The sequence below is a fragment of the Rhodococcus sp. NPDC079359 genome (assembly GCF_040702585.1).
Lineage (GTDB): Bacteria > Actinomycetota > Actinomycetes > Mycobacteriales > Mycobacteriaceae > Rhodococcoides.
Genome location: NZ_JBFBLH010000013.1, coordinates 1 through 57671, shown reverse-complemented (window position 1 = coordinate 57671; position 57671 = coordinate 1). Strand labels below are relative to the sequence as shown.

At 62.6% G+C, this 57671-nt stretch carries 46 protein-coding genes and 6 pseudogenes (1 of these 52 running past the window's edge); 9 read left to right on the top strand and 43 right to left on the bottom strand.

Annotated elements, in window-relative coordinates:
* The 18 genes from AB0362_RS23415 to AB0362_RS23330 all read right to left on the bottom strand — a co-directional run.
* Positions 1 to 2810: the 5' portion of a DNA-directed RNA polymerase subunit beta' gene (locus AB0362_RS23415; RefSeq protein ID WP_269595372.1), read on the bottom strand. The gene continues 1147 nt to the left of window position 1, outside the view; 2810 of the gene's 3957 nt are visible here — the first part of the coding sequence; it begins with the start codon at positions 2808 to 2810; its stop codon lies beyond the left edge, outside the window.
* A gap of 95 nt (positions 2811 to 2905) precedes the next feature.
* Positions 2906 to 6412 carry a DNA-directed RNA polymerase subunit beta gene (gene rpoB, locus AB0362_RS23410; RefSeq protein ID WP_094687957.1) on the bottom strand — a complete coding sequence of 1169 codons (3507 nt, stop codon included), beginning with the start codon at positions 6410 to 6412 and terminating at the stop codon, positions 2906 to 2908.
* Positions 6413 to 6915: 503 nt separating this feature from the next.
* A complete protein-coding gene (locus tag AB0362_RS23405; RefSeq protein ID WP_317810727.1) occupies positions 6916 to 9492 on the bottom strand; it encodes an aminotransferase class III-fold pyridoxal phosphate-dependent enzyme in 2577 nt (858 codons plus the stop codon).
* 212 nt (positions 9493 to 9704) lie between these two features.
* On the bottom strand, positions 9705 to 10592 hold the full coding sequence (locus AB0362_RS23400; protein ID WP_317810728.1) for a hypothetical protein: 888 nt from the start codon (positions 10590 to 10592) through the stop codon (positions 9705 to 9707).
* Between the two features lie 58 nt (positions 10593 to 10650).
* A complete protein-coding gene (locus AB0362_RS23395; protein WP_317533365.1) occupies positions 10651 to 11343 on the bottom strand; it encodes a hypothetical protein in 693 nt (230 codons plus the stop codon).
* 84 nt (positions 11344 to 11427) lie between these two features.
* Complete coding sequence (locus AB0362_RS23390; RefSeq protein WP_068283782.1) at positions 11428 to 12675, bottom strand: MCE family protein; 1248 nt, start codon at positions 12673 to 12675, stop codon at positions 11428 to 11430.
* Positions 12672 to 13940 carry an MCE family protein gene (locus AB0362_RS23385; RefSeq protein ID WP_027498220.1) on the bottom strand — a complete coding sequence of 423 codons (1269 nt, stop codon included), beginning with the start codon at positions 13938 to 13940 and terminating at the stop codon, positions 12672 to 12674. The genes AB0362_RS23390 and AB0362_RS23385 overlap by 4 nt, the downstream gene beginning before the upstream one ends.
* Before the next feature lie 29 nt (positions 13941 to 13969).
* Complete coding sequence (locus AB0362_RS23380) at positions 13970 to 15253, bottom strand: MCE family protein (protein WP_027498221.1); 1284 nt, start codon at positions 15251 to 15253, stop codon at positions 13970 to 13972.
* A complete protein-coding gene (locus AB0362_RS23375) occupies positions 15253 to 16251 on the bottom strand; it encodes an MCE family protein (protein ID WP_008713869.1) in 999 nt (332 codons plus the stop codon). The genes AB0362_RS23380 and AB0362_RS23375 overlap by 1 nt, the downstream gene beginning before the upstream one ends.
* A complete protein-coding gene (locus AB0362_RS23370; protein WP_027498222.1) occupies positions 16248 to 17315 on the bottom strand; it encodes an MlaD family protein in 1068 nt (355 codons plus the stop codon). Before AB0362_RS23370 ends, AB0362_RS23375 begins: the two co-directional genes overlap by 4 nt.
* Positions 17312 to 18667, bottom strand: coding sequence for an MCE family protein (locus tag AB0362_RS23365; protein WP_008713865.1), 1356 nt, complete (start codon positions 18665 to 18667; stop codon positions 17312 to 17314). The genes AB0362_RS23370 and AB0362_RS23365 overlap by 4 nt, the downstream gene beginning before the upstream one ends.
* Positions 18664 to 19524 (bottom strand): ABC transporter permease, encoded by an 861-nt coding sequence (locus AB0362_RS23360; protein WP_027498223.1) that lies wholly within the window; start codon positions 19522 to 19524, stop codon positions 18664 to 18666. Before AB0362_RS23360 ends, AB0362_RS23365 begins: the two co-directional genes overlap by 4 nt.
* 5 nt (positions 19525 to 19529) lie before the next feature.
* Positions 19530 to 20324: an ABC transporter permease gene (locus AB0362_RS23355; protein ID WP_027498224.1), complete on the bottom strand. Its 795-nt coding sequence runs from the start codon at positions 20322 to 20324 to the stop codon at positions 19530 to 19532.
* A 5-nt stretch (positions 20325 to 20329) separates the two neighbouring features.
* Positions 20330 to 21520 (bottom strand): ABC transporter ATP-binding protein, encoded by a 1191-nt coding sequence (locus tag AB0362_RS23350; RefSeq protein WP_094665774.1) that lies wholly within the window; start codon positions 21518 to 21520, stop codon positions 20330 to 20332.
* A 442-nt stretch (positions 21521 to 21962) separates the two neighbouring features.
* Positions 21963 to 22349 carry a 50S ribosomal protein L7/L12 gene (gene rplL / locus AB0362_RS23345; RefSeq protein WP_008713856.1) on the bottom strand — a complete coding sequence of 129 codons (387 nt, stop codon included), beginning with the start codon at positions 22347 to 22349 and terminating at the stop codon, positions 21963 to 21965.
* Between the two features lie 90 nt (positions 22350 to 22439).
* Positions 22440 to 23021, bottom strand: a complete 582-nt coding sequence (gene rplJ, locus AB0362_RS23340) for a 50S ribosomal protein L10 (RefSeq protein WP_008713855.1) — start codon at positions 23019 to 23021, stop codon at positions 22440 to 22442.
* A 328-nt stretch (positions 23022 to 23349) separates the two neighbouring features.
* Positions 23350 to 23826: a class F sortase gene (locus AB0362_RS23335; RefSeq protein ID WP_231893840.1), complete on the bottom strand. Its 477-nt coding sequence runs from the start codon at positions 23824 to 23826 to the stop codon at positions 23350 to 23352.
* Positions 23827 to 23981: 155 nt separating this feature from the next.
* Positions 23982 to 24758, bottom strand: a complete 777-nt coding sequence (locus AB0362_RS23330; RefSeq protein WP_027498227.1) for a CHRD domain-containing protein — start codon at positions 24756 to 24758, stop codon at positions 23982 to 23984.
* Positions 24759 to 24902: 144 nt separating this feature from the next.
* On the opposite strand from AB0362_RS23330, the gene AB0362_RS23325 reads away from it, so the two are divergent.
* Both AB0362_RS23325 and AB0362_RS23320 read left to right on the top strand, forming a co-directional pair.
* On the top strand, positions 24903 to 25436 hold the full coding sequence (locus AB0362_RS23325) for a sigma-70 family RNA polymerase sigma factor (RefSeq protein WP_045840763.1): 534 nt from the start codon (positions 24903 to 24905) through the stop codon (positions 25434 to 25436).
* On the top strand, positions 25433 to 26149 hold the full coding sequence (locus tag AB0362_RS23320; RefSeq protein ID WP_027498229.1) for a hypothetical protein: 717 nt from the start codon (positions 25433 to 25435) through the stop codon (positions 26147 to 26149). The genes AB0362_RS23325 and AB0362_RS23320 overlap by 4 nt, the downstream gene beginning before the upstream one ends.
* On the opposite strand, the gene AB0362_RS23315 is transcribed toward AB0362_RS23320, so the two are convergent.
* From AB0362_RS23315 to AB0362_RS23290, 6 genes are all read right to left on the bottom strand, one after another.
* Positions 26131 to 28350, bottom strand: coding sequence for an MMPL family transporter (locus AB0362_RS23315; protein ID WP_094665724.1), 2220 nt, complete (start codon positions 28348 to 28350; stop codon positions 26131 to 26133). The genes AB0362_RS23320 and AB0362_RS23315 overlap by 19 nt on opposite strands.
* The gene (locus AB0362_RS23310; protein WP_317533366.1) at positions 28351 to 29505 is read right to left on the bottom strand and encodes a hypothetical protein; all 1155 of its coding nucleotides are present in this window, start codon (positions 29503 to 29505) and stop codon (positions 28351 to 28353) included.
* Entirely contained in the window at positions 29502 to 30242 is a 741-nt protein-coding gene (locus tag AB0362_RS23305) for a phosphatidylserine decarboxylase (RefSeq protein WP_068053209.1), read from the bottom strand. Before AB0362_RS23305 ends, AB0362_RS23310 begins: the two co-directional genes overlap by 4 nt.
* Positions 30242 to 30439: a hypothetical protein gene (locus tag AB0362_RS23300; protein ID WP_027498233.1), complete on the bottom strand. Its 198-nt coding sequence runs from the start codon at positions 30437 to 30439 to the stop codon at positions 30242 to 30244. The genes AB0362_RS23305 and AB0362_RS23300 overlap by 1 nt, the downstream gene beginning before the upstream one ends.
* 1 nt (position 30440) lies before the next feature.
* Positions 30441 to 31679, bottom strand: coding sequence for an SDR family oxidoreductase (locus AB0362_RS23295; RefSeq protein ID WP_094665723.1), 1239 nt, complete (start codon positions 31677 to 31679; stop codon positions 30441 to 30443).
* Between the two features lie 344 nt (positions 31680 to 32023).
* Positions 32024 to 32728, bottom strand: coding sequence for a TetR/AcrR family transcriptional regulator (locus AB0362_RS23290; protein WP_027498235.1), 705 nt, complete (start codon positions 32726 to 32728; stop codon positions 32024 to 32026).
* A 186-nt stretch (positions 32729 to 32914) separates the two neighbouring features.
* Here AB0362_RS23290 and AB0362_RS23285 point away from each other — a divergent pair, with 186 nt between their 5' ends.
* A complete protein-coding gene (locus AB0362_RS23285; protein WP_080736373.1) occupies positions 32915 to 34408 on the top strand; it encodes an MFS transporter in 1494 nt (497 codons plus the stop codon).
* Between the two features lie 16 nt (positions 34409 to 34424).
* Here the strand turns inward: AB0362_RS23285 and AB0362_RS23280 are convergent, their stop codons facing one another.
* Positions 34425 to 34979 (bottom strand): PaaI family thioesterase, encoded by a 555-nt coding sequence (locus AB0362_RS23280; RefSeq protein WP_027498237.1) that lies wholly within the window; start codon positions 34977 to 34979, stop codon positions 34425 to 34427.
* A gap of 572 nt (positions 34980 to 35551) precedes the next feature.
* On the opposite strand from AB0362_RS23280, the pseudogene AB0362_RS23275 reads away from it, so the two are divergent.
* Positions 35552 to 36067, top strand: a pseudogene (locus AB0362_RS23275) (transposase); the annotation flags it as partial.
* 31 nt (positions 36068 to 36098) lie between these two features.
* Here AB0362_RS23275 and AB0362_RS23270 read toward each other — a convergent pair.
* Positions 36099 to 36851 (bottom strand): TetR/AcrR family transcriptional regulator, encoded by a 753-nt coding sequence (locus AB0362_RS23270; protein WP_068052725.1) that lies wholly within the window; start codon positions 36849 to 36851, stop codon positions 36099 to 36101.
* Between the two features lie 106 nt (positions 36852 to 36957).
* Here AB0362_RS23270 and AB0362_RS23265 point away from each other — a divergent pair.
* A pseudogene (locus AB0362_RS23265) lies at positions 36958 to 37315 on the top strand (AMP-binding protein); the annotation flags it as partial.
* A 39-nt stretch (positions 37316 to 37354) separates the two neighbouring features.
* Here AB0362_RS23265 and AB0362_RS23260 read toward each other — a convergent pair.
* From AB0362_RS23260 to AB0362_RS23240, 5 genes are all read right to left on the bottom strand, one after another.
* Positions 37355 to 38278, bottom strand: coding sequence for an alpha/beta hydrolase (locus AB0362_RS23260; protein ID WP_027498239.1), 924 nt, complete (start codon positions 38276 to 38278; stop codon positions 37355 to 37357).
* A complete protein-coding gene (locus AB0362_RS23255) occupies positions 38268 to 39338 on the bottom strand; it encodes a ferredoxin--NADP reductase (protein ID WP_027498240.1) in 1071 nt (356 codons plus the stop codon). The genes AB0362_RS23260 and AB0362_RS23255 overlap by 11 nt, the downstream gene beginning before the upstream one ends.
* On the bottom strand, positions 39335 to 40204 hold the full coding sequence (locus AB0362_RS23250) for an SDR family oxidoreductase (protein ID WP_027498241.1): 870 nt from the start codon (positions 40202 to 40204) through the stop codon (positions 39335 to 39337). The genes AB0362_RS23255 and AB0362_RS23250 overlap by 4 nt, the downstream gene beginning before the upstream one ends.
* 39 nt (positions 40205 to 40243) lie before the next feature.
* Positions 40244 to 41758, bottom strand: a complete 1515-nt coding sequence (locus AB0362_RS23245) for an NAD(P)/FAD-dependent oxidoreductase (RefSeq protein ID WP_027498242.1) — start codon at positions 41756 to 41758, stop codon at positions 40244 to 40246.
* Positions 41759 to 41916: 158 nt separating this feature from the next.
* Entirely contained in the window at positions 41917 to 42885 is a 969-nt protein-coding gene (locus AB0362_RS23240; RefSeq protein ID WP_027498243.1) for a diiron oxygenase, read from the bottom strand.
* Positions 42886 to 43017: 132 nt separating this feature from the next.
* On the opposite strand from AB0362_RS23240, the gene AB0362_RS23235 reads away from it, so the two are divergent.
* A complete protein-coding gene (locus tag AB0362_RS23235; protein ID WP_027498244.1) occupies positions 43018 to 43359 on the top strand; it encodes a DUF4873 domain-containing protein in 342 nt (113 codons plus the stop codon).
* 215 nt (positions 43360 to 43574) lie between these two features.
* Here the strand turns inward: AB0362_RS23235 and AB0362_RS23230 are convergent.
* Positions 43575 to 43808: pseudogene (locus AB0362_RS23230) on the bottom strand (IS3 family transposase); the annotation flags it as partial.
* A 47-nt stretch (positions 43809 to 43855) separates the two neighbouring features.
* Between AB0362_RS23230 and AB0362_RS23225 the strand changes: the two are divergent.
* From AB0362_RS23225 to AB0362_RS23215, 3 genes and pseudogenes are all read left to right on the top strand, one after another.
* Positions 43856 to 44881: pseudogene (locus AB0362_RS23225) on the top strand (helix-turn-helix domain-containing protein); the annotation flags it as partial.
* Between the two features lie 109 nt (positions 44882 to 44990).
* Positions 44991 to 46766 carry an IS481 family transposase gene (locus AB0362_RS23220; RefSeq protein WP_068052714.1) on the top strand — a complete coding sequence of 592 codons (1776 nt, stop codon included), beginning with the start codon at positions 44991 to 44993 and terminating at the stop codon, positions 46764 to 46766.
* 51 nt (positions 46767 to 46817) lie between these two features.
* Positions 46818 to 47184, top strand: a pseudogene (locus AB0362_RS23215) (IS30 family transposase); the annotation flags it as partial.
* Positions 47185 to 47405: 221 nt separating this feature from the next.
* Here AB0362_RS23215 and AB0362_RS23210 read toward each other — a convergent pair.
* The 11 genes and pseudogenes from AB0362_RS23210 to AB0362_RS23160 form a co-directional block, all read right to left on the bottom strand.
* Positions 47406 to 48686, bottom strand: a pseudogene (locus tag AB0362_RS23210) (IS3 family transposase).
* Between the two features lie 49 nt (positions 48687 to 48735).
* A complete protein-coding gene (locus AB0362_RS23205) occupies positions 48736 to 48903 on the bottom strand; it encodes a hypothetical protein (protein ID WP_155288583.1) in 168 nt (55 codons plus the stop codon).
* Positions 48887 to 49582 carry a hypothetical protein gene (locus AB0362_RS23200; protein WP_027498250.1) on the bottom strand — a complete coding sequence of 232 codons (696 nt, stop codon included), beginning with the start codon at positions 49580 to 49582 and terminating at the stop codon, positions 48887 to 48889. The genes AB0362_RS23205 and AB0362_RS23200 overlap by 17 nt, the downstream gene beginning before the upstream one ends.
* Positions 49583 to 49630: 48 nt before the next feature.
* The gene (locus AB0362_RS23195; protein WP_027498251.1) at positions 49631 to 50590 is read right to left on the bottom strand and encodes an MlaD family protein; all 960 of its coding nucleotides are present in this window, start codon (positions 50588 to 50590) and stop codon (positions 49631 to 49633) included.
* A complete protein-coding gene (locus AB0362_RS23190) occupies positions 50587 to 51624 on the bottom strand; it encodes an MlaD family protein (RefSeq protein ID WP_032370850.1) in 1038 nt (345 codons plus the stop codon). The genes AB0362_RS23195 and AB0362_RS23190 overlap by 4 nt, the downstream gene beginning before the upstream one ends.
* Positions 51624 to 52673 (bottom strand): MlaD family protein, encoded by a 1050-nt coding sequence (locus tag AB0362_RS23185; RefSeq protein WP_027498253.1) that lies wholly within the window; start codon positions 52671 to 52673, stop codon positions 51624 to 51626. The genes AB0362_RS23190 and AB0362_RS23185 overlap by 1 nt, the downstream gene beginning before the upstream one ends.
* On the bottom strand, positions 52667 to 53662 hold the full coding sequence (locus AB0362_RS23180) for an MlaD family protein (RefSeq protein ID WP_027498254.1): 996 nt from the start codon (positions 53660 to 53662) through the stop codon (positions 52667 to 52669). Before AB0362_RS23180 ends, AB0362_RS23185 begins: the two co-directional genes overlap by 7 nt.
* The gene (locus tag AB0362_RS23175; RefSeq protein ID WP_068052711.1) at positions 53659 to 54666 is read right to left on the bottom strand and encodes an MlaD family protein; all 1008 of its coding nucleotides are present in this window, start codon (positions 54664 to 54666) and stop codon (positions 53659 to 53661) included. The genes AB0362_RS23180 and AB0362_RS23175 overlap by 4 nt, the downstream gene beginning before the upstream one ends.
* Positions 54663 to 55700 (bottom strand): MlaD family protein, encoded by a 1038-nt coding sequence (locus AB0362_RS23170; protein ID WP_068052708.1) that lies wholly within the window; start codon positions 55698 to 55700, stop codon positions 54663 to 54665. Before AB0362_RS23170 ends, AB0362_RS23175 begins: the two co-directional genes overlap by 4 nt.
* A gap of 8 nt (positions 55701 to 55708) precedes the next feature.
* Positions 55709 to 56572, bottom strand: a complete 864-nt coding sequence (locus AB0362_RS23165; RefSeq protein WP_027498257.1) for an ABC transporter permease — start codon at positions 56570 to 56572, stop codon at positions 55709 to 55711.
* Positions 56573 to 56582: 10 nt separating this feature from the next.
* Positions 56583 to 57290: an ABC transporter permease gene (locus tag AB0362_RS23160; protein ID WP_228139276.1), complete on the bottom strand. Its 708-nt coding sequence runs from the start codon at positions 57288 to 57290 to the stop codon at positions 56583 to 56585.
* Positions 57291 to 57671: the final 381 nt, after the last annotated feature.

Below are 57671 nucleotides of genomic sequence, written 5' to 3'. Positions count from 1 at the left end.
ACGATGACCGTGCCGTTCTCGTCGACAGCGTCGTTCGCCAACGTGCGGGCGTACGTGCTGGTCTCGACGTGAGCGTCGCGGATCATCTTGCCGTCGGCCGTCTTCTCGGCGATCGTCGTGACGATGCCGCGCTCGGTGCCACAGTCGGTTTCCCGAACGATGACATCCTGCGAGACGTCGACCAGACGACGCGTCAGGTAGCCCGAGTCGGCGGTACGAAGCGCCGTGTCGGCCAGACCCTTACGAGCACCGTGCGTGTTGATGAAGTACTCGAGAACCGTCAGGCCTTCCTTGAAGGAAGACTTGATCGGACGCGGGATGAACTCACCCTTCGGGTTCGTCACCAAGCCCTTCATGCCGGCGAGCGAGCGAACCTGAGTCATGTTTCCGGCTGCGCCGGACTTCACGATCATCGGGATCGGGTTGTCGTCGGGGAAGTGCGCCTCCATGGCCTTACCGACCTGCTCGGTCGCGTCCTGCCAGATCTTGACCAGTGCGGAGTTGCGCTCGACCTTGTCGAGTGCGCCACGCTGGTACTTCTTCTCGATCTGATCGGCCTGAGCCTCGAAGGTCTCCATGATCTGCGGCTTCTCCGGCGGCACGAGGACGTCGGAGATCGAGATGGTGACACCCGAACGCGTGGCCCAGTAGAAGCCTGCGTCCTTGAGCTTGTCGACGGTCTGCGCGACGACGATCATCGGGTAACGCTCGGCGAGATCGTTGATGATGGTCGACTGACGCTTCTTCGGCATCTGCTCGTTGACGAACGGGTAGTCCGCCGGAAGCAGCTCGTTGAAGAGCACCCGTCCCAGAGTGGTCTGTGCGGTCCATGCCTCGCCGCGGTTCCAGCCGTTCGGGAACAGCTCGTTCTCGATGTCACGCGGCGGGCGCTGCGTGGTGAGACGAACCCGAATCTGCGACTGCACCGTGAGCGATCCACGATCGACGGCCATCTGAGCCTCGGCCGGGGAGGAGTACGCCCCGAACTCGGCCGTGTCGGTCTTGGCGTCGGCGCGCTCGCCGACAGCACCGGCATCGAGACGCGTCAGGTGGTACAGACCCGTCACCATGTCCAGACGCGGCATGGCGAGCGGACGGCCCGATGCCGGCGAGAGGATGTTGTTCGACGACAGCATCAGCACGCGTGCCTCGGCCTGAGCCTCGGCGGACAGCGGGAGGTGGACAGCCATCTGGTCACCGTCGAAGTCGGCGTTGAACGCCTCACACACGAGCGGGTGCAGCTGAATGGCCTTGCCCTCGACGAGTTGCGGCTCGAACGCCTGGATGCCCAACCGGTGCAGGGTGGGTGCACGGTTCAGCAGCACGGGGTGCTCGGCGATGACCTCTTCGAGAACGTCCCACACCTGCGGACGCTGACGCTCGACCATGCGCTTGGCCGACTTGATGTTCTGCGCGTGGTTCAGATCCACCAGACGCTTCATCACGAACGGCTTGAACAGCTCGAGAGCCATCAGCTTCGGCAGACCGCACTGGTGCAGCTTGAGCTGCGGGCCGACCACGATGACCGAACGGCCCGAGTAGTCGACGCGCTTACCGAGGAGGTTCTGACGGAAACGACCCTGCTTGCCCTTGAGCAAGTCGGACAGCGACTTCAGCGGACGGTTACCCGGTCCGGTGACCGGACGTCCACGACGGCCGTTGTCGAACAGGGCGTCGACCGACTCCTGCAGCATCCGCTTCTCGTTGTTGACGATGATCTCGGGAGCACCGAGATCGATCAGACGCTTGAGGCGGTTGTTGCGGTTGATGACGCGGCGGTACAGATCGTTGAGGTCGGACGTCGCGAAACGTCCACCGTCGAGCTGCACCATCGGACGAAGCTCCGGCGGGATGACCGGGACAGCGTCCAGGACCATGCCCATCGGGGAGTTACGGCCGGCCTGGAACGCAGCGACGACCTTCAGACGCTTGAGCGCACGCAGCTTCTTCTGACCCTTGCCACTGCGGATGGTCTCGCGAAGAGACTCCGCCTCGGCGTCGATGTCGAAGGTCTGCATGAGCTTCTGGATCGACTCGGCACCCATGGCACCGGTGAAGTACTCGCCGTACCGGTCGATGAGCTCGCGGTAGATGAGCTCGTCGACGATGAGCTGCTTGGGAGCGAGCTTGGTGAACGTGGTCCAGATCTCTTCGAGACGATCGAGCTCACGCTGCGCGCGGTCACGGAGCTGGCGCATCTCGCGCTCGCCGCCGTCCTTGACCTTGCGGCGCACGTCGGACTTGGCACCCTCGGCTTCGAGCTCGGCGATGTCGGCTTCGAGCTTCTGCGCACGAGCCTCGAGATCGGCGTCGCGCTGATCTGCGACGGCCTTCTTCTCGACCTCCATCTCGGCCTCGAGCGTCGAGAGCTCGTTGTGACGGAGCTCGTCGTCGACCGTGGTGATGACGTAGGCAGCGAAGTAGATGATCTTCTCGAGATCCTTCGGAGCCAGGTCGAGCAGGTAGCCCAGACGCGACGGCACACCCTTGAAGTACCAGATGTGCGTGACCGGTGCGGCCAGTTCGATGTGGCCCATGCGCTCACGACGCACCTTGGCGCGAGTGACCTCGACGCCACAACGCTCACAGATGATGCCCTTGAAGCGGACGCGCTTGTACTTGCCGCAGTAGCACTCCCAGTCCCGAGTGGGGCCGAAGATCTTCTCGCAGAAGAGGCCGTCCTTCTCGGGCTTGAGCGTGCGGTAGTTGATGGTCTCCGGCTTCTTGACCTCGCCGTAGGACCACTGACGGATGTCGTCCGCAGTGGCAAGGCCAATGCGAAGTTCATCGAAGAAGTTGACGTCGAGCACGTAACTTCCTTTCCCCGTTATGGGTGTTGTGCTGGAAGAGCAAATGAGAAGAACGCCTCCGGGCCTGCAGTGACGCAGGCCCGGAGACCACTGAACTACTGAGCGAGGTCGTCGACCGTGGCAGCTTCGTTGCGGGAGAGGTTGATTCCCAGGTTGGCTGCGGCACGCTCGAGGTCTTCGTCGTCACCGTCGGCCATCGTGATGGCAGCGCCGTCCGAGGACAGCACCTCCACGTTGAGGCACAGCGACTGGAGCTCCTTGAGGAGCACCTTGAAGGACTCGGGGATACCGGGCTCGGGAATGTTCTCGCCCTTGACGATCGCCTCGTACACCTTCACGCGGCCGACAACGTCGTCCGACTTGATGGTGAGAAGCTCCTGCAGCGTGTACGCGGCACCGTAGGCCTGCATGGCCCAGCACTCCATCTCACCGAAGCGCTGTCCACCGAACTGGGCCTTACCACCGAGGGGCTGCTGCGTGATCATCGAGTACGGCCCGGTCGAACGAGCGTGGATCTTGTCGTCGACCAAGTGGTGCAGCTTGATGATGTACATGTAGCCCACCGACACCGGGTACGGGAACGGCTCGCCGGAGCGGCCGTCGAACAACGTGGCCTTACCGTCGGATCCGACCATCTGCTCGCCGTCGCGGTTGGGAATCGTGCTCTCCAGCAAGCCGGCGAGCTGATTCTCCTTGGCACCGTCGAACACCGGGGTGGCGATGTTGCTGTCGGCCGGAGCCGCCAACATCTCCTCGGGCAGACGCTCGGCCCAATCGGGCTTCGTGCCGTCCGCGGCGATCTGAACGTTCCAACCGGTCTTGCCGATCCAACCCAGGTGGGTTTCGAGGACCTGACCGATGTTCATACGACGCGGAACACCGTGGGTGTTGAGGATGATGTCGATCGGGGTGCCGTCGGGCAGGAACGGCATGTCCTCCTGCGGGAGGATCTTGCCGATGACGCCCTTGTTGCCGTGACGGCCGGCGAGCTTGTCGCCGTCCTGGATCTTGCGCTTCTGAGCCACGTAGACGCGGACCAGCTCGTTGACGCCGGGAGGCAGATCGTCGTCGTCGTCGCGCGAGAAGACGCGGATGCCGATGACCTTTCCGTTCTCGCCGTGCGGAACCTTGAGCGAGGTGTCGCGAACTTCGCGAGCCTTCTCACCGAAGATGGCGCGCAGCAGGCGCTCTTCGGGGGTCAGCTCGGTCTCGCCCTTCGGCGTGACCTTTCCGACCAACACGTCGCCGTCACGAACCTCGGCACCGATACGGATGATGCCGCGCTCGTCGAGGTCTGCGAGGACCTCGTCGGAGACGTTCGGGATGTCGCGAGTGATCTCCTCGGCACCGAGCTTGGTGTCGCGAGCATCGATCTCGTGCTCCTCGATGTGGATCGACGTGAGAACGTCCTCTTCCACGAGGCGCTGCGACAGGATGATCGCGTCCTCGTAGTTGTGGCCCTCCCACGGCATGATCGCCAGCAGCAGGTTCTTGCCGAGTGCCATCTCACCGTTCTCGGTGCAGGGGCCGTCGGCGAGGACCTGGCCGGTCTCGACGCGCTGTCCCTCGTCCACGATCGGACGCTGGTTGGCGCAGGTGCCCTGGTTGGAGCGCGCGAACTTACGCATCCGGTAGGTCTTGCGGGTTCCGTCGTCGGCCATGACCGTGACGTAATCGGCGGAGACCTCTTCGACGACACCGGTCTTCTCGGTGATGACGACGTCACCGGCGTCGACAGCTGCACGCAGCTCCATGCCGGTTCCGACGATCGGCGACTCGCTGCGAACCAGCGGGACGGCCTGACGCTGCATGTTCGCGCCCATCAGGGCACGGTTGGCATCGTCGTGCTCGAGGAACGGGATCATCGCGGTTGCGACGGACACCATTTGGCGCGGCGAGACGTCCATGTAGTCGATGTCGTCGGACGAGACGAACTCGACCTCTCCACCCTTACGACGGACGAGAATCTTGTCCTCGATGAAGTGACCCGAGTCGTCGACCGGAGAGTTCGCCTGCGCGAGCGTGTGGCGATCCTCCTCGTCGGCGGTCAGGTAATCGACATCGTCGGTGACCTTGCCGTCGACGACCTTGCGGTACGGGGTCTCGATGAACCCGAACGGGTTGACGCGTGCGTACACCGAGAGCGATCCGATCAGGCCGATGTTCGGGCCTTCCGGGGTCTCGATGGGGCACATGCGGCCGTAGTGCGAAGGGTGCACGTCGCGGACCTCTAGGCCGGCGCGCTCACGAGAGAGACCGCCGGGTCCCAGTGCCGACAGGCGACGCTTGTGCGTCAGACCCGACAGCGGGTTGTTCTGGTCCATGAACTGCGAGAGCTGGGACGTTCCGAAGAACTCCTTGATCGCAGCGACGACGGGACGGATGTTGATCAGGGTCTGCGGCGTGATCGCCTCGACGTCCTGAGTCGTCATACGTTCGCGCACGACGCGCTCCATGCGGGACAGGCCCACGCGGATCTGGTTCTGGATGAGCTCGCCGACGGTACGCAGACGACGGTTACCGAAGTGGTCGATGTCGTCGACCTCGACCGGAACCTCGACGCCGTCGGGTGCGGTCATCGAGGTCTCACCTGCGTGCAGACGCACCAGGTACTCGATGGTCGCGACGATGTCTTCCTCGGTGAGGGTCGACGCCACGATGGGCTGACCCGAGTTGAGGCCGAGCTTCTTGTTGATCTTGTAGCGACCCACGCGAGCGAGGTCGTAGCGCTTGTCCTTGAAGAACAGGTTCTCCAGCAGGGTCTGCGCCGACTCCTTGGTCGGCGGCTCGCCCGGACGCAGCTTGCGGTAGATGTCGAGGAGTGCCTCGTCGGTACCGGCGGTGTTGTCCTTCTCCAGCGTGGCCATGAGGATCTCGGAGAAGCCGAAGCGCTCCGTGATCTGCTCGGTGGACCAGCCGAGAGCCTTCAGCAGCACCGTGACGGGCTGGCGACGCTTGCGGTCGATGCGGACACCGACGGTGTCGCGCTTGTCGACGTCGAACTCGAGCCATGCGCCGCGACCGGGGATGACCTTGACGCTGTGCAGGTCCTTCTCGGTGGTCTTGTCGATCGAGTGATCGAAGTAGACGCCCGGAGAACGCACCAGCTGCGAGACGACGACACGCTCGGTGCCGTTGATGATGAAGGTGCCCTTGTCGGTCATCATCGGGAAATCACCCATGAAGACCGTCTGGCTCTTGATCTCACCGGTGTTGTTGTTGATGAACTCGGCCGTGACGAACAGCGGAGCCGCGTACGTCATGTCCTTGTCCTTGCACTCATCGGTCGAGGCCTTGACCTCGTCGAATCGTGGGTCGGAGAAGGAGAGAGACATCGAGCCCGAGAAGTCCTCGATCGGAGAGAGCTCGGTCAGGATGTCCTCGAGTCCACCGGCGACACTGCTGTCTCCGCGGGCGGCGGCACGGTCACGCCAACTCTGCGCACCTACCAGCCATTCGAACGAATCCGTCTGTACATCGAGGAGACCGGGTACCTCCAACGGCTCGCGAATGTTCGCGAACGAAACCCTCCTCGGGGCTCCCGGTGTTCCGACAACTGCCTTGGTCTGGCTAGAGACTGCCAAGATGCGTCCTTCCAGCACCTCACGCGGGTCGCTCGTGCAGTGCGACCGCCGCTGTATCTGTTTGCTATATGTGGGGCGAATTTCGGCTGGTGCAACCAGACCGAATCCCCATCACAGCGGCCCGAAAACGTGCTTTCGGGTAACAGCGATCGAGAGGTGGACAGGAGGCAGCCAGCGCAACGTCCAAAGGTACCCCAAATGTGCGCACAGCGCAACGGGGGCATCAAAAGTAGCACCCGGGGTCCATTCACGCGCCGACTCGACGAAAGCGTGTCGCCTGCCGAACGCCCAGAACCACTGCGCTCATCAAACCACTGCGCTTCAGAAACCACTGGGGGTGCTCCTGACGACAAGAGTGAACCGTGCCGCCCCCTTCGTCAAGAGGTTCGGCCCGATCCGTTTTCCGAGAGACTGCTCCCGAACCGGTCGCGTCAATGAACCACTGCACCGCCGAGACGTGTGCAACGGTCCATTGACGCAGTCGAGGGCGGGCCACCCGGCGGGGACACCGCCCCTGCCGACTACCGGTCGGCCTTGCGCCACCGCGTGGCCTCGGCGAGCGCGAACCCGTGGACATCCGCCAGCTCACCCAACCGCTCGACACTGTCGCCGTCGAGGGTGGTGCCGATGCTGCGCAGTCCGAACTCGCCCGACAACGCGATCAGCATCGTCTCGGCCATGCAGGCATACGTCAGACCTGGAGCCAACCCGTAGGTCAACCCGAAATCCGAACCCGACGGCACCCGCACGATGCCGCCGTCGAACACCGTCACGTCGGGCCGCTCACGGCGCACGTCCCGGCCGATGTTCGGCGGCTGCGCAACATCGCAGACGATGGCACCCTCCATCAGATCCGTCGGATCGATCAGCGCATGCGGTGCCGACGTCGCGGCGATGACGATCAACGAATCCTTCACCGCAGCAACAGGATCGGTGAAGAACTCGACATGTCGCGACCTGGTCAGATCGTCCAGATCACCGTCGACCGCGTGCGCGGCACCGGCCAGATCTCCCGAACCCGTCCCGGCCCGAGCGCTCGCCACCATCTCCTGCGCGGCCGCCCACAGCTTGGGTGCGACGACCGAACTCTCCCCCTTCCTGCCGACCAACACGACGGCGCCGACCTCGCCGGCCAACTGCATGCCGATCGTTCGCCCGATCGCCCCGGCGGCACCGAGAATCGTCACCCGAGCCCCCGCGACATCGATACCGCGTTCACGGCACACGCGTCGAACAGCCCGCAGACTCGCCGCAGCGGTGAACGTGTTGCCGGTGGTGATCGGTCGCGTCGTCGCGCCGAGGCCCAACCCGTTCCCGGTGATCACCGACGAATAACCGCCCAACCCGACCACCGTCGCACCGCGTGAGATCGCCAGGTCGACGGCACCGCCGACCACCCGCAGCGCCTGCTCGGTCGGCAGACGCAGCAACTGCTCGGAGGTGTACGGCAGCCCGATCAGATCGCCGTGCGCCGTCGCCTCCTCACCCCCGACGACTCGGCCGCTGCCGATGACGAACGACGCAGGTTCGAGCTCGGACGTCGATGCCGCGAACCGCTCGAGCAGGTCCTGCCGCTCGCCGTGGTCGAACACCTCCAGCGCCGGATCGAACGCAGCGAAGAATCCGAGATCGAGAGGATGCGCGATGAACGCGAAGCGTCGATCGGCCGGTCGCACAGCGATATCCGGCGTCCGACCCGGGCGCAACGCCTCGAGCGCGGGCGGAGTGGCGACGGTCGGGCGGCCCAGCAGATGCCCGAACAATCCGTCCAGGTCCCCCACCGCCGCATACCCCAATGCCCGATCCAACGCCGCGACCAGCCGCGAGCACTGCACCGCCGACACCGTCAACGGTGGTTCGATCCGAAGCACCCTGTTACCGAACAGAGTCGGAGCCACACGTATCCCCTCGACATCGAGCAGGTACGAGCAGATCACCACCGCCAGATTGTGTTGATCGGCAATCGATCCCAGCAACGACTGCCGCCCGACGAAGTTCACGTCCGCGGTGAGTTCCAGGCCCAGCAACAGTCCGCGACCGCGCACCTCGGTGACCACCGACGGATATTTCTCGGCCAGCACGGAGAGATCGTTCTTCAGCTGCCGCCCGAGAACGGCCACGTTCTGCACCAGAGCGCAGTCGTCTCGAGTCAACTCGTCGAGAACCGCGATACCGACCCGCGCGGCCAACGCGTTCCCGGCGAAGGTCGACGTGTGACGGAGCGCGAAACTTTCGTCCACCAACCTCGGCGCACACAACACCGCACCCACCGGCACGATCCCTCCCCCGAGCGCCTTGGCCACGGTGAGAATGTCCGGCACCACACCCTCGTGCTCGGCGGCGAACATCCTGCCGGTCCGGCCGAGCCCGGTCTGCACCTCGTCGAGAGCCATCAGCACCCCGTGCCGATCACAGATCTCCCGCACGCGGCGCAGGTACCCGTCGGGTGGACACACCACCCCGCCCTCACCCTGAATCGGCTCCACCAGAAACACCGCATAGTGCCCGGGTGCCGCCGCCAGGGCCGCATCGAGTGCGTCCGAATCACCGAACTCGATGTGATCGAATCCCTCGACCGGTGCACCGAAACCGCTCTGGTACTTGATGTTTCCCGTCGCAGACAAAGCGCCGAGAGTCTTGCCGTGAAAACCGTTCCCGGTGGTCAGTACACCCAGCCGACCGGTGTGCGCTCGTGCGATCTTGAGCGCCACCTCGGTGGCCTCGGTACCACTGTTGACGAACGTCGTCCGCGTCAATCCGTCGGGTGCGATGCGCCCCAACCGATCTGCCAATTCACCCGCTGCCGTCAGCACCGACGGCTGCACGAAGATCGCCTCCCCGCTGCATCGAACATCGTTGATCGCCTGCCAGATCGGAGTGGGGCCGTGACCGAACGGCAGCGCCCCGTATGCACCCGCGAAGTCCAGATAGCGACGACCCGCGGCGTCGAACAGAACCGTCCCGTCGCCCCGCACGTACTCGCGATCCAAGTTCAGCGCAGACAACAGCCGATACAGTTCGGGATTTACGTGCTCGGCAAAGCCCGAACGACCGGACCTGGATTCCAGCGCGAAATAATCGATGGTTGTGTCAGTCATGACCAGCATGCTCCGTTTTCATCGGATCCACCCCTGGCTGTCGAGCGTCTATTGGTTGTCTCGAACAACCAGGGCTCGCCCCAAGCCAGGACGCAATCGCGATGGTAACTCGGTGGCCAGCCGGTGACAGACGGCCGAAAAGCGCACGAAAAAGCCCCGTCCGAGCAGGAATTCTGCGTCGAACGGGGCCGGATCGAGTGCTGTTGTGACGCCTACTGATCGTCGATTGCCGACAGCTTCCAGGTGCCGTCGACCTTCTCCATGTTCACCGTCAACGGGCCCTCGGCACTGCCCGATGCGACACCGTTCTGCGTGGCACTGATGTTCACGTTGGCGATCAGTTCCGCCATGCCATCCTCCAGCCGCGAGACGCCGATATCGGTGACCATGGCTTCGGTTCCCGTATCCGTCTGCACCACAGCCGATTTGGTGGTTTCCGCGGTGGAGTTGAACTCGTCGAGCATCGACTGATTGAGCACCGCACGAGCGGCATCGAAATCGGCGTCGATCGTGGCGGCCTTGTACGTGTACAAGGTTTGCAGCGCGTCGGTCGCGGCCGAAGTGACTTCCTGCGTCGCCGCGGAATCCACCCAGGCTGCGTTGTCGATCGTGGCGAACGGCTTGAACGCGGCAACGGCAGCGAACGCACCGAGCACAACGGCTATGACCGCAACGACGATGACGTGCTTGTAACCGATCCCCGACGCCGACGCGGCGGCAAGGTCGGTCGACGCGGAATCGGCTGCGGGCTCAGCGGTCACAGACTTGTCGGTTGCTGCCTTGTCGAGCACAGGCTTATCGGCAGCGGGTTTGTCGGTTGCCGGCTTCTCGAGCACAGGCTTGTCGGTAGCGGGCTTATCGGTTGCCGGCTTGTCGAGCACAGGCTTGTCGGCAGCGGGCTTGTCGGCTGTGGGCTTGTCCGATACGGGCTCGGTGGGCGGTGTCGTGGTGACCGCCGAAGTCTCGGTCGCAGCGGACGCCTCGGCACCGGTCGAGTCCGTGGCGGAGTTGGCAGCAGTCGGCTTCCCGGTACCGGCCACCTTCCGGCGAACTTTGCTGGTGGTGGTGGGTGGAACAATCTTGCGACGCTGGGGAGGCACTACAGAACTCCTTCGAAACTCACTTCGGTACAGACGGAAAACACCAATGCCGGATCTCTCAGTTGCCGCCGGCGTCGGGCTGAGGAGCCGGCGTCGCTTCCGCACTGGGGTCGGCCGCATTCGGATCGGCGGCATTCGGATCGGCGGGGCCGCCCGGTTCGTTCGGGATGACGGGGTTGGTGCTGGGGTTGTCGAGCGAGATCCGCGAACCGATCGGGTCGACCTTGTTGGTCTTCCACACCCCGTCGATCTCTTCCATGGCCAGGCTCATCGTCAGCTTGCTGCGCTCGATGCGGTCGGGCCAGGTAGTGGTCGTCGCGATGACCACGAGAGCGGTGGCGGTGTTCTCGTCCGTGCTCAGCTCGGTCAACGTTCCGTGCAGCACCTCGGCGTCGCTCTTGGCACCGGACTGACGAACCTGGTCGGTGATACCCGACCGCGTCTGCTCGAGGTCGTTGAGCATCAGGTCGCCGGTGATGGACGACTTCATGTTGTCGAACGACTGGTCGATGTTGGCCGCGTCGACAGTGTTGAGGTTGACGGCCGCTTGCTGAGCGCCGGTGAGAGCAGAGTCGCGGGTGTCCGCGGTGGGCTTCTGACTCAGCAACGCATTGCCCCAGCCGTATCCGAAGAACACGGCCGCTGCGAGGGCCGCCACGGCGATCACCGTGACGACGGCAAAGAGGATTTTCGCGGTCTTGTTACGCCCTGGAGTCGCTGAGGACTCCAGGGCTTCGGTGCTCGAGTTCACACTTTCCACCCTACTACTCGGTAATATCCGGCCGAACCACTCTCGGCCCGACGATAGTGCTGAGCAGCAGTTCCACCGATTTCACTACTTCGGCGTGACGCCGATCAGCGGTGCCAACTGGGTGGCAATGGGGTTGAGGTTCAGCTTCTCGGGATCGACCTTGGGCTTGAGGTCCCACGGCTGCGGCACGTCCGGATCGGCGAACACGATTCGGTTCGCGCTACGAACACCGGTGACGCTGCCCTGCGGCGTAGCGCAGTTCGCATCGAGGTTCAGCGGGTAGTTCTCCCGCGTCTCGTCGAAGTTCGGATTCTTCCGCTTCTCCTCGTCCAGGATCGCCTGGCTGCCCTCGTAGCCGACGGTGCACGGCGGCGGGTTGTTGGTTTCGAGCAACAGACCCTGATGGATCGTGCCGTCGTCCGGGACGATCGTCGAGATACCGGCACCGAGTGCAGGCAGGAACGTCAGGAACGGACGAAGCGCAACGTACCGAGGTTCGGCCTGAGCAGCAACCAGGGCCAGGTTGTTGATATCGGTCGTCAGAGCAGGACCCGCATCGGTGATGAGGCCACCGAGCTGGTCGCCCGCCGCAGTACCGGTATCGATCAGGCGACGGATGTCCGGATCGCTCGACTTCAGCTGAGCCGTCACCTCGTCCAGGCTGGTACTGAACTGTCGAATCAGGTCCGACTGCTCGGACTGCGTGTTCAGCACCGGCACCGCATCGCGAACCAACGCGAGCGTCTGCGGCAGGGCCTCGTTTCCAGCCTCGGAGATGTTCCCGAGCGAATCGACGAGAGAAGCGAGATCGTTGCCCTTACCGTCGAATGCGACGCCGAGCTCGTTGACGACTCGCGTCAACGTCTCCAGCGGTACCGACCGAACCAGCGTGTTCGTGTTGGCGAGAACCTCTTCCACCGGCACCGGCGTGGTGGTGTCGGCCTGCGCAATCTGTGACCCTTCGACCAGGAACGGGCCCTGATCGGTCTCGGGCTGCAGGTCGACGTACTGCTCACCGATTGCCGATCGGTTGGCCACGACGGCCTTGGTGTCGGCAGGGATGTCGGGGCCACCGTTGTCGAGCATGAGCGCGACTCGGATGCCGTCCTCGGTCAGTTCCAGATCTCCGACGGTTCCCACCGGGACACCTCGGTAGGTGACCTCGGCGTTGGAGAAGATGCCACCGGAATCGGCGAGGTTCAGATCGACCTGGTACTGCCCGAAGCCGAGCATGTTGTCAAGTCGCACGTACTTGGCACCGACATAGACCGACCCCAGTACGGCGACCACGACGAAGAGGACCAATTGAATGCGAACCAGTCTCGATCTCACTGTCCAACTCCGAATCGCTCGAGCAGATCGTTCAACGGTGCGAACGGATCGGCCGGTGCGGGCGCGGCGGCCGCCGCTGCCTGCTCGTTCGCAGGTGCACCAGGGCCGGGAACCGGTGACGGGATGATCGGCGGCAACGGCAGCAGCGAGATCGTCGGCCAACCCGGGCGCGGTCCGTTGCCGTTGTAGTACGGATTCGACGGGTCGACGACGGGCAGCGTGTTGCCGTACTTGGGCTGGATGTAGACCGGATCGCCCTCCCCGACGCCGAAGTTGCGCAACGCAGTTCCGATCGACAGGTCGAGCGAAAGGAACAGGTTCGCCGAGTTGCCCTCGATGATTTTCTCGGTGCCGTCCGCGAACGGCAGGGTGGGGATCACCGCGAGCGAGCTCACCACGTCGTCCGCCGAATCGGCCAGGGCCTGGAGCGTGGGGCGTAGTGCCCGCAGGTCCGCGATGAGATCGTCCTTGGAACGGTCGATCACGTCGGTGCCGACGGCTCCGAGACGGTCGAGCGCTCCGAGCATCTCGGTCAGCTGCGGGCGCTGCTGCTCGAGAACCTCGGTGGCGATCGGCAAATCCTTCAGCACTGCGTCGATCTTGTCGGTCTGCGTGTTGACGCGGCCGCTGAGAGTGTCCAGCCCGTCGATGGCGCGGGTGATGTCGTCACGCTGCTGGTTGAGGCCGTCGATGAGGGTGTTCGCTTGCTGCAGAAGCTCTTTGGTTCTGCCTTCGCGACCGTCGAACGCCGTGCTCAGTTCCTTGACGATCGGCGAGAGCTGCCCGACACCGCCGCCGTTGAGCAGCAGCGAGAGCGCACCGAGTACCTGTTCGATATCGGTGGCATGGCGGGTGCGATCGAGCGGGATCGTGGCCCCGTCCTGCAGACGCGCTGCTTCCTCGTCGCCAGGAGGTGCCGAGAGCTGCACGAACTTCTCGCCCAACAGGTTGGTCTGTTGCACCGATGCGATCGCGTTGGCCGGAAGGTCGACGTCGGAATTCAAGATGACGTTGACGTCGGCGGTCCAGCCGTCGTTCGGGACCGTTATCGAGTCGACGCGGCCGACCGAGACGCCGTCGACCTTCACGGTCGACTGCGGGACGAGGTCCAGTACGTCGTCGAACTGCACCGTCAGGTTCAACGGGTTCTCACCGACGTCGGCACCGCCGGGCAGCGGTATCGCGTAGATGCCGGCCGACGAGCATGCTCCGGCCGACAGCGCCACCACGCACGCACCGGCTCCGACCACCAAAGAACGCTTCACTCGAGCTCGATTCCGATTCACAGAGGCTCTCACTGTCCCCCACCTCCGATGTACGACTGCTCCAGTCCGGGCATCGAGCTGTTTCCGAGCCTGGGCGAGACGACGCCAGGCACGGTGCCCGGCACGGACACGTTCTGCTCGATGTCGTTGGTGAGAACGCCGAACGGCAGCACGATCCGGTTCTGGTCTTTGATCGGGGCCTGGATCATCGTGGTGATGTTGGAGCACTGATCGATGATCGGCTGAATCTGCGCACCGAGTGCTTCGAAGCGCGGATCACCGGGAACCAGCTTTCCGAGATCGATGAGCTGACACAGGGTGCCGAGCGGATCCTGGGTCTCGTTCTGGAGATTGGCGCGCGTGGCGAGCGTTCCCGACTCGGCGTCGTAGGCGTTTACCAGGTTGCTGATGGCCAGCGGCAGCAACGTGAGCGTTTGCACCAGCTGCTCGCGGTTGTCGGCGAGTGTCTGCGTCGGAACCGTGAGACCGTTCGCGGCATCGGTCAGTTGGGTCCGGTTGTCCGCGACGAACGTCGCCACGTCGCCGAGCGAGACCGACAGCTGTTGGAGTGCAGCTCCGAGGTCCTCTCGCTGCCCCGACAGGAAACCGGTCAGGTCGGCCAACTGGGTGTTGAAGTTGCGTACCTGCTGATCGTTGACGGCCAAGGCGCTGACGAACGTCTGCAGGTTCTTGATCGTGTCGAACACGTCGGTGCGCGAGTCACTCAACGTTCGACCGGCGGCCGAGAGCTGGGTGATGCTGTTGCCCAACGCTTCACCGTTGCCGTCGAGGTTGGCTGCACCGGTGTTGACCAGATCTGTGAGAGCGCCGTCCTTGTTCGCGCCGTCCGGACCGAGGGCGGTGGACAGGTCGTCGATGGACTTGTACAGCTCGTCGACCTCGACGGGTGTTGCGGTTCGATCGCGACCGATCGTCGCGCCGTCGGCCATGGTGTCGCCGCCGGTGTAGGCGGGTGAAACCTGGACGTAGCGGTCGGCGACGAGCGACGGGGTGACCTGCACCGCCTTTGCGTCCACAGGAATGTCGACCCCACGGTCGACGCGGAGGACGACCTCCACGTCTTCGCCTTGCGGCGTCACGGAGTCGACCGTACCGACCTTGACGCCAAGCACGCGCACCTCCGAGCCGGAATAGATGCCGATCGACTTGTCGAAGTAGGCGGTGATCTTGGTCGTTCCGGCCCTGGTGAACAGCCACCAGCCGGCGACCGCGAGGACGAGCGCCACGGTCACGACGACGGCGATCAGCGCGAGCTTGTTCTTGCTTCTCGGTGCTGTCTGCGTGTCTGTCATCAGTTCCCCGCCAACGTATCGAGCGAGGGCTGGCGGTAACCAGGTATCAACGGAACTCCGGGCGGTGTGAGGTTTGCCAGCGTGATGTCTATCCACCGGCCGTTGCCGGTCAGATTCGTGTACAGCCGAATGAACGGTTCGTACAGCTTCAGCGCACGGTCGAGGTTGTCGTTGTTGCGCTGCAGGATCTCGATGGTGCCGTTGAGCTGCTGCAACATCGGGTTGATGGTGGCCTCGTTGTCGCGAACCAGGCCGGTCAGCTCTTGCGACACTCGCTGAGTGCCGGTGAGCAGCTGCGAGATGGCCTGCTGCCGATTGTTGAGCTCTTCGAGAAGCGGGCCCGCGTCGGTGATCAGTTGGTTGAACTGCTCGTTGCGGTCGGCCAGCACCTTCGAGGTCTCGCCGGTGGCCTCGAACAGCTTCTTCAGTTCCTCGTCACGGCTGGCCACGGTCTGCGATAACCGAGTCACACCGTCGAGCGAGGCACGGATGTTCGCAGGCGTCTCGGAGAACGCCTCGGACAGGGTCCGCATGCTCGTCGCCAGCTGATCGGTGTCGATGTCGCTGATGGTCGAGGCCGCAGCGGAGAACGCGTCGATCACGTCGTACGGGGACGTGGTGCGCTCGAGCGGAATCGGGTCCTTGGGGCTCAACGTCTCCGGACCGCTCGGGTCGAGCGCCAGATATTTCTGCCCCAGCACAGTCTTGATGGCGATGGCCGCTCGCGACTCGTTGCCGACCCAGGCGTCCTTGACCGTGAAGTCCACGAGCACCCGGTCGCCGTCGAGACGCACATCGGTGACCTTGCCGACCTTCACGCCCGCGATACGGACCTCGTTGGGCGGCTTGAGCCCTGCTGCCTCGCTGAACTCGGCGGTGTACACCGAACCCGCACCGATGATCGGGAGCCGGTCGAGAAAGAAGACCGACATCGTGGCGAGCAGGATGATTGCGATACCTAGCGCACCGATGGTGGCCGGACTACGACGAGATTTCATTGCTTGATCCCCCCAGCTTTGCAACGCGCTGCGGAGTTCGTGTACAGCGGCTGGTTGACGGTCGGCAGCCCGGTCGGCAGATTCAGATTCGGCGAACTACCCGGTCCGGCGACGATGTCGATACCGCACAGATAGAAGGTGAACCAGGATCCCTGCTGGGCCGTGCGAATGAGCTTCTCGAGTTTGACGGGCAGAATTCCGAGGACCGTGTCCACGTCGTCGCTTCGTCGGTTGACTGTCTCGGCCAACGTGTTCAACGCAGTCACCGAACCCTGGATCGACGGCCTGGTCGGCTCGAGCAGGTCGGCGGTCGCGTTGGTCAGGCCGGCGAGCGACGTCACGGCGGAGCCGACGACACCACGGTCGGCCGACAGGCCCGAGACGAGCTGCTGCGTGTTGACGATCAGGCTGTCGAGCTGCCCGTCGTTCTGGTTCACCGTCTCCAACACGTTGTTCAGATTGGTGATGACCTGCCCGATGACCTGATCCTTGTCGGCGACGGTGTTGGTCAGGGTCGCCGTATTGGTGACCAGTTCGTTGATGGTGCCCGACTCCCCCTGGAACACCTGAATGATCTGGTACGACAGCTTGTTGACGTCATCGGAGCTGAGCGTGGTGAACAGCGGGCGGAAGCCGTCGAAGAGCGTGGTCAGGTTCACCGCAGGCTTGGTCCGCTCCAACGGAATGGTGGCACCGTCGGTGATCTTCCGACCCTGATCTCCCGAACCCTGCTCGATGGCGATGTAGCGCTGGCCCACCAGGTTCCGGAATCGGATGGTCGCCGTCGAACTGGCCGGGAGCCAATCACGACTGCTCAGAGTGAAGTCCACCTTGGCTTCGCGCTCGTTGGCGATCTCGATCTTGTCGACCTGGCCGACACGAACGCCCGCGATACGAATCTCGTCGCCCTCGTTGAGAGACGTGACGTCCGTGAACACAGCCGAGAACTTGGTGCCGCCGCCGCCGCTGGAATTGGCGATGGTGAAGGCAAGGGTGGCCGTAGCAATGATCGTAATCACGGCGAACACGACCAACTTGATGATCGGCGCGAGAAGGCCTCTCATGGCACGGTCACCTCCACTCCTCTCAGTGCCGGTGCGCCGATAGCGGCCGCCCACGACGGAATACTGTCCGGTGCAACACCACTCGCCTGTCCGTAGATCACGGCCAGAGTGTCGCGCTCGAAGTCGGAGCCCTCGTAGCTCGCCGGCTGCGCGGATGCGGAGACGGCGGGAACGATGGAACTCTGGGCAGACTTCGGTGGTCCCTGTCCTTCGATCACCTGCGGGCCCGGGTTCCGGGTCGGCACCTGGTAGGAACCGTCGTTGATCGAGCCTCCCGGATACTGCGGGAAGAACTCCCCCGGCGCCGCGGGCTCGAAACAGGTGGCTCCGCGATCGTCGAACAAGCGCGGCTCGTCCTGGTTCGGCAAGTAACGACCCTTCGGGTTGACGAACGGTGCGGAGACGTTGATGCCGGGGTACTCGTCGCCCTCACCGAGTACGACTTTTCCGCGCCTGGCACCTTCGGCGAAATAAGTGAACGTGCAGCCGAACGTCGGGGAGAACTCGGCCAGCAGCTCGAGCGCTTCCCGAGAGTTCGCGGCCAATCCGATCAGGTTCTCGGAGTTGGTCTGTAGAAAGTCCGCAGTGGTGTACGACGCCGAGGTCAGGGAGCCGTACAGCGTGTCGAGGCTGGACTGCCGCTCGACCACGGTGTTGCCCGTCGTCCGCAAGTTGTCCAGCGCCGAGACCAAGTCCGGTGCCGCGTCTGCGTAGGTCTGCGAGAAGTCGGCCAGCCCGACCAACGTCTGCTGGATGTTCGGCAACTCCGTGTTCAGACCCGACACGATGTTCGTCAGGTTGTCGATGGTCTGGCCCAGTTGCTCACCGCGCCCGCTGAGGCCCTGCGCCAACGACCCGAGGGTGTTCGCCAGATCCTGTGGCGGAATCGCCTGCAGCAGTGGAAGCAAGCCGTCGAGCAACTGCCCGACCTCGATGGCGTTTCCGCTGGTGTCCTGTTTGAGGACCGTGCCCTCGGAGATCGGCGACGCCGCATCGTTCTCGGGCACGATCAACGAGACGTAGCGCTCACCGAACAGTGTCTTGGGAAGCAACCGTGCCGTCACGTTCGACGGAATCAGCGGTGCCTTGTCCGGATCGATGGCGAGCTGCGAGGTCACGACGCCGTCGACGGTGGACGCCGAGCGCACCTCGCCGACGATCATTCCGCGCACCTTGACATCCGCGTTCATCGGCAGCGCGTTGCCGACCGAGTCGGTTTCGAGGCTGACTTTCACCACATCTTTGAACGTCTTGTTGTAGGACGTGATGCTCCACCCCAGGAACAGGATGAGCACCAGGAAGAACGCCAAACCGAGGAGTACTCGCTTCAGTCGCGACGGCGAGTCGATCATCCCGCAACCCTCACTGTGGTGGTCGTGCCCCAGATGGCGAGGCTCAAGAAGAAGTCCAGTACGGCGATCGTGACGATCGCGGTACGAACGGCACGGCCCACTGCGACGCCGACACCGGCAGGTCCGCCAGAGGCGTGGTAGCCGTAATAGCAGTGGATCATGATCAGGACGAAGGCGAATATCAGCACCTTCAAGAACGAATACAACACGTCTTCCGGAGGTAGGAAGAGGTTGAAGTAGTGGTCGTAGGACCCCGTGGACTGCCCGTTGAAAATGGTGCTGATCCCTCGGGATGCGACGTACGACGCCAACAGCCCGACGATGTACAGCGGGATGACGGCCACGAAGCCTGCGATCATGCGGGTGGTCACGAGGAACGGCACGCTGGGTACGGCCATCACCTCGAGCGCGTCGATCTCCTCGGAGATTCGCATGGCACCGAGCTGGGCGGTGAAACCACAGCCGACGGTGGCCGAGAGTGCCAGTCCTGCGACAATCGGCGCGATCTCACGGGTGTTGACGTACGCGGACAGGAATCCGGTGAGCACGGAGCTACCGAGCTGTTCGAGGGCTGCATAGCCCTGTAGACCGACGACGATGCCGGTGAAGCCGGACATCATCACGATCACGCCGATGGTCCCACCGATGACGGCGAGCGCACCGCTGCCGAAGGTGACCTCCGCCAGCAGGCGGAGCACCTCCTTCTTGTAATGCACTGCGGTCTTGGGAATCCACCCGATGGCCCGCAGGTAGAACGACATTTGCTCGCCTGCGCGGTCGAGCACGTTGAGCGGGGCGTTGCCGACGCGCTTGACGCGCATCAGCGTGCGGTCACCGCGACCTCTTGCGATCGTCATCGCGGTTACGCTCCCTTCGCTGGGACGACCTGGAGATAGACCAGGGTCAGGATGAGGTTGGCGAAGAAGAGCAGCAGGAACGTGATGACAACCGTCTGGTTCACTGCCTCGCCGACGCCCTTGGGTCCGGGGTTGGGATTGAGGCCCTTGTAGGAGGCGATGATGCCCGCGATGAGTCCGAAGATTGCTGCTTTCGCCTCGGCGACATACAGATCCGGCAGCTGGGCCAAAAACGAGAACGACGCCAGATATGCACCGGGGGTGCCGCCCTGAAGGATCACGTTGAAGAAGTAACCGCCGGCGATGCCGACGACCGAGACCAGGCCGTTGAGCAAAAGTGCGACGAGGATCATCGCGAGCACTCGGGGAACGACGAGACGATGTACCGGGTCGATACCCAGCACTCGCATGGCGTCGATCTCCTCGCGGATGGTGCGCGAGCCGAGGTCTGCAGTCACAGCAGAACCGGCAGCGCCGGCCACCAGCAGTGCGGTCACGATCGGACTGCCCTGCTGGATGACCGCGAGCACGCTGGCCGCACCCGTGAACGACTCGGCACCGAGCTGCTTGATGAGCGATCCGGTCTGCAGCGCCACGACCGCGCCGAACGGAATGGCGACGAGCGCCGTCGGCAGAATCGTGACGCTGGCGATGAACCAGGCCTGCTCGATGAACTCGCGGAACTGGAACGGCCTACGGAAGGTGTTGCGAACCACCTCGACGAACAGTTCGACGATATTGCCGGCTTGTGTCAGAGCGGCGCTCGCCGGAGCGAACGTGGACTTCTTCGATCCCCCCATGTCTGCTATTGACCCCGACCTTGTGTTGGAGCTTGGTAGCCCTGCTGATCATGACCTTGCCCGCTGTAACTCTGCTGGTCGTAACTCTGCTGGTCGTAACCCTGGTGGTCGTAACCCTGGTGGTCGTAACCCTGGTGGTCGTATCCCTGCTGGTCGTAACCCTGCTGGTCGTAACCCTGCTGCTGGTCTGCATACGCGGGGTAACGCTGACCCGGGTCGGTGGTGTCGAGGCTTTCCTGGATCGCAACCTGGGCATTGTGCGGCAGGGTGTGCATGATCTGGCGGACGCGCTCCTGCCTACGCCCGACGGCTTCGCGCACCGGAGTTCCGGGAGTGGCCTTCATCTGCGGCACGATGCCTTCGACGTCGTCGACGCCGCCGGCGTGGTGGCCGGCGTCGACCATGGCCTGCTCCTGCGCCATCTGCGCCTCGTCCTTCTCCTCCGACATGCCGATCGGACCGATCATCGTTCCGTTGAGGAACTGCTTGACTACCGGCTCGTCGCTCGTCAGGAGCACCTCGCGGGGGCCGAACATGACCAGCTGGCGACGGAAGAGCATGCCGATGTTGTCGGGCACCGTCCGAGCGAGGTTGATGTTGTGCGACACGATCAGGATCGTGGCGTCGATCTCGGCGTTGATGTCGATCAGGGTCTGCGAGATGTACGTAGTGCGAACGGGATCGAGGCCGGAGTCCGGCTCGTCGACCAGGATGATCTCGGGATCGAGAACCAGAGCGCGGGCGAGACCGGCGCGCTTACGCATACCGCCGGAGATCTCGCCGGGCAGCTTGTCCTCGGCACCGAGCAGACCCGTCAGTTCCAACTTCTCCATGACGATCTTGCGGATGTCGGACTCGGACTTCTTCGTGTGCTCGCGGAGCGGGAACGCGACATTGTCGTAGAGGTTCATCGAGCCGAACAGTGCGCCGTCCTGGAACAGCACCCCGAAGAGCTTCCTGATCTCGTAGAGCTCACGGGAGGAGCACTGCAGGATGTCGGTTCCGTCGATGAATATCTTGCCCTGTTCGGGACGCAGGAGGCCGATCAAGGACTTCAGGAAGACCGACTTGCCGGTACCGGAAGGACCGAGGAGCGCACTGACCTCACCCTTCGGCAGGGTCAACGTCACGTCCTGCCAGATCTTCTGTACCCCGAAAGACTTGGTCAATCCCTCGACCGAAACCTCGACTCCCACGCTGACCTCCACAATTCGTACACATCGACCCGGATGTGGGTTGTGTCACTGTATCCCATGCACGTGTCCGCACCGACACGGGAGCTTACCGCCCAGTAAGAACTTCCCCGAGTCAGGCTGTAGAGCTTGCATCAGTGTGGCTCATCTCACGCGACACGGTCGGCGACTCGCCAGAACTGTGACAAGTCCCTGCGTCACAAAGCTGTGACACGCCACAAACAATGACCGCCGAAACCCTTCGGAATGCTTTGGACTTCGGCGAAACCGAGTAAACAGGGGCACAAGGCCGGTGTCACGCGATTTGCAGGAGTCCGTGATCGATCACAACGGTGCACCCCGTGCGGTGTCCGAGAACAGAAGAAGGGCCGTCCCACCGAGGTGGGAACGGCCCTTCTTGCGCTCGTGCGTTCAGAGCACGAAGCACGACTGCAACGAAGCGGTCCTACTTGACGGAGATCTTCGCGCCGGCAGCTTCCAGCTTCTCCTTGGCGGCGTCGGCTGCGTCCTTGGCAACCTTCTCCAGAATTGCCTTCGGAGCGCTCTCGACGAGATCCTTGGCTTCCTTCAGGCCCAGGCCGGAAACGACCTCACGGACGACCTTGATGACCTGGATCTTCTTGTCGCCGGCCGACTCGAGGACGACGTCGAACTCGTCCTGCTCTTCAGCAGCCTCGGCGGGGGCTGCGCCGCCGCCTGCAGCAGCAACGGCGACGGGGGCAGCTGCGGTGACCTCGAAGGTCTCCTCGAATGCCTTCACGAACTCGCTGAGCTCGAGGAGAGTGAGCTCCTTGAACTGGTCGAGCAATTCTTCGGTGCTGAGCTTCGCCATGGTGGCGGGTCCTTCCTGTAAGTACCTAACCGCTGATCCGCGGCATGGTGTTGATGGTGTGGAGCTGAGCTGTACGCCAATACCAGCGGATCAGCTTTCGGCGGGAGCTTCCGCCGGTGCTTCTGTTTCTGCAGGTGCCTCGGCTGCGGCGGGTGCGCCGGCAGCCTTCTTCTCCTGCAACGCGAACGCCAGACGCGCGAACTGCGATGCGGGAGCGTTGAACAGGCCTGCAGCCTTCGACAAGTTGCCCTTCATGGCGCCGGCGAGCTTGGCCAACAGGATTTCGCGCGACTCGAGGTCTGCGATCTTGTTGATCTCTTCCACGGACAGCGTTGCGCCGTCCATGTAGCCGCCCTTGACGATCAAGGCCTTGTTGTCCTTCGCGAAGGCCTTGATGGCCTTCGCTGCGTCGACCGGCTCGCCCTTGATGAATGCAATGGCGGTCGGTCCGACGAACAACTCGTCGAGGCCGGTAATACCTGCCTCGGCCGCTGCGCGCTTGACCAGGGTGTTCTTGGCGACGGAGTACGTGGCACCTTCGCCGAGCGCACGCCGGAGCTGAGTCAGACCGGACACCGACAGGCCACGGTATTCCGTGACGACGGCAGCCGTCGAACCCTTGAACTGTTCGGTGATCTCCGATACTGCTGAGACCTTTTCGGGCTTTGCCATACTTCGCCTCCTCTCGTGGGAAGTTGTGTCGATCGCGAGAGGGCCGGAAAACGACGAACGCCCCGGCGCAAGAAGCACACGGGGCGTGAACGAGCAGGCAGTCGCGAGGACTGCAGACAGGTTCCCTACCTCGTTCTCCTGCGTGGGCCGTCCGACACGATCTCGGACCTTCAACCGCGCAACTCCCGGAAGTGAATCCTTCGAGAAGGCGGTGACCAACGGTCTTGGGTAGAACTTGATTGGGCGGTCTGGACCGGAGTGCGAGCACTCGTGATCCGAACCGTTGTTCAGGTTACAACATCCTCCGCGTCAACTCCAAAACGCTGGGCTATTGCCGCACTCCGTAGACGACGAGGTTGCGCTCGTAACTGCCCACCGAGGCGTCGAAGTCGCCCGAGCACGTGATCAGCCTGATCTCGTCGGTGGGCACCGCCCCGAAGACCTGCACCGTCGGGAACTCCACTTTGCCGTAGTCGCCGACCCGATCGATGCGGTAGTCGACTCGACCACCCGTCCCGTCCCCCACCGTCACGACATCTCCCGGTCGAAGCTCCGACAACCGATCGAACACTGCGGGACCGGTCGTGGAATCCACGTGCCCGGCCAGCACGGTAGGACTACCGATCACGCCCGGTCTGCCGCCGCCGGTGAACCACCCGACGTCGTCGTAGTCGCTCGGCACCTCCATCTCGCCGTTCTCGGTGAGATGGAGGCCGATCAACGGCTCGTCGAGGTCGATGGCCTCGACGCTGAGCCGGGTCGGTGCCTGCGCCGCGAAATCCGCCGTCGGGCCCGGTCCCGGCAAATCTCCAGCGGTCGAGGACTCGGTCGCTGGTGCGGCAGGTGGTACCGAGGTAGGTGTTGGTGCGGCAGGTGGTGATGGTGCGGCAGATGGCGGCGGTGCGGACGTACAGCCCGTCACCACCACCACTGCCGTAACAGCAACCAGGAGCCGAGATCTCAGCTGCGTGCCGTTCCGCTGCGGCGAGCAACCAACGTCACTCCCGCGATCGCCGTTGCACCCAGGACTACTGCGCCGAGGGCAACCGCGCCGACGACGGGCACCGCATTACTGGAGGCCGAATCGGACGCCGCGGCCAGAGCCGAACCGCCACCTCCGGTGGCGACGGAGCCGACCGGAATCTGCGTCAGCTGTCCGCGTACCGCTCCGGCCACGAAGTCGACGGTGTGGGTGTCGGCCGCGAAGCCCGCCGGATTTGCTTCGATCTGGTCCAGCGTGAATCCGGTTCCACTGTCGGCGTCGGCACCGGCCGGCGTCAGGCCGGTGGTGAACGGTCCCTGCATGCAGCCGGTGCTCGAACGTGGGCCGTCACCGATCGGCGTCGGGTTCGGGAACGCCAGACGCGGAGGTCCCGCAGCACCCGCCGCCGCCTCGTGAATGTGCGTGGCGGTCTTGGCCGGGCTCATGTAATCGCCGGTGACGCCGTCGAGCGCGATGTCGTAGCAGACGATGTCGAGATCGGAATTGATGCGCAGCGTGAACGTGCCCGTCGCGCCCGGCTGGCCCGGAGTGGCGACACCGTCGCCGTTCACCACCTGGTCGGGAGTTGCCATCGCGGTGAACGCGCTGGTGAACGAGTCCGGTTCGGCAACGGGGGTATCGGCACCGGCCGGGGCCGCGGTGAACAGCATCAGTGCAGCGGCCGTGCCGCCGACGACTGCGGTGGCGGTGCCGCGGACGGACATGGTCGGGCGGGTGATCGAGCGTCTGGTCATCTCGTGGGCCTTCCGTGGGAGCATCGGGCAGGCGAGCCCGTGCAGAGGTGTACGACGGTCGATGCCACGATGTTCAAAATTCGGTAAAGAAATACTCCAGTCTCGGATATGAACGTCCGGGGGTCCGTCGACGTAGTCACTGTCATGAGCATCGGGAGCGTGATCGAACTGCACTTCGACGTCGCTGCCGCGTACGACGAGCATGCGTCGGCCATGCTCGGTTTCGCCGTCAACGCACTGCGCGACCGAGCGCTTGCCGAGGACTGCGTCCAGGAGACGTTCCTTCGCGCATGGCGGGCCCGGTCCCGATTCGAGCCCAGCCGAGGAGCGCTGCGTACCTGGCTGTTCGCCATCGAGCGCAATGTGATCGTCGACGTCCAACGGTCTCTGAGCAGAATGCCGAAGCCGGCGTCGGAAAGGATCGAGGACCTCGACCGACGATCGGTCGCGATCTCGCGTGACACCAGTCCCGACGTGGACGAGCGACTGCGCATCATCGCCGCGCTCGCCCTTCTCTCTCCCGATCATCGGCAGGTCGTCGTTGCGGTGCACCTGGCGGGAACCACCTATGCGGAACTGTCCGAGTCGACGGGCGTTGCCGTACGAACATTGCGCACTCGCGCCTTCTACGCACTGAGGGCGCTGCGAGACCATCTCGACGGACAGGAGGAAGCATGAACGCCCGAGACGATCGCCGAGCCGAACTGATCGCCGCTGCCGTCGGCGACGACCTCGACGACACCGAGGCCGCCGAGCTACGCGAGCTCGCAGCATCCGATCCCACCGTCGACAGGGACATCGCCGAACTGCGCGCGCTGACCGGGACTCTCGGTCGTCGCGGTCCGACCGAACCGTGGCTCGAAGCATCGACGTCACCCGACCTCCGCGCCCGAGTTCTGGGTACGTCACCCGGCTCTGCGTGGCCACCCCAGCGGACACGTGGACCGCGCAGATCGGCCGGCCTGGCGGCCGCCGCCGCGATCGCGGGGCTGGTCGTCGGCAGCGGCGTCGTGCTCGGTATCGACGCCTCTCGACCGCAACCCGAGGATCCACCGGCCGCGATCACCGGACCTCCGGGAACCCTGGGTGCCTACGAGCAGGTCGCTTTCACCACGAGCATGCCGAGCGTGGACATCGAGGGCGGCCTCGTTGCGCACACGTGGGGCACCGAGACGTTCCTCGACATGGACGGCGTGTCCGATCGAGGCCCGTACGAGGTCGTCCTCGTCGATCGGTGGGGCACCGAACTCCCGTCCGGCACGTTTCTCGGTAGCGACGTCACCATCGAATGCCGCATGAACGCGGCGGTACTTCGCGGCGACGTCACCGAGATCGAGATCCGCGGCGCGGACGGCTCGCTGCTGGCGTCGGCTCAGTTGCCGACCACCTGACGATTCCGCGTACCGGGCCACCAGTTGCGCTCGCCGAAGAGCTTCATCATCGCCGGCACCAGCATCATGCGCACCAGCACGGCGTCGAACAGCACCGCGATGGCAAGAGCGAAGCCGAACTGTTTGAGCTCGAGCACGTCTGCGGTGAGGAAGCTGGCGAACACGGCGATCATGATTGCGGCGGCGGCGGTGATCGGCCTGGCGGTGTGTTCGATGCCGTCGACGACGGCGACGTCGTTGCTCGCTCCCCGCACGAACACTTCTCGCATACGGCCGATGAGGAACACCTCGTAGTCCATCGACAGACCGAAGACCACGGCGAACACCGTCACCGGTAGATACACCTGGATGTAACCCGGGCTCTCGAAGCCGAGAATGCTCGAACCCCAACCCCATTGGAAGACGGCGACGGTGGCACCCAGCGCTGCCCCGGTGACCAGCAGGTTCATGGCGACGGCCTTGAGCGGGATCACCACGCTGCGAAACACGACGGCCAAGTAACAGAGAGAAAAGGCCAGTACCGCGGCGACGACCCAGACGAACTTGCCGGAGATCTCCTCGGATGCGTCGACCACCAGCGCGGTGGTACCGCCCACGGACACGCTGGTGCCGTCCACGTCACCGGCGAGAACTGCCTGAGAACGCAGGGTTTCGACGAGGTCGGCGGCCTCCGTCGAGTCGATCGGGACCGACGGGACCACGATCAGCAACGACCGGCCGCCCTCGGGTTGCGCCAACGCGTAGGCGACGCGATCGTCTCCGCGCACGGAGTTCGCGAACGCGTCGACCGTGGCGATCTGCTGCGGTCCCAATGGACTGTCGTCCTCGCCGGTGAACACGATGGTGATGGGCGAGATGGTGCCGGGCGCGAACTTCTCGGTCAGGACCGTGTTGGCTCGTCCGGACGGTTCCGCGCTCAGCGCCTCGGCACCGAGATCGACCCCGTACGAGATCGAACCGATGGGAACCAGGCAGACGATGAGGACGGCGGCGGATGCGACCGTGTAACGCCAGGGGCGCTCGATGACGTGCTGCGCCCACCGCGACCACCACGTGGGAACTGCGGCGTCGTGCTCGTCGACCGAGGGAGGTTGGAATCGTCGCGGCAGCGACCAGGCCCCGATGCGCGTTCCCAGCACCGCGAGAAGTGCCGGCAGCAGGGTCCACGCGACCACGACGACGGTGGCGATGGTGAGCGCGACGACCAACGAGATGCTCTGCACCGCAGGGACATCGACGATCGCGAGGGCTCCGAGTGCGATCAACACGACCAGACCGGAGATGACGATGATGTGTCCGGCGGTGCCCATGGCCGCCCCCACCGCGCGCTCGGTCCTGTCCGAATCTTCACCGGGTCCGGCCCGCCCGATCTCCTCCCGGAACCGACTGACGATGAAGAGTGCGTAGTCGATTCCCAGACCCAGACCGAACATCGCCGCCACCGTGGTGACGAGAACATCGAAGGTCATCACGTTGGACAGCAACGCGAACATGCCGAACGCCGCCAGCACTCCGATTCCGGTGGTGACCAGCGGCACGATGCCCGCGACCACGGAACCCAGCGCCAGAACCAGCACCACGAAAGCGATGGGCAGACCGATGCTCTCGGCCCGCACGGCGTCCTCGGATTCGACGCGGGTGAGATCGACGGTCATCGGCGAGTAGCCCGTCACCGCCACCTCGACGCCATCACCGGACGCACCGCCGATCATCTCCTGCACGCGTTCGGCCACTGCGATCCGATCGCTGGCCTCTCCGCCGATGCCGACGAATGCGAGCGCCGAGGTCCCGTCGTCGGAGATCGTCGGGACGAATCCTGCGCTCTCGTAGGGGTCGACGACACGCAGTACGTCCGGTGACTGCCTCAGTGACGAGACGACCTCGGCCACCCGTGCGCGAAAGGCCGGGTTCCGGCTGTCCACCGAATCCGAGGTGAACGTGACGACGAGCTGTTCCGAGCCGAAGGACGCGAAATGCTGCTCGACCAGTTGGTCGGCGCGGCTGGATTCGGTTCCGGGAACGGAGAAGTTGGCCCCCACCAGGGAGTTCTGCAGCGCTGGGTACAGAATCGCGGATCCCACCGCCAGCAGCGTCCAGATCGCCAGCACCACCCAGCGTCGCCGCGCGACCAGTCGACCCCACCGGTCGCCGATGTTTCCGCAGCTCACCTGCGGGTCGATTCGCGAGATCGTGTCGGTCATCTACGTCAACTCCCGGCTGAAGATGCGGTACGTGCGGTGCGGAGCGAGTTTCGTCCGGGACAGGACCGAGCCCTTCATCCACGGACTGTCGTCGAGCACGGGAGCCGCTTCGACGCGCGTGAACCCGAGATCGCGCATACGCACCGACATCTCCATGATCAGCAGAGAGGACACGGCTCGATCGGGGCAATCCGGATCGACGAACAGCATGTCCACCCGCACTCCGTCGATGACCTCCGTGCGACCCGGACGCTTGACGTGCCACAGCGTCACCAGGTCTCGTGCCCAGCGCGACTTCAGGTGCGACGCCTTCGCGGCGGCCTGATTGACGTCCGGGATTCCCATCAGAAAGCCGACGGGCTTGCCGTCGAGTTCGGCCAGCAGGGTGAGCCGACGATCGATGACCGGAAGCATCATCTTCAGCAACTCGAACAGTTCCGTGTAGGACAGCGGCGAGAAGCCCCAGAAGTTCACGAACGTCTTGTTGTAGAGATCCCGCACGATGCTCGCGTCGCGTCGCAACGTCCGGTATTTCATCGACCGGAACGTCACCTCGGATCGCGCCTTGATCTTCTCGAAGATCTGCATGTGCCGCGCGTATTTGGGGTCGTTGTAGATGATGCACGGGTCGTCGAAAAGGTAACTGTAGAAGTCCTTGACCGCCATCAGACCCCACTTCTCGAAGTGGGCCGCGTAGTAGAGCGGATTGTGCGGCATCCCCACCAGGGGCAGCGCCGGGACCTCGTCGACGACGATGCCTGCGCTGTAGAACATCGACGGACCGAAGGGCCCGGAAATCGTCGCGAGCCTGCGCGCCGAAAGCCAGTGCGCCGCAGCGTCGAGCAGCGCTTCGGCGACGTCGTGATCGTCGACCGCCTCGTAGAAGCCGAAGAAGCCGATCGGCTCCCCCGTGTACTCGGTGAACGACAGATCGTGGATGGCCACGACGCGACCGACGGCAATCCCGTTCTCGCGAGCCAGAAATGCTTTCGTGACGCGGGTGGCGGCAACCGAGGGCGGCGGTGCGATGAGAATTCGGCCCAGGTCCATCGACTCGTCGGGTAGGCGGTACGGATCGCCCTGGTAGACCAGGTCCGAGACGGACTCGAATTCACGCCAACCGGCTTTGCCGTCGACCTCTTCGATCGTGATCATCGTTCCTCTTCGCTCGGTTGTCTGCCGTCGACGAGGATCGGTGAACGCACCACCGTCGTCTCGCCGGCGAACACGTAATTGCCTGGCCGGACAGTGATCTCGTCGACGAGTGCGTCGGGCACGAACACGTCGCACTGAGAACCGAAGCGGATCATTCCGTACTGCTCGCCGCGCTCGACGGTGTCGCCCACCGCGATGTGCGCAACGATGCGATTGACCCACAGGTCGGCTATCTGCGTCACCGTCACCACGGCTCCGCACGCGTGCTCGATCGACACGGTGAGTCGTTCGTTGGTGAGCAGGTAGTCGCAGCCCACGTCGTAGGGAGTTCGCCGCGTCAGCAGATTGGCCCCGACCCGGGCCATCGACTTGTTGAACGGTGCCGCAGATCGGTGTCGGCGCATCCTGACGATGCCCGAGATCGGAATTCGATTGCGGTGTACCGAGTATTCGGACATGTAGATGCCGATGAGGTACCCGCTGTCGGCTTCGGCGACGCCGGCGATCTCGTCGAGGGCAATGGTTCGCCCCTTCTTGACTGCGAACGCGGTACTGCCTGCCTCCACTCGTTTGACGTACGTGACGAAGCCGTCCGCAGGAGCCAGTACCGCTCGCGGATCGGCGGGCGGTACTCGATGCGGATCGCGAAAGAAGAACCGGGTTCGCCAGTAGACGAACAGCGCGAACGGAGCTGCCGTCGCGGCAGCGAGGCCGAGGGCCCACCGACACCACGACATCAGCTGTGCCGCTGTTCGTCGACGCTCTCCGACCAGGTCACGAAGGCATCCGCTGCCCAGTTCCGCACCGGGCCGGGCAGCAGTCCGATCAGCCCACACACCACGTAGAAGCCGAGCGAGAGAACGCCGTTGGTCACCTCGCGGCCGATGGGTACGTCCCGTAGGCGCACCGAGGTGGGCTCGAATCCGTCTGCCACGTCAGTTGACGGCGGCGGGCGTGAGCGTCTTGAGCTGTGCTTTCTCGAAATAGAGCTCGAACAGTCGGCGGTGGTCGCACCACGAGATGTCGTGGTCGAGTGGGAGTATCGCCTCGGGCTTGTGCACCAGGCGCATCAGCTGATCGATGTTGTCGGCCAGCATCGTCTCGGCAAATCGAGGCGAAATGCGCGAACTGACGCGCTCTTTGAACTCGTCCCAGCTCACCAGGTCGAGTCCGAGCAGCTCGGCGTAGAGGTCGTGGCCGTAACCGGTGGGGTTGCTCGGTAGGAGCCGCGTCAACGGGTGACTGCGCAGCGCATTGCCGGCCATGACGTCGCACATCACGTCCACCGGAACGTAGTTCATTCCCGGGCCGTCCCAGATGGCACCGGCGGCGATGGCCAGTTCGATGATGCGCCAGAAGCTGTACACCCGTCCGGGATCACGGCCGAGTTCGGTACTTCCGAGAATGTAGGGGGCCTCGCACAGGGTGACGGAGTAGGTGTCCGACATCGAGAGCCACCCGAGAAGCGTTGCGTTGACCCACTTCATCTGCGCGTAGCCCGAGTACCACCACGAATCCGGGCGGCGAAAATCCTCGGGCTTCTGGTAGAGGTGAGCTCCGATGCTGCCCACGTAGGTGAGGTGCTTACGCGTGGAGGTGATGCTGAATTCGAGAATGCGCAGGACGCTCACGAACCAGTCGTCGCGCAGATCGGCATAGCTCTCGGTGTAGTCGGTCGAGCTGGCGCAATTGAAGATCTGCCCCACTCCGGCAGCAAGATCGAAGTAGGCAGCCTTGTCGAGACCGAACCGGAACGTCGTGGGAGTGCCCTCGACGATGCGAATCTTGTCGGCGTCGACCTCGATCTCGTACTGGTCGAAGGTGCGCTGCAGGCGCTCGAACGCCGTCTCCTCCTCGGTGGGGCGCACCATCGCATAGACGACCTCGACGGCGGAATCACGAGTGAGTCGGCCGATCAGGTGCGCGCCGAGGAATCCGTTGGCTCCGAACACCAGCGCCGTGTCGGTGCGCGGCGGTGCCATGCTCGCCACCCGGCGTCGGGTGTCCTCGTCGACGAACGGCCGCAACGCGGTCGGATCACCGTTGCTCAGAGCGACGACGTCGGCGTACTTGCCGGCGAAGCGAAGCCCCGGGCATTCGCTGGTGATCAGTGCATCCGCGTGCGGCCAGACCGGACGCAACGAACCATCTCCGAACAGTGCTTCTACGTGCATTCTCGCTCCCCTGCAACGATCGGTGTCCCATGTCACTTCGGACCGGCAGAACGTAGCAATTTCGAGGGCTCGAGATCGGGTGACCGGGAAAGTCTGGTACGCCCCATAGCGTTGCTCAACTTTTGTTGAGAGGGTTCCCAACAGAACACAGTCGAACGGGCGGATTATTGGAGCAGATTACGACCGATTCGCGTTCCTCGTGTCAGTTTCAGAAGACGGCTGCACGATGTCAGAAGTGCACTGCAGTGCAACTCCGAGTTCTCGAGCACACGTCCGGCCGTATCCAGTGAGCGCTGCGATCCCTGACTGGATAGCGCATTGATGGTGAAATTTCGCATCAAGTTTTATTGGCCGTCGGTGAGCTGCGGGTCTAGCGTCGCGGCCGGCCGTGGACGGCTGTGGTCGCGCGAAGTGCTCGATCGGACACTTGCGGCATGGGCGGCGAGAAAGTTGTCGACGATTTGGATGCAGTCGTCGGCGTGGATGTGGCGCAGTCCTGTGAGGCGAGCGAACACTATCGGTCCGAGGAGCTGAATGAGGGCGAAGGTGGTGTCGATCTCGCCGAGTACAGCGCGAGCGTCAGGGGCCGTCAGGATCTGATCCAGGGACCTGCGGTATTGCTCTATGACACGGGCCCGAAGCGAGACCACCGCGCCAGGATCGAGATCGCGCCGGCTGGCGTCGCCGCTGTTGACGGGTCCCATTGCCAGCCAGGCCAGCGTGGTCATCTGCACCGGAGCTTGGTCGATGAGGTCGGCTTGGGTGGTGAGCAACGAAATCAGACGTTCACGTAGCGGACCGGTATCGATATCGGTGTCGACTGGGGGTAGTAGTCGCTCGAAGGTTGCAGCAAGCAGGTCAGTGGTACTTCCGAAGTGGCGGTACAGAGTGGCACGTGCAACCTTCGACATGCGGGTGACCGCCTCCACGGTGACCGCCTCGACACCGCCGGTGGACAGCAGCTGGCCCGCCGCTTCGAGCAACCGGTTACGTGAGCGCGCCAGCCGGGGGTCGGCCGGACCCTCGGCTGCAACGAGAGGGTCGACCATGAACGGGCTCCGCTCCATTTTGACTGACAAAACATGTCCTCGCTTGACCATTCTGTCACACCCGCAAAGTTATGATACTAATAGTCTCGTACCGAGACGATCAGTCTCTAACTGGGAGGCTGGCCGTTGAACGAACGTAGATCCGACTCTGCCAGCGTCGCTCGATGGAGCGGTGCCCAGTGGTGGATGTTGATTGTGTCGTGCATGGCGGTCGCGTTGGTGGTGGCCGCAATGGCGGCATTGTATTCAGCGTTGCCACAGATCGCGGTCGCGACAGGGGCGACGCAAGCTCAACTGACCTGGATAGTCGACGGTTATACGCTGGTATTGGCGTGCTTCGTTCTGCCTGCCGGTGCGATCGGTGACCGGTACGGTCGCCGCGGGGTGCTCGTGGCGGGGTTGGCGTTGTTCGCTTTCGCGTCGGCCTTGCCCTTGTTTCTCGCCGACCCGGCGTGGCTGATCGCTGCTCGCGCGTTGGCTGGGGCGGGTGCGGCGCTGGTCATGCCCTCGACGCTGTCGATACTGACCGCGGGATTTCCACCGGCGCATCGCGGCCGCGCTGTAGGTGTGTGGGCCGGGGTTGCTGGATCCGGGGCGGTCCTGGGCATCCTCGGGGCTGGTGTGCTGCTCGAACAGTGGTCGTGGACCTCGGTGTTCGTCGGGTTGACCGTCGCCGGAGCGGTTCTGGCCGGGTTGGCATGCAGTATCGCGGAGTCCCGCCAGCAGGAGCATCCACCGGTCGATTGGGTGGGCGCGGTGACCGTAGTTGTCGCGGTCGGGGCGATCGTCTTCGCTGTGATCGAGGTTCCGGCCCGTGGCTGGTCGGATTCGCTCGTCGCCATCAGCACTGCGGTGGGCTTGTTCGCAGTTGTGGTGTTCGTCGTCGTAGAACTACGTTCCTCGGCACCCCTACTCGATGTCCGGTTGTTCGCCCGCCGTGGCTTCGGTGCCGGCGCACTGTCGGTCTGTATCCAATTTCTGGTGACCTTCGGGGTGTTCTTGCTGTTGGTGCAGTATCTGCAGTTGATTCTCGGTTATGGACCGCTCACCGCCGCGTTGGCGTTGACCCCTATGGTCGTGCCGCTCATCGTGATCTCGGTGATTGCACCCTGGCTGTCGAACATTGTTGGCCTGCGGGTGATGACCACTGTAGGTCTGCTCACCATCGCGGCGGGACTGGTGATGGTGAGCAGATTGACCGTCGCGGCAACTTACCCTGACCTGCTGTGGCCCTTGCTCATCATGAGTGCGGGTTTGGGGTTGTGTACCGCCCCTGCGACTTTCGCCATCGTCTCGGACACTCCTGAGGCCAAGCACGGGGTGGCTGCCGCGGTCAACGACGCAGCTCGCGAAATCGGTGCCGCGATTGGGATTGCGGTAGCCGGTAGCGTGCTCGCGGCCGGTTACGTTCAGCACATTCAGCCGGCTCTGCCCCAGCTACCCGAGCCTGCCCGTGGTCCGGTGGCCGATTCTCTGGCCGCCGCGTTGCAGGTCGCCGACCGCGCAGGACCAGCTGGTCAGCCGCTGGCCGAGTTCGCCAGAGCCGCATTCGTACACGGAAGTGGTCAGGCGACGCTGTCGTTGGCGGCGCTGACCGCCGCTGGGGCACTCGTCCTCGCCGTCTTTGCGCCAGGTAGACGCAGCCGTACGACAGCCACCGCGGGTGACGGACGTCGGTGAAGGTCGGCCAGGGTGTCTATTCTTCGGTGTGATTCGTGTCTGTGGCCCGGAGTTGGGCTCGGGCTTGGGACTGCATGAAGTGTTCGACCTCGACCACCACGAACAGGGCAGTAGCGGTGGCTACCGAGCGGCCCTGCGCATCGTCCATCGTGGCCGTGAGATCCAGTTTGCGCCCATCACGAGACCGAACGGCAGCACGCAATACGTATGGAGTGCCGAGCAGAACCGGCGCTAGGTAGTCGAGCTCGAGACGCCGCGTCACGGCGAGCTCACCCACTGTGTAGAGCAGGAAGCCGAACAGATCGTCGAGAACGGTCGCCACCGCGCCGCCGTGTGCTATCCCGGGTGCCCCGACATGACGTTGATCGAACACATGGTGAGCCACCACGCCGTTCTCGTCACGCTGGACCGACAGGGCATGGCCGTGCGGGTTCTGCGGCCCACAACCAAGACAGTCGGGGTGGTGGGGCGGTAGATCAGGCGAATCGAAACTCGTGCTCCAGAACGAGCGCGCCCAGTTCTCGATAGCGGGGCCGGCCGACCCGCTGACCTCGTCTGGAATTCTTTTCATGGTCGGACCTCTCTGTCGTGAAAACATTGTGCCGAGTCTGTCGCGTCTTCGTGCGCTCGGCCTGCACCGCTGTTAGTTTCGAAAGATAAACTGCACTATGTCAGAAGTGAACCGCACTAAAGGATCGACCAAGCCGACATAGCTTTAAAGAGAGAAGTGATCTGCCGCGAGGATTTCGGACCTGGAGATGACTATTCTGAGGCCGCGTTTGCGGACTGCCCGTAACTGAGTTCTTGTCTAGGGAACATTCCAGCCACCACGAAGGGCATCTCGCGAATGCAACTATCTCACACCCGACCTGCCTCGGCCGAATGCTGCGACGACCCCAATCTCTGCCGCTCCGCGGCGGCAGGCGAGGCCCGCGCGCCTCGCATCAAGATGACCGCGCTCTGAGGTCGATTTGTTGCGCCCAACGCTTGAAGGAGCGCGTCCAGCGCGATGTCCTCGTTATCGAATATCAAGATTGCATGGAGGTCGTCGCGGAGTGCGCAGCGGGCGCAGAAACGGGATCGGTAGCGTTCGCCTTTCGTGGTTGCAGGCGTTCGCAGCGCAGGTCGAGCGCGATGCCGGGCGCACTCTTGGCGTTGATCGCGGAGTTGAACCGTCAGATCGGCGACCTCGAAGCCGATCTGACCCGCCATTTTGAAACACACCCGGACGCTGACACACAACGCCGCCATCTACCTCTCCCTGCCAGGAATCGGTGTCATCCTCGCCGCCCGGGGCTCGGTGAATTCAGCGACGACGTCGACCGCTACACCAACGTCAAGTCTCGCAAGAATTACGCCGGTACGTCACCCCTGACAGTTGCGTCGGGCAAGAAGCGGGCCGTACTGGCTCGACATATCCGCAACCGGCGGCTCTACGATGCCATCGACCGGTGGGCGTTCTGCGCCCTCAGCCAGAGTCCGGCCGCTCGCGCGTTCTACGAACAACACCGTGCTACCGGAGACCTCCACCACCAAGCGCTCCGCGCACTCGCCAACAGACTTGTCGGGCTCCTGCACGGGTGCGTACGCCACTGCACCGAATACGACGAACACACCGCTTGGGCACACCGCACCGCGCAACAACCCGACGCAGCTTGACAAGTTACAATTATTGGATATCTAGGGTGATTCAGTCCATTTTGTGGCGGGACGCGAAACCGGGATGGCTGAATGGCAGACTGCGTGAGAAGGCCACGCCTACGGTTGCGGCCGCGCCGTCGATGATTCCCCACGTCGTCTCTGATAGGTGTGCGGCGAAGAACGTATCATCCACCCCTTGCTCACGACCGTTGTCGATCCACCACTGAGTCGCAGATAGACCAGAACCCAGAATGGACGCCACGGCCAAGGGAATGACCGAAGTATCTGCGTGAACACGCTGAAGACTTTCAGTGAACCGATCGGCGACGACCTCCATCACCGACCTCAGTTCGTCAGCAACTCCGCCATTTCCCGATCCGGAGTACTGAAACAAGTGATTCGCCATAAGGAATCTGACGACAGTGGGATACTGCCCGACGAGCGCGACGTAGCTCTGGACGGACGAGCGAACCATGTCGTCAACCGAAAGATAATCTTGGTCGGCGAGAATAGTGACTTTCGCCGAATCCCACATCAACGCACCGAGTTTCGCCGCCACCGCCGCGTTCAAGCCCGCTTTGTCGCCAAAGTAGCGATACAGCTTTGGTTTAGATACACGGGCCTCCGCAGCGATGTCGTCCATGCTGACGCCTGCACCATACCGTTCGATGATCCGTATGGTCGCGTCGACCAGCTGCGCGCGTACCTCGACTCTATGCTCATCCCAGCGGGTGCTACGGGCATCGGCCACTCGACGCTGCACCTGAGATGGAGTAAATGAAACGCGGCGGACGAATGACATTATGGGGTTAACAATACCCTGAAGGGTCCTCTCAAGCGAGTCGGGCTGGAGAGCCGTTCGCTGAAACCTCTCGGTTCGCTCGCAGCGGTTCGGCACCCTCCCTCAAGCAGCCGATCGTCCGCCGGATCGCACCGTGTCGATCACATACACCGGCGGCACGACCGGAAAGCCGAAGGGAGCCATCGGAGGCTTCGGCAATGTTCACGATGACGCAGATTCAACTCTCCGGAGTGAGAATGGCCGGGTTCCCCAAATTCTCGATGTGCACCCCGCTGTCGCATGCTGGGGCCGCGTTCTTCGTGCCGACCCTGACGAAAGGCGGCCCGATGATGGTGCTGCCGAAGTTTTATCCGCCGAGGTGCTGCGCACCATCGACGCAAAAAAGATCACCGTGGCGATGCCATCGATGCTGTACGCCTCGATGGACCCCTCCCAACTCGGACACGCGCGGCCTGTCGACGATCGTGGCCGTCTCACGAGCTCATGTGTGTCCGGTCGACGGTTCAAAAGCCATCGCCTACCGTGGCTGCGTCCAATCGGGCCGCTGCTTCGTTGAAATAGTTTGGTGCCTCCATGTTGATCATGTGACCGATCTGTGGCAACGCCACGAACTCATGCAACCGGCGGCGCTGCTGCAGTCGGTCGGCGAGATCAATGGAATGAACCGCGGGTGTCAACTTGTCGGCCGAGCCCACGATCACGGTCGTCGGAACCGTAAGTGAGTCGATTCCTTTGCTCACATCGATGGTGGCCAGGACCCTGCCCCACATTCCCCGAACCGCAGGGGGGCACCGCAGTACTATGTCGGAACACTCAGCCACAACGTCTGCTGGCGCGTGTGGACCCATCGTCCCGTATTTCACCAACCGTCGGTTGAAGCGAGTGTCAAGCATCTCCGGTCCCGCGGTGGCGAGCCCGGCTGCGAATGCCCGCTCCAGTGAGGCGCGGAATCGACGTGGCGACCCAATTAGCGTCGATTTACTCACCAACTGCGAGGGGCCGGTACTCGCCAAGACGGCACCACGGGATAAGACGGGCACCGACTCCGGGTGCTCGGCAGCCCAACCCATGATGGACATCCCGCCCATACTATGACCGGTCACCAATGCCTTACGATTAGACGTGACGACAGCGCGCAAGACAGCCTCGAGATCGTCGCCGAGCACCGACGAAGAGAAGGGCGCGCGACCCCGGTCGCTCCAGCCATGCCCTCGTTGGTCATACACCACCACACGGTGTGTGGTGGCGAAGTGCTCGATCTGAGGTCTCCAGAACCGACCTTGGCAAGCCCACCCGTGGCTGAACACCAACAGCGGCGCATCATCACCGAGCCCGTACTCCTCGACAAACAGCCTCGTGCCGTCACTGGAGAGAACCTCCCGCGACCGCCGCGACAATAGGCCAGCTTTCGAGGAGTCAGAGGTCATCGAAACTCACCGTCACAGCGTCGGTGAGCGGAAGTGCCTGGCACGCGAGTCGCTCGCCGTCTTCAATGTCGTCGTCTACGAGGATGTTGTTCTGCACCATCTCGACATCGCCATCGATGAGCTTGCACACACACGCGCTGCATGCGCCCTCTCGGCACGAGTACGGTGCATTGTGCCCTCGCGAGAGCAGCACATCGAGCAGAGGCGTGTTACGTGGCCACTCCGTGGTGATGCACTCTCCGTTCAGGTAAACCGTGGCCGTAGCTACACCCTCGTCGTCACTGAGTCGACGCAGTGTTGCGGTGTCGAACGGGTCACCCGTCAGCGACTGGAATACCTCTCGATGTACATCCGAATGATCCACTCCGCATGCGGCGGCAGAGCTTTCCACAAGATCCATGAAAGGGGAAGGCCCGCAGGTGAAAATTGCCGATCCCTTGTGTTCACGAATAATCTTTTCTACAGCCTCTGATGTGGGAATCCCGTTCTCCGACTCAAGCCAGTCAACCAAAGTGAACCGCTCGGCGAATTCAGATCTAATCTGCTCAAGCCGGCACTTGTACATGATCGAATCGGAGTCACGGTTTGCGTAGAACAGGACAACTTCCCCACTGCCCGACACCAGAGCCGACTGCACCAGCGACAGAACCGGAGTGATGCCGCTTCCGCCAGCGAAGAAGAGCAAGTCGACGTCGAGGCTCTTAGCGGTAAACTTTCCCGATGGCGTGAGGACGGTCACCTCCATGCCGATGGAAACGTTGTCACACAACCAGTTCGACGCATACCCCCCAGCGGTGCGCTTCACCCCGATCTCGAGGCGGAAGTCATCGACATGAGGCGAACTGCTCAGCGAGTAGCATCGTGCGACGTGGCCCGTCTGGTCGGACGGGATCTTCAACGTAATGAACTGCCCGGGTAGATGCTTGAAATCGTCGACGATCTCGTCAGGCACTTCGAAGGCGATGCTCACGGAGTCCTTGGTCTCCTGCACGACCTCCGACACGGTCAGCGTTCGCGATCGCGCGGTGGTGCCCGGCCGATTCTCCTGTTCGAGGGTCATTTGATGATCCCCCGCTTACGAGCCAAGGCGTAGCCCGCGCGTGTGACAGGCGCAGAGATGTCCTGGTAGCGCGGACCGACAACGCGTGCGACAAAGTCGAAGCCACGTGCGTCTGCGCCGATCAGCACTCGGGGCTTCTTCTTGTCCATTCCCTTGAGGATGGCGCACGCAGCTTTCTCCGGAGTGGTCCTGGCGATGTTGTTGAACATCGAGGCAATGGTGGCGGTATCTGCCCCCATATCGGATACACCACGAGCGTTGTTGACGATATTAGTCTTGACGCCGCCGGGGTGAACGCATGTCACCGTGACCGGATGCCGACTGATTTTCATCTCTTGCCGAAGCGCTTCGGTGAAGCCACGCACACCGAACTTCGCGGCGTTGTAAGCGCTTTGACTGGGGATCCCGACCAGACCGAAGACGCTGGAGGTGTTTACCAGATGACCATCACCAGAGGCGATCAGATAAGGCAGGAACGCCTTGGTCCCGTTGACGACACCACCGAAGTTGATGCCCATCAGCCAGTCGAAATCCTCCCAGGACATGTCGACAACGTCGGCGCCGAGGGCGACGCCGGCATTGTTGAACACCATGTTGACGCGCCCGAAAGACGACTGCACGCTCTCTGCGTAAACCTGGAACGCAGCACGATCTGCCACGTCCAACACCGCGGTCTCCACGGTCGCACGATGCGCGGTACGGCACATGTCCGCCGTCTCCTCGAGATGCACTTCGTCGACGTCGGACAAGGCAAGGCTGGCCCCGCGTTCGGCCAGTTGGAGGGCAAGGGACCGACCGATCCCTGAGGCGGCTCCCGTGACGACTGCGACCTGGGTCGCGTAATTGCCTGCTGTCGAACTACTCACTGTCGGATACTCACTTCTCGATGACCTACGGTTGGATTGTCAGGCGATCTCGTACTCGGCGGGCTCGAAGTCTTTCGTCGCTCGCCAGTACTGCCAGGTGAACCCGGGCCACACCGTACGGTTGACACCTTGCGAGTCCAGATACCAACTCGTACATCCGCCGTTGGTCCACACGCCCTTGGCGAGCTTGTGTTGGATGCTCTTGTTGAAGTGTTCTTGAACCTCGGCCCGCACATCAACACGCTCCGCACCTCGACTGTCGACGGCGTCGATGGCCTTCATGATGTACTTGATCTGCTGCTCGATCATGAACACGACAGAGTTGTGCCCAAGACCCGTGTTAGGTCCGAGCAGGAAGAACAGGTTCGGGAAGCCCTCGGTGGTGATGCCGAGGTGGGTATTGATGCCCGTCCGGTGCCAGTGCGACGGCAAGTCCTCGCCCCGAGCGCCCTTGAGCGCGAGTTGATCGAACCCGTCCGTGACATGGAACCCTGTGGCGTAAATGATCACATCCACAGGGTGTGACACGCCGTCAGGGGTGACGATCGAATCGGCAGTGATCTTTTCGATCCGATCGCTGATCACTGTCGTGTTGGGGGCGGCGAGCGCAGGGTAGTAGTCGTTCGATCCCAGGATGCGCTTGCATCCGATGCGGTAGGACGGCATCAGCTTCCGGCGTAGCTCGGGGTCGGTGATAGAACGCTCGATGTTCCATTTCGCCACCTTTTCGATTGGTCGCATAAGGTTGGAGTGGCCGTTGAGCCCGAAGGCCAGGCTCTCTGCGCCCCAGTAGACCGACCACCGAGCGAGGCGGCGAGTAATGGGGATCTTGCTGAGCAGCGTCCGAAGTACCGGCGGCACCGCGAAGTTCTTGCGTGGAAGTACCCAAGCCGGGGTTCGCTGGAAGACCGTGAGTGTGCCGGCGTCCTTCTGCACGAACGGCACGAACTGAATCGCGCTGGCACCGGTGCCAATGACGGCCACCCGCTTGCCCTGGAGATCCACCGTGTGGTCCCACTGTGCCGAATGGAACGCCTGACCGGCGAACTCGTCGATTCCGGGGATATTCGGAAAATTCGGGATGTGCAGAGCGCCGACACCGGACACGATGTACTGCGCGACGTACTCCCGGCCCGACTCGGTACGCAGGTGCCACCGAGATTCGGACTCGCTCCAGTATCCGGAGACCAACTTCTGCCCGAAGTGGATCTTCTGAGTGACACCACGCTTGTTGGAGATATCTTTCAGGTACTGCTCGATTTCGGGCTGCGAGGACCACACCTTCGACCAGCTACCGCGACTCTCGAACGAGTAGGAGTACATCAGTGACGGTACGTCGCACGCGCATCCCGGATAGGTGTTGTCGCGCCACGTCCCACCGACGGAGTCGGCCTTTTCTAGAACGATGAAATCACTGTACCCGCGTCGGCGGAGCTGGACGGCCATACCGAGGCCAGAGAAGCCGCTGCCGATGATGAGAACTTTGGTAGTGATGGGCTCGGTTATTCCCGGGTCTGTCGCCGTGGCGGCGGACTTGGCGTTGGAGGACGGCATTGTGAAAATCTCCTGATCGAATGCAGAAAACGGACCCGCACGGCGCGCCGTGACGCGTGGCAGGTGTGGGAATGTCATCCGCCCAAGCCCACGAACCGAGGAATCCGGTCGTGGGGTCGAGGAATGGGCTGTGGGACGCGCGGACCGGGCCGGGCGTGTTAGCGCAGATCGTCGGGCAGGCTGCGCGTTGCGCGCCACATCGCCATCGTGAACTTCCCCTCCATCATTCCGGCCTCGTGGAAGAATCGGATCATCGGCTCGGACATGAACTGCAAGTTGACGCGATAGTTCGGGCTCGTCTGCTGCGCCCACAGGCCGCGCAGACGGCTGATTCCGACATCGGGATATACCTTCGGATTGATGAGCAACGGGTATGCAAAGTTCGCAATGGCCGCCAACGTGCCTCTATGCCAGGCGCGCGAGATGCGTCCGCGACGCTGCATCCCTTCCACCATTTCCAGCCGCGCGAACGTGATGTGACGGGCCTCTTCGAGAACGTGGATCTTCATGAGCTGGCGCAGCTGCGGCTGCATTTTCGGGTCATTCATCGCCTCGCGCTGAGCGCGGTCGAGGATCTCCTCGATGAGCAGAGTCGCGCCGGACACGGACGGGCCGAGAGGCACAAAGTGCAAGATCTTCGCGATGCTCAAGAACCCCTTCGGCAACTTGTACGGTGCCAGGCCCGTCTTGTTGATCAGTCGGGCGAACATCGTCGAGTGACGTGCCTCGTCGCCGATCTCGTTAAGGGCGTAGAGGGACCTTTGATCTGTCAGGGCGCCTTTGGCGGATGTTCGGAGCAGCGCCGAGCTGAGCAGATTCTCCGCGTAGATACCGAAGCTGAGGATGCTGACGATTTCGTGGCGCCCGAGTTCCGCCTTTTGCTCGTCGCTCATTCTCTCCCACAGCTTGGTGCCGTAGAGCGAGACCCGATGCTCTGGCAGGTAGTACTTTCCTTCCTCCCAGGGTGAGTCCCAATCGATGTCGATCTCCGCGTCATAGAATTTTTCGGCCGCCGCCCGCAGCAGTCGGCCGGCAGATCTCTGCATGTCGACGGGCTTGCGGGCGCTGACACGCGCAGCGCCTTCCGTTGAGACGTCGGGCTTGGTCTCCACATTTTGAACGGTCATGTGACACCTCCGTTGCGTTCCGGGCCGAGCTGAGTCTCGACTTCATACCCGTACTCCGGGTACCAGATACTGATAGTGTCTGCGCCAATGCGTTCTTTTGTCAATGTTTGATGTGAAGAAAGTGAGCCTTGCGTGTCTGACGACCACGATCTCGACTACTCCGGCGAGGGCACCTTGGTGTGCCGTGGCAAGGAGATTGCTGTCGGGGTGAAGATCAAAGGCTATTTCCAGCCCCTCAACGGCTTATACACCTGGTACGGAAGGATCGACAAGAATGATGCGCTCCACGCCGCCCTCTCGGGAAGGCGCACGGTTGCCGTCTTTGCGACACCAGAGGGACGCGCCGAGTGCGTCGTGGGCGACCCTGATTTCTGGGACCGCTATCGCATCTCGGGCACGAGCAGACCGCCGTACCACATCCCCACCACGCTCGAGGAAGTTGAGTCGATAGCAGAGAGTGAACATCAGGGTTGACCGACCCGCTTTGCGCCCTGGGGCGTTCCCCAGCATCCAGTCCGATAGCGCCCAGGCGGGTGAAGCAACGCCACCAGACGGCGCGCCGTGTCAGTGAACCGTCCCGGGTTTCTTGCCGCTCCTACGCTTGCAACATCTCCGGGCGGAGAGCCGATTCTTGACTGTGGTAGGCCTTCTCGAATTCGTCTGGTGTGAGGTAGTCGAGGGTGCTGTGGGAGGCGGCGTTGGTTGAACCAGTCGACCCATCCCATCGTGGCGAACTCGACATCGTCGATGGTCTTTAGCGGGCCGTTCAGGAACGGGCCTCTCTTCGATACTCCCTCGGTCTTGAACAACCCAATTGTGCTCTCGGCCAACGCATTGTCTTACACATCCCCGACGCTGCCGATCGGTGCCGCAATCCCCTCGAGCGCAAGCGTTTCCGCGAACGCGATCGACGTGTACTGACCAGGTTCAACCGGTCGACGCAACACCTCAAGGGATGGAGGGTGTTTCGATGGGACGACCACCAGAATGGGCGGCGACGTTGACTGGGCGGGCGGTGATGAAATCTCCGGGTCGTCCGCCGGTACGCCGAGATCTCGAACGCGAGTTCTGGGCGCAGATCGCGTTGGGGTTGACCAGTGAAGACGCGGCACCGCTTGCGGCGTGTCGGGGCCGGTGGGTTCACGGTGGTTCCGTCACGCTGGAGGTATGCCGCCGATTGACTTGGCCCCGCCCACGGGGAGGTATCTGACCTTCACGAACGTGAGGAGATTGCCCTGCTTCGCGCGAACGGTATGAGCATGCGAGATATCGCAGACCAGATCGGGGCGATCACCGTCGACGATCTCGCGAGAACTCCGCCGCAACGCTGCCACCCGCGGCGGCAAGGTCGAGTACCGCACATCAGTGGCGCAATGGAAGCCGATCTTGCGGCAAGGCGACCCAAGGTAGCCAAACTCGTTGAACACGAACCTCTTCGAGAGTACGTACAGGAAGTGCTCTCGGGCGTGATCCGCGACGAAAACGGTGAGGTTGTCGGCCCGTTCGCATCGTGGAAGGGACGCAACAAGGCACGGAGAGCGGACCGACGATGGGCCAGCGCATGAGCCCGGCACAGGTCGCCAACCGCCTGCCGATCGACTTCCCGGACGACGAGTCGATGCGCATTTCCCACGAAGCGATCTACCAATCCCTCTGCATCGAAGGACGTGGAGCGCAGGATAGAGAGTTGGTGGCGTGCCTGCGCACCGGACGAGCATTGCGCGAGCCGAGGGCGCGAGCGAAGAAGCTCCGCACCGGATTCATCACCGATGACGTCACCATCGGCTCGCGGCCAGACGAAGTCGCTGATCGCAAAACGCCAGGGCATTGGGAAGGAGGTCTGATCATCGGGCTGGGCAGGTCCACAGTGGGTACGCTTGTCGAACGCACCAGCAGATTCACCACGTTGCTGCATCTGCCACGTAAGGATGGGTACGGGGATGCGCCCCCGGTGAAGAACGGGCCGGCGTTGTCCGGTTACGGATCGGAGTCGGTGACGTGTAAAGGTTCAACACATCTTTGACGGAACGTCATCGGCACATATCTGACGCTTCACCAGCTTTGGTGATCGTTGGGTGTGCCTTCCCCTCAGCCCCTCGAATCCGATGCCAACATCGCCGAACGACTCACTGTCCAGGTCCGCTTTCCGAGCAATTACCGAGGTCAACGACGGCTCACCGGTCAGCGACGTCGCCGAGCGATTCGGCGTCTCCAGACAGACCGTCACAGCGTGGCGCAAGCGATACGAAAACTCGGGTATCGACGGACTTGTCGACTCGTCGAGACGACCACATGCGAGCCCGAACCGTATCCAGCCCGACATCGAAGCCCTCATCTGCGAGATGCGACGACATCACCGGCGGTGGGGCGCACGCCGCATCTGCTTCGAGCTAAGCAAAGAAATCGGAGACCGAACCCCATCTCGCGCGACCGTCCACCGAACGCTCGTCCGCAACGGCTTGGTCAATCATCAAGAGCAACAACATAAACGAGTCTACAAACGTTGGCAGCGCGAAGCGCCGATGCACCTATGGCAGCTCGACCTCGTCGGCGGAATGTTCCTCGTCGGCGGACGCGAGTGCAAAATGCTGACCGGAATCGACGACCACTCACGATTCATCGTGACCGCAACCGTCCTCGAGCACCCCTCCGGGAACGCAGTATGTGAAGCATTCATCGCTGCCATCCACAAGTGGGGTTCGCCGTTCGAGGTACTCACCGACAACGGGAAGCAATTCACCGGTAAACACACTCGGCCGCTGCCGGCCGAAGTGCTGTTCGAGCGAACATGCCGAGAATTCGGGATCACCGCACGACTGACCCGACGCCATTCACCCACCACAACTGGCAAGATCGAACGATTCCACAGAACCCTTCGTCGTGAATTCCTCGATGAGGCAGGCGCATTCGCCGACATCGCTGCTGCCCAAGCCGCCCTCGACGAATGGGTGCACGCCTACAACACCCTGCGGCCCCACCAGAGTCTGGACATGGCAACACCCGCGAGTTTGTTCCGTGCGCGAGCCCACCACGAGCATCACGACGGAACAACCGACAACGGCCAGTCCGATTCGTCATCAACTCTCACCGCTGCAAGCTCCAGCCTGACAACGGTGGGCCGTGAAAGAAGCAGCAGTGCAATCGAGCTCGACACCCAGGTACCACCGAGCGGCGTGACCAATGTCGCTGGAGCGCAACAATTGTGGATCGGAAGCAACCACGCCGGACGGACCGTCACCCTGTGGATCGACCTGGTCAGCATTCATGTCATCCTCGACGACACCGTGATCAAGACAGTGCGCTCGCGACTGACCCACACCGACCTCGAACGCCTCGCCATGCGCGGCACACGCCAGGGCCGACCATCTCCGGCAACAGCGGCAGTAGACACCGCAGTCCTGCCCACCAAACCGAGACCGATCGAGGTCGACCGAACCGCAGGACGAGACGGAACCGTCATCCTCGCCGGTCACCGACTTCACCTCGGAGCCGACAGAGCGGGAACACGAGTGACGCTGCGAATCGCCTCAGGGCTGATCCACGCCAGTGTCGACAACGTCCTGCTCGCGACACTGCCGAACCCGCTCGATGCCAGCCAGCTCGCGGGTCTGACCGGCGCACGGGAAGCTACGGGAACGTTGCCCGCGCCGCCGCCGGCCGGACCGCAGACCGTACAGCGACGCGTCCCGAAAGACGGCCGGGTCATGGTGACCGGTCAGCTGCTCAAGGTCGGCCGTACCCATGCCGGAACCATCGTGACTGTCGTGGTCGAAGACAACTACTTTCGGGTCCTCGACGGAACCACCGAGCTCGGCGTCTACGCGCGAACCTCAACCAAAGCCATTCGGAACTTCAACGCCCACCGCCCCAGAAGCGGGTAACGATGTGTCGATGACAATCGGTCAAAGATGTCCTGGGCCCATACATGTCAGTCGGTCTGCGATGCACTCCAGGCTGCGATGACACCGCTGCCGGAGCACCTGCGCAGATCGGTGACCTGGGACCGCGGCGGAGCTTGCACGTCATGCGGAGTTGACCGCAGAAACCGGGATCCGTGTGTACTTCTGCGACCCGTACAGCCCCTGGCAGCAGGGAACGAACGAAAACACCAATGGATTGTTGCGACAATACTTTCCGAAGGGAACCGATCTCGCTCGATACCGTCGAAGTGACGTTCAGGCCGTGACGGATGCACTCAACAACCGCCCGCGCAAAACACTTGGGTGGCGAACCCCAGCGGAAGTGCTTGCAGAGCAGATGAACTCGGCTTCACGGCACTGTGTTGCGACGACAGGTTAAATCCGCCCTGACTGCCGGCATCGCTGTGATGGATGAGCCCTGAGCCGACGCGGTGTCCACCGTGATCTCGTCGCCGCAACGCCGTCTTCAGCGCCGTGGTGACCATCGCTGTGTCTTCGACCGTCGGCACGGCGAGGAGGCCTGCAAAATCCCGACATTCCCGATTCTGTCGGTGTTCGACCACTCGCAAACTGTGATCCGTCCCGGCATTTCCGGAGGGCTCACTGCGTGAGTGCCTCCTCCGGATTGAGGGTGCGCGTGCGATCGTAGTGGAGTTGCTCGGCGTGGTCGGGCGTGAGGTCGTGGCAGTAGCTGTGGGGGCGTTCGCGGTTGTAGAACGCGACCCACTGTGCGGTGGCCAACGACAATTCCGCGGCACCGGGGAAGCGAGGGCCGTTGTCGACGAGCTCATTCTTGTAGTCGGCGTTCACCGATTCGGCAAGGGCATTGTCGTAACTGTCGCCGACCGTTCCGATCGACGCCGCGATGCCCTCCTGCGCCAAACGCTGCCCGAATGCGATCGCCGTGTACTGGGATCCAGCGCCACTGTGGTGGATCAGATTACTCAAAGCAGTTACACCAGAACGTTTTCGGGAATCAATCGCGTTAGTGATGGCGGTATCGACGAGGCTGGTGGTCATCTCCGATGCGACCTTCCACCCGACGATCTTCCGGGCGAACACATCGACGACGAACGCCGTGAACGCCCACCCCGACATCGTGCGGCATTAGGTGAAATCGGCGACCCACAGCCGGTTCGGTGCCACCGCGGTGAACCGGCGCTTCACCAGATCCTCGGCCCGCGGGTGGGTCGGATCGGCGACGGTGGTGCGGACCCGCTTTCTTTTTGAGCGCACCGTGCCACCTCATTTCCCGCATCAGTCGTTCGACGGTACATCGAGCTACCTCGATACCGCTGCTGCGCAACATAATCCAGGTCTTCCGCGAACCGAGAACCCGTGCGAGCGGTTGCCGCGTCCGGAGCATGTGAATGGCATCGATGACATGTGCATCGGACAGTATTCGGGCACACGGCACCCGAGTGACATGGTCGTAGTACGTGGACGGGGCGATGTGCATACCGTGCTCGGAGAGCACCGTGCACATCGAGTCGACACCCCAGACAAGACCATCGGCACCCACCCGGTTTCCCTGGTGAGTGCCGATGAAGTCCACAATTATCGGTGTGGCCGGTCGATTTCGGCCGCGAAAAAAGCTGACGCCGCCTTGAGTATCCCGTTGGCCCGTTTGAGTTCGGCGTTCTCCTGACGCAACTTCCTGATGACCTCGGCGTCGGCACGTAACTCGACAGTGCTGCCCGGGCCGTCGACGGGTACCTTCCGAACCCACTGACGAACGGTCTCAGCGGCGCCCACACCGAGCAAATCCGCGGTCTTGCGCATCGCCGCCCACTCGGTATCGCCCTGCGCCACCAACCGAGCCACCATGTCGACGGCATCCTTCTTCAACTCCGCCGAGTACCGCTTCGATCCTGCTGCCATGAGGTTTCATCTTTCCCTGAGACGAACCCTCCGGAAACACCGGGACGGATCACTGACCCGATCGAGGGGGCACCCGCCACCCGAAGAGATCACCCAACTCCTCACCGGCGTCGACCCCGCCGACATCTGCGACCGCGTCGAAGAATGAGTACCGTCCTGCATCTTGCTCTTCGTGGAACTCCTTCTGCGGAGCAGCCGTCTCATTCAGCTGGGCCATAGTCCTGAATCTGCCAGCCCTGGGCGGTTTTCGTCACGACCACCTTCAACAATGTCGGCAGTTCACTCGGTTGTGGATTCTGCACGTTCTGCGTCTTCTGGCTCGCGAAGACCATCACCGTGTATTCTCCGTCGGCGTCACCGGTTTCACCGGTGACGCTGGTGGCCAGAACGCGTCCCGACGCCTGCACCTGGGCCTGCTGGATAATCTGGGTCAGCGTCGGCCGAACCTCGTCGTACCGCTTGACTAGAGCCTCACCCGCGTCCTCTTTGACTGCCGCGAAAAAGGCGTCGGTGTTCTGGTAGCTGTAGGTCAGGGATCTGGTCGTGTAATCCGAGGCGGCCTTCGCCGCGGCGGCCCGTTGCGCGGCGTCGTTTTCCAATACCGACTTCGCTTCGTCGGCCTCGAGGTAGAGGTAGGCGAACACGCCGGCCAGCACAGCGAGCACCACGATCACGGCCGAAACCACCACGGCACGTGATCGCGGCGATGCTGACCAGCGGTGCCCACCTGGCGAGGGGGGGTCGACGTCGCTGTCTCCAGCCCCAGCCGTGGCTACGGCGGACGCGGCTGGGGCGTTTTCGTCCATCAGTAGATCGCCATCCGGCGTCGCTGCGGCCGCGCTGTCCTCGACTTCAGTGGGCTCGGGGTGCGGTTTCGTTCGGTCGTCATTTGTCATGTGGGACCTTCTGTGTAATAACGGTGACAGTCGCTTGCGGACGGGGCGTCACCGTAGTGGCGGCGACACGGTGACGGGGACCTCGGCGCGACCTGGTCGCGACGCCGGGAAAGTCCGGCCGAGGAGGTCGCCGATCGACCCGAAGTCGACGTATGTGTCGGCAACTTTCTCGGTCGCCGGTTTCACCGCCCGGGTGATCGTCAGCAGATCCGGCTGCAGGATCTGAATATAGCCGTTGAGCTTTTCCACAAGCTTCAACACGGGAGGCCACTTGTCGTACGAGGTGGTTGTGAACCTGATGAACGCCCGTTGAATCCGCGCCAGCCCGTTCACGGCGTCAGGGGTGCGTACAGATGCCGTACTGAGGACGTCCCCGGCATCGGCCAAGAGGCCGAGCAGGAACTCGGCGTTGTCTGCGGTCACCCGGACGGACCCATCTTTGCCGACGAAATCGACTACACGGTGCATCATGTCGCCGATCGTGTCGAGGTCGTCCTGCCGTCCGGCGACGGCCTCGGCGACGGTCTTGTTGATGGACTCGATCGATTCCGGGTCGAGCCCATCTGCCACTGCAGCCAACTTTGGCAACACCTGGGGAACCGATTGCGACACGTGCACCGCGTCCGCGGGCACCACGTCTCCGTTATCGAAGTACCCACCGGTTGCCGTGCCCGCGGGCACGAAGTTGATGTACTGTTCCCCCGCGAGCGACAGATTCTGGATAGACATCTCGCTGTCCTGGGGGATCTTGTGGTCGGAATCAATCGTCATCTCGACCTTAATTGCCGAATCCGCGACGTTGATCGAGGACACCTTTCCGACGGGTACCCCCCGCACCATCACCGGCGATGTGTCCAGCAGACCGCCTGAGCTGTCGATGATGGCGGTTAAGGAGTACTCGGAGCGGGTGGGGTTGATGTGTGCCACGCCGACGACGAGGTAGCCGAGCCCTACGACGAACACGACGGCGAGAGCCAGTATCGATATGAGCGTGCTGCTGCGGTTCACGGCATCATTCCGATTGATCTCAACACGGTTATGAAGGATTCGGCGTCACGCCGCGCTAGGTCCCGACCATCGATGGAGATGTCCGAGAGGTTAATGTCGGGCGACCGCACGAATGGAATGAGTTTGTCGCGGATGACGCTCGTTGCCTGCTCCGTGACGGACTTCGAGTAGATGTCGGAGTTGGCGATCGAATCGATCACCGGGGCGATCCCGGCCACTGACTCCTTTATCCGTAAGTACTCCGGATCCACGATCCTGCCCGCGGACACTGCGAAATCACGCAAGTTGGCGATGAGTAACGCGACCTCGATCAGGGAGTAGCCGAGGCCAGAAAAGTTGCGTCCGCCCTTGGTCAGCATCCGGTCGATTCCCGACGGATCGTCCAAGATCACTTTCAGAGTCTGATCCGCCGACCTCAACACTACGTCGAGTTTGTCGGTATTCGAGGAGACCTCCGAGACGGTCTCCAGCGTTGTCTGGTATAGGGCGTCGAATTGCTGCAAGTCCTTGGGGAACGTGGTGTTCAATGTCGAGATCGCGGTGTGGATCTTGTCGAGCTCACCGCCCCCGAGGACATTCGACATCCCGCGCATGACGTCCTCGACATTTGCTGCCGGCTCGGTCCGTGCCAACGGGATCACCGAACCCGACCGCAGCAAGGCACCCGTCGACGGCTCGGCTGGGGGAAGGATGGCAACGTAGATCTCACCAAGGAGAGTGTCCTGACGCAGCTCAGCCCGCGATTCCCCCGGCAGCTGAGTCGTGTTGTCGATGCGAGCTTTCACGACCGCATGCCCGTTCTCGTACGTGACATCTTCGACGAACCCGACGCTGATTCCCCCCGAGAGAACTTTTGCGAGGGCAGGCAAGTTGAGTGCGCTGGTGAACTCCATCTGGATGTCGTAACCGTCCGCGTCGGAGGTCGCTATCGTCGGCGGATTGTCGGCGTTGATCCCACACGATGTCACGAAAACTATCGTTGCCATCAGTGCGACCACCATGGGTCCGAGGCATGCGCGATTGACCGAGATCATCAGGCCCCTCCCCCCATCATCCCTGCGATCGTCCTCGATACATCGCTGGACCCGCAGACTCCGTTTGCCACCGGCGCGGCGCAGCCACCGACCAGGCTTCGCAAAGGCAGCGACACTGCGAACGCCTGCACAATTGACTTGGCATCGGGGTGTTTCACGATGAGGTCTGCCGTGCGGGCTGCGATCGCTACCACCATGTCCGGCTGCTCTCCCATGTCGGCGATGAGCGGAACGGCAGCATCACCGATCGCGAATATCGGGGGACCGAAATCTGTTGCGAACCTCGAGAGGATCGGAACGAACGTCCCCGCGTACTCGACTGCCGAGCCGAAGGTCTGGCCGAACGCGATGATGACCTCGATGGCACCTACGAAGTTGTCGAAGAGGGCGGTCACCTCTTTGTCGTTCTCGGTTGCCACCCCCGTCAGTGCGGCGAGGTTCCCGACGATGCTGCGAATCTGCATATCCCGCTTTGCCGGGTCGTCGATGAGCGTGGCTGAGTCCTTGATGATCCCGGCCACGTCACCCTGCGTTCCTTCTAGATTGCGGGAGACGAGCTCGAGGGACTGCAAGATCGCGTCGGTGTTCCTGCCGTTGTCCTTGACCAGGTCCTCGGACAAGTTGCTGATCGAGTCGAGCGTCTGACTGATTCCCAGCGGGGTTCTCGTCTTACTCAACGGAATGCACTGATCCGTCTCGTATCGGGCTCCATCAGAGTACGGCTTGGTGAACTCGATTTGACGTTCGGTCACGATGGATGTCGACACCAGAGTCGCGCCGACGTCGGCGGGCAGCGGAACGCTCTTGTCGATCCGCATGTCGATCCTTACACCGGACTGATCACTATTCTGGTGCACCCCGACGACGCTGCCTATCTTCTTGCCGAGCATGGCTACTGTGTTGCCTTCGAAGAGGCCCGATGCGTCGGTGAACTCGGCACACAGGGAGCGCGTGTCGTCGGACACCCTCCCCCCTATTTCCACACTAGCGACCACCACAACCACCACGGCGATCAGGAGCAACAGTCTTCGGATCCATGTAGTCAACATTTGTCGTCACCACTCGGAATGCACACACGAACCTCTGGTTCTGTGGTAGTCGACGCACCGACCGGCGCCTGGAGGAGGACGCCGAGGCGCTGAGTGATCTGATCAACCTGGGCCAGGGCATCGGAGTAGCCTGGCAGCTCTGACGACACCTTGTCGAGGAGCGTCTTGTATTGTTGGACAGACGGTTCGATTCCATCGCTGTAAGCCACGAGCGGCCTCGTGAGAAGTTTGAACAGACGACTGAGAAGGTCGAACCCGCCGCGGACGTTATCGATATCAGGTCCCAGCGTACTGGCAAGGAAGCTGAGTTGACGGAGAAAGTCGACCAGCACCTGTTTTTGATCGGCGAAAGCGTTGACGTATTCATCGGATAGAGCGACCGCTTTGTCGAGCTGACCGTACTGTCGCTCTAAGAGTTCCATCAAACTGCTGGTGTTCCTCAGTGCGTCGGGAATGTTTGTGTTGCCGTCGGAGAACGCATTCTGCAGCAGCGACGCAGTCTGACGGAGATCGACGCCCTTTACATCGCGGAACACCGGCGTCGTCGTCTCGAGCGTGTCCGAAATGTCGTAAGTACTCGATGTCTGAACAAGGGGGATCGCCCCCGACAGCGAGGTCGGTCCTGACCCTGGGTCCAGATCGAGAACTCGCCCGCCGATCGGCGTGATCAGGCGAACCGCTGCGGTGGCATCCGAACGGACTGGCACTGAGTCGTCGAGTCGAAATTCGACTGTGATAAACGTTCCCGCGAGGTCCACCGACGACACCGTTCCCTGTCTTATCCCCGCTATACGCACCTGATCACCCGACTCCAGCCCTCCGGTGTTGACCAGTTGAGCCGAGTACACCTTTTGGCCGGGCGGTGCGATATACACGGTCCCGGCGATTACCAGACCGACCACCACGGTCACCACCACCACAGCGGCGACGATGAGGTCGCGTCTGCGTTCGGACTGGTGATGCGGTCGATTTCGACTGAACAACCTCACTTACACACCACCAATCGTTGCCCCATAAGCGCAATCGTGGCTGTATCCGGCAGGGGCAGAAGGCCTTTCGAACATCGTGCCTCACTCGGCGTGGAATTCGTCGAAGCGTTCAGCGAGTCCATAAGGGGCTTGAGCAGTATCGCGCCATTCAGCAGCCCCTCCAACTCCCCGGGTTCTCGCGCCAGACGCTGATAGATCGTCGCGAAACTCTGGTCGTACGTTGAGTCAAGTTGCTCCCCGGCGATGACAGTTTTCTCCATGGACCGGTTGACCTCGCCCAGCGACTCCCGCAACCGGTCACTCACGCGGCTGAAGGCGTCGACGATCGATCCCAGCTGGTCGACGAGTTCGACCAGCTGCGCCGAGCGGCCTTCGAGTTGGTCGGAGACCTGGCCGAGACTCGTCACGATATTCGTGATGATCTCAGACCGCTGGTCCCCGTAGGCGGTGATGTTGGCGACCTGCTCCAGAACAGGCGATATACCCCTCCCATCACCTTGAGCAACGCGCAACAAGTTGGACTGCAGTTCATTGATCTCGTCGGCGTTAAGCGTGTCGAACACCGGCTTGAACCCGTTGAACAAGGTGGACACATCAAATGAGGGAACGGTCTTGTCGAGTGCCACCTGTGTGAGCGCCGCCCCCTGTGTCTTTCCCTGTGCCGCACCGATCAATTCGACATATCGCTGTCCGAGAAGATTCTGATAACGCACGGCGGCGGTGGTGCTCGACGTGATCGCGACGTCGTTGTTCAGTTGGAAATGAACGACCGCGGTGGGCCCTTTCAGGCCGATCGCCGTCACATAACCGACCTTTACTCCCGCCAAACGCACACCGTCGCGAGGCTTGAGCCCAGATGCATCGGAGAAGACCGCAGACCGTTCAGAACTCGCTCCGTCCGAGCTGGGTTCGAGGATGGCGATGATCACGTAGGTGAGAACGCCGATGACTGCGGCGAACGCGACGATCTTGACGATGGTGGGAATTAACGACTTGAGCTTCATCTTCTTGGTCCTCCTGCTGCAAGCGCGCTCTGCAGCGCAGGTGACGTCTGCACTACCAGGGCGACCTGAAGTTGTACTCGCTCGCCGACTTGCGGCGTGGCGTTGTCGATGCTGTCCAGGATCTGCGGGATGGTGTAAATGGTCTGCGCGAGTCCCGATGCCGATCTGGCGACCGGCCTCGCCAGATCGAGGCCGACGTCCAGTACCGAACTCAACGCCGGGTAGTTTTCGCTCAACAGTCCTCCCAGTCCCCCGAACAGAACCGCGCCGGTGCTGTTGAGGTTGCCTGTGGCCTGATTGATGGCCTCGTCGGTGGCGAAGAAGTCAGCGACGTCGACGTTTATGAGGATGCCCGGAACGAACGGCGTCATGAAGTCGGCAACGCCCTGGGACAGGTCTGCCGCGATCGCCAAATCCTGGCCCACTGGCCGCTGTTGAACGTCCCGAGTGAGCTGCGCGATCTGGAACATGAGCTGGCCGGCATCGGCAAACGTTTGGGAATCATCGACGACAAACTTCACCACAGAATTGAACGCCGGCTGATCGAGAGCATCGACCAGCTTCGAGAGTTTTCGAATCAGGGTCGATACCGAAGTGTGTTCGGACTGCAGCTTGCTCACATAGACGCTGCCGCCATCACGGATGAGGACTCCCCGCCCGGGGTCGACAATCTCCAGTGCCGTCGGCCCCAGCGCGCTGGCGGACGTGTAATTCACGGCCATGCCCTGACGCAACCGGATGTCGTCGTTCACTCCGGTGAGCTCGATTTTCACATTTACACTTTGGTCGCGCCCCGACACCGAGGACACCTTGCCCACCGTGAAGCCCCGATACTTCACCTCCGATCCGCCCTTCAACCCGTCACCAACCGCGTCGGTGGTGATCGTCACTGTCGTGTTGTCTTCATATTTTCCGGTCGCGTTGCCCGCCAGAAGATAGCCGGCAACCGTCACTACGACGAGAACCCCGATCCCGCGCAGGGTCAAGTTCGCCAGTGAGGGCGCGCGTCCTGATGGATCTTGAAATACAGCCACTTGAACTCCTAGCCCGAAATCTTGACGCCCGAATCGAAACCCCACATCAACAGGGTTAAGATCATGTCCTCCACGACGATGATGATGAGACTGCTGCGGATCGCTCGACCAGACGCGCGGCCGACGCCTTCTGCTCCGCCGCTGGCGTAGTAACCCTGGTAGCTGTGGATGATGACGACCGACACCACGAAAACGAGGACCTTGATTACTGAGAACGCCAAATCCTGCGGTTTGAGGAACGCATCGAAATAGAAGTCATAGGTGCCACCCGACTGGCCGTGTAAAAGGATGACGACCAGCTTGGCCGCGCCGAAACTGAGTATCAGCGTTACGATGTAGAGGGGGATGATGGTAGTGATCGCCGCGACCACACGCGTGCTGACGATGTACGGAATCGGCCGCACCGCCATCGACTCGAGCGCATCGATCTCTTCGGCGATACGCATCGAACCTATTTCCGCAGTGAGGCGACAGCCGGCCTGGGCTGCGAAACCGATCGCGGCGATCATCGGTGCCAACTCTCGAGTGTTGGCGTATGACGAAATGAATCCCGTAAGAGACCCCATCCCGACCAGGTCTAGCGAGGCGTAGCCCTGGATGCCGATGGACGCCCCGACAGCCATTCCGAGAATCACAAGCACGATCGCGGTACCCCCGCCGACCAGTACAGCGCCTCGTCCCCAGGCAAACTCCTGTATGAATAAAAACGTCTGTCGTCGATAGGTGGTTGCGACGTGCCGAATTCCGGCGACGGTGTCGATGGTGAATGTTGTAATGTGCCCGAGCTGCGCGGGGACCTCAGCGAGGGGTGTCACAGCACGCACGATCGGACGAGTAACAAAACTATAACGGGTGGATGGTACTGCGGTCACGTGTTCTCCGTCATCCGATGGTCTGCGGGACGAACATGATGGTCAGTTGGGTGATGAACACGTTGATGACGAAGCACGCCACTACCCCTAGGACCACGGTGGCGTTGACAGATGTGGCCACACCTTTGGGGCCACCTTTCGTGGACAGGCCCCGATGACACGCGATTGTCACGACCACGAGACCGAACACCACTGACTTGATCAGCGCTACAAGGATGTCCGCCGATGATGCGAACGATGCGAACGATGCGACGTAGCTCCCCGGCGTGATGCCCTGGACGTTGACGCTAAGGATGTAGCCGGCCACGAGACCGGTAAACACGATGAGCATGCATAACATCGGAGCGACGATGAGAACCGCGACGAATCGAGGTGCGACGAGTCGACGTGTCGAATTTAGTCCGAGCGTCTCCATGGCATCGATTTCTTCACGGACGGTGCGTGCGCCAAGGTCAGAGGCGATGGCCGACCCTGCCGCACCACCGAGCAGGAGCGCGGTGACGATCGGTGCCCCCTGCTGAATGATCCCGAGTCCACCGGCGGCTCCGGCGATAGATGTGGCCCCGACCTGCTGGGTTAGACTTCCGACCTGCACCGAGACGATAACGCCGAACGGGATCGCGACCAGGATCGCTGGCAACGTCGTTACGGTGATGACGAACCACGTCTGTGTGACAAACTCCCGAAACGGAAACCGTCCGGTGACAATATCGCGCACGGCCCACCGCAATGCCTGGCCGGCGAGGGCAATCGAATTTCCAAAGGTCACAAGACTGGCTGTCGCTCGACCAGCAATTTCTGTATAGATACCGGTCTCTCCTCTTCTGTCTGCGCAGCTCGTCGCGATAAGGTGTTCGCACAGTATCAGGTACGTGCAGTACCTGGTACATGGTTTCGGGTAATCCCCGTCGGATTAATCACCTGAGAGGTTGGCGTGTCCCCAAGTGAACGGAGCCATCTCGATTTAGAGCCTTGACCCGGATCGAGCCGGGAGCGATCTTCCACGGGTAAGTCCCGTGGGGTGGTGGACATTCGGTGAGGCGGCGTAGCCGCAGCTCGGGCGTGTCGTACCCGTGTTGTGGGTGGGCCATCGCGTAGT

Coding starts and splice junctions, on each gene's coding strand:
- AB0362_RS23405 (WP_317810727.1), bottom strand. CDS start 9,492: ATGACTGACACAACCATCGATTATTTCGCGCTGGAATCCAGGTCCGGT.
- AB0362_RS23380 (WP_027498221.1), bottom strand. CDS start 15,253: ATGACAGACACGCAGACAGCACCGAGAAGCAAGAACAAGCTCGCGCTG.
- AB0362_RS23375 (WP_008713869.1), bottom strand. CDS start 16,251: ATGAAATCTCGTCGTAGTCCGGCCACCATCGGTGCGCTAGGTATCGCA.
- AB0362_RS23370 (WP_027498222.1), bottom strand. CDS start 17,315: ATGAGAGGCCTTCTCGCGCCGATCATCAAGTTGGTCGTGTTCGCCGTG.
- AB0362_RS23365 (WP_008713865.1), bottom strand. CDS start 18,667: ATGATCGACTCGCCGTCGCGACTGAAGCGAGTACTCCTCGGTTTGGCG.
- AB0362_RS23360 (WP_027498223.1), bottom strand. CDS start 19,524: ATGACGATCGCAAGAGGTCGCGGTGACCGCACGCTGATGCGCGTCAAG.
- AB0362_RS23355 (WP_027498224.1), bottom strand. CDS start 20,324: ATGGGGGGATCGAAGAAGTCCACGTTCGCTCCGGCGAGCGCCGCTCTG.
- rplL (WP_008713856.1), bottom strand. CDS start 22,349: ATGGCGAAGCTCAGCACCGAAGAATTGCTCGACCAGTTCAAGGAGCTC.
- rplJ (WP_008713855.1), bottom strand. CDS start 23,021: ATGGCAAAGCCCGAAAAGGTCTCAGCAGTATCGGAGATCACCGAACAG.
- AB0362_RS23330 (WP_027498227.1), bottom strand. CDS start 24,758: ATGACCAGACGCTCGATCACCCGCCCGACCATGTCCGTCCGCGGCACC.
- AB0362_RS23325 (WP_045840763.1), top strand. CDS start 24,903: ATGAGCATCGGGAGCGTGATCGAACTGCACTTCGACGTCGCTGCCGCG.
- AB0362_RS23320 (WP_027498229.1), top strand. CDS start 25,433: ATGAACGCCCGAGACGATCGCCGAGCCGAACTGATCGCCGCTGCCGTC.
- AB0362_RS23315 (WP_094665724.1), bottom strand. CDS start 28,350: ATGACCGACACGATCTCGCGAATCGACCCGCAGGTGAGCTGCGGAAAC.
- AB0362_RS23310 (WP_317533366.1), bottom strand. CDS start 29,505: ATGATCACGATCGAAGAGGTCGACGGCAAAGCCGGTTGGCGTGAATTC.
- AB0362_RS23305 (WP_068053209.1), bottom strand. CDS start 30,242: ATGTCGTGGTGTCGGTGGGCCCTCGGCCTCGCTGCCGCGACGGCAGCT.
- AB0362_RS23295 (WP_094665723.1), bottom strand. CDS start 31,679: ATGCACGTAGAAGCACTGTTCGGAGATGGTTCGTTGCGTCCGGTCTGG.
- AB0362_RS23290 (WP_027498235.1), bottom strand. CDS start 32,728: ATGGTCGACCCTCTCGTTGCAGCCGAGGGTCCGGCCGACCCCCGGCTG.
- AB0362_RS23285 (WP_080736373.1), top strand. CDS start 32,915: ATGTTGATTGTGTCGTGCATGGCGGTCGCGTTGGTGGTGGCCGCAATG.
- AB0362_RS23280 (WP_027498237.1), bottom strand. CDS start 34,979: ATGAAAAGAATTCCAGACGAGGTCAGCGGGTCGGCCGGCCCCGCTATC.
- AB0362_RS23270 (WP_068052725.1), bottom strand. CDS start 36,851: ATGTCATTCGTCCGCCGCGTTTCATTTACTCCATCTCAGGTGCAGCGT.
- AB0362_RS23260 (WP_027498239.1), bottom strand. CDS start 38,278: ATGACCTCTGACTCCTCGAAAGCTGGCCTATTGTCGCGGCGGTCGCGG.
- AB0362_RS23255 (WP_027498240.1), bottom strand. CDS start 39,338: ATGACCCTCGAACAGGAGAATCGGCCGGGCACCACCGCGCGATCGCGA.
- AB0362_RS23245 (WP_027498242.1), bottom strand. CDS start 41,758: ATGCCGTCCTCCAACGCCAAGTCCGCCGCCACGGCGACAGACCCGGGA.
- AB0362_RS23240 (WP_027498243.1), bottom strand. CDS start 42,885: ATGACCGTTCAAAATGTGGAGACCAAGCCCGACGTCTCAACGGAAGGC.
- AB0362_RS23220 (WP_068052714.1), top strand. CDS start 44,991: ATGCCAACATCGCCGAACGACTCACTGTCCAGGTCCGCTTTCCGAGCA.
- AB0362_RS23205 (WP_155288583.1), bottom strand. CDS start 48,903: ATGGCCCAGCTGAATGAGACGGCTGCTCCGCAGAAGGAGTTCCACGAA.
- AB0362_RS23200 (WP_027498250.1), bottom strand. CDS start 49,582: ATGACAAATGACGACCGAACGAAACCGCACCCCGAGCCCACTGAAGTC.
- AB0362_RS23190 (WP_032370850.1), bottom strand. CDS start 51,624: ATGATCTCGGTCAATCGCGCATGCCTCGGACCCATGGTGGTCGCACTG.
- AB0362_RS23185 (WP_027498253.1), bottom strand. CDS start 52,673: ATGTTGACTACATGGATCCGAAGACTGTTGCTCCTGATCGCCGTGGTG.
- AB0362_RS23175 (WP_068052711.1), bottom strand. CDS start 54,666: ATGAAGCTCAAGTCGTTAATTCCCACCATCGTCAAGATCGTCGCGTTC.